The sequence below is a fragment of the Rhodobacter capsulatus genome (assembly GCF_052363185.1).
In the GTDB taxonomy this organism is placed as follows: Bacteria; Pseudomonadota; Alphaproteobacteria; order Rhodobacterales; family Rhodobacteraceae; genus Rhodobacter; species Rhodobacter capsulatus_E.
On sequence record NZ_CP198955.1, the window covers coordinates 1,699,537 to 1,754,191 of the forward strand.

The 54,655-nt window shown below is 65.0% G+C and carries 56 protein-coding genes, 1 tRNA gene and 4 pseudogenes (1 of these 61 cut by a window edge); 43 read left to right on the forward strand and 18 right to left on the reverse strand.

Annotated elements, in window-relative coordinates; genetic code table 11:
• Nucleotides 1-21: 21 nt before the first annotated feature.
• Nucleotides 22-411, reverse strand: coding sequence for a YbaN family protein (locus ACTTAG_RS08415; protein WP_444465049.1), 390 nt, complete (start codon nt 409-411; stop codon nt 22-24).
• A 499-nt stretch (nt 412-910) separates the two neighbouring features.
• On the opposite strand from ACTTAG_RS08415, the gene ACTTAG_RS08420 reads away from it, so the two are divergent.
• The 3 genes from ACTTAG_RS08420 to ACTTAG_RS08430 all read left to right on the forward strand — a co-directional run bounded on the left by ACTTAG_RS08420 (nt 911) and on the right by ACTTAG_RS08430 (nt 3,836).
• Nucleotides 911-1,267, forward strand: coding sequence for a TA system antitoxin ParD family protein (locus tag ACTTAG_RS08420; RefSeq protein WP_444465050.1), 357 nt, complete (start codon nt 911-913; stop codon nt 1,265-1,267).
• An 8-nt stretch (nt 1,268-1,275) separates the two neighbouring features.
• Entirely contained in the window at nt 1,276-1,851 is a 576-nt protein-coding gene (locus ACTTAG_RS08425; RefSeq protein ID WP_444465051.1) for a zeta toxin family protein, read from the forward strand.
• 182 nt (nt 1,852-2,033) lie between these two features.
• Nucleotides 2,034-3,836: a PHA/PHB synthase family protein gene (locus tag ACTTAG_RS08430; RefSeq protein ID WP_444465218.1), complete on the forward strand. Its 1,803-nt coding sequence runs from the start codon at nt 2,034-2,036 to the stop codon at nt 3,834-3,836.
• 712 nt (nt 3,837-4,548) lie between these two features.
• Here the strand turns inward: ACTTAG_RS08430 and ACTTAG_RS08435 are convergent.
• Nucleotides 4,549-5,397 carry a hypothetical protein gene (locus ACTTAG_RS08435; RefSeq protein ID WP_444465052.1) on the reverse strand — a complete coding sequence of 283 codons (849 nt, stop codon included), beginning with the start codon at nt 5,395-5,397 and terminating at the stop codon, nt 4,549-4,551.
• Nucleotides 5,398-5,546: 149 nt separating this feature from the next.
• On the opposite strand from ACTTAG_RS08435, the gene ACTTAG_RS08440 reads away from it, so the two are divergent.
• Nucleotides 5,547-6,593 carry a hypothetical protein gene (locus tag ACTTAG_RS08440; protein ID WP_444465053.1) on the forward strand — a complete coding sequence of 349 codons (1,047 nt, stop codon included), beginning with the start codon at nt 5,547-5,549 and terminating at the stop codon, nt 6,591-6,593.
• A gap of 227 nt (nt 6,594-6,820) precedes the next feature.
• On the opposite strand, the gene ACTTAG_RS08445 is transcribed toward ACTTAG_RS08440, so the two are convergent.
• From ACTTAG_RS08445 to ACTTAG_RS08455, 3 genes are all read right to left on the reverse strand, one after another.
• Nucleotides 6,821-7,258, reverse strand: a complete 438-nt coding sequence (locus ACTTAG_RS08445) for a hypothetical protein (protein ID WP_444465054.1) — start codon at nt 7,256-7,258, stop codon at nt 6,821-6,823.
• A 9-nt stretch (nt 7,259-7,267) separates the two neighbouring features.
• Complete coding sequence (locus ACTTAG_RS08450) at nt 7,268-8,638, reverse strand: AAA family ATPase (protein WP_444465055.1); 1,371 nt, start codon at nt 8,636-8,638, stop codon at nt 7,268-7,270.
• Nucleotides 8,639-9,379: 741 nt separating this feature from the next.
• Nucleotides 9,380-10,408, reverse strand: coding sequence for an IS110 family transposase (locus tag ACTTAG_RS08455; RefSeq protein WP_444465056.1), 1,029 nt, complete (start codon nt 10,406-10,408; stop codon nt 9,380-9,382).
• A gap of 157 nt (nt 10,409-10,565) precedes the next feature.
• Between ACTTAG_RS08455 and ACTTAG_RS08460 the strand changes: the two are divergent.
• Nucleotides 10,566-10,835, forward strand: a pseudogene (locus ACTTAG_RS08460) (transposase); the annotation flags it as partial.
• A 122-nt stretch (nt 10,836-10,957) separates the two neighbouring features.
• Here the strand turns inward: ACTTAG_RS08460 and ACTTAG_RS08465 are convergent.
• A pseudogene (locus ACTTAG_RS08465) lies at nt 10,958-12,196 on the reverse strand (IS3 family transposase); the annotation flags it as partial.
• Nucleotides 12,197-12,251: 55 nt separating this feature from the next.
• Nucleotides 12,252-12,608 carry a transposase gene (locus ACTTAG_RS08470; protein WP_444465057.1) on the reverse strand — a complete coding sequence of 119 codons (357 nt, stop codon included), beginning with the start codon at nt 12,606-12,608 and terminating at the stop codon, nt 12,252-12,254.
• Between ACTTAG_RS08470 and ACTTAG_RS08475 the strand changes: the two are divergent.
• The 6 genes and pseudogenes from ACTTAG_RS08475 (at nt 12,602) to ACTTAG_RS08500 (ending at nt 18,491) form a co-directional block, all read left to right on the forward strand.
• Nucleotides 12,602-13,683, forward strand: a pseudogene (locus tag ACTTAG_RS08475) (IS5 family transposase). The gene ACTTAG_RS08470 and the pseudogene ACTTAG_RS08475 sit on opposite strands and share 7 nt — an antisense overlap.
• A gap of 845 nt (nt 13,684-14,528) precedes the next feature.
• Entirely contained in the window at nt 14,529-14,867 is a 339-nt protein-coding gene (locus tag ACTTAG_RS08480) for a hypothetical protein (protein WP_444465058.1), read from the forward strand.
• Entirely contained in the window at nt 14,864-16,789 is a 1,926-nt protein-coding gene (locus tag ACTTAG_RS08485) for a DUF927 domain-containing protein (RefSeq protein ID WP_444465059.1), read from the forward strand. Before ACTTAG_RS08480 ends, ACTTAG_RS08485 begins: the two co-directional genes overlap by 4 nt.
• Before the next feature lie 45 nt (nt 16,790-16,834).
• On the forward strand, nt 16,835-17,257 hold the full coding sequence (gene tnpA / locus ACTTAG_RS08490) for an IS66-like element accessory protein TnpA (RefSeq protein ID WP_023924132.1): 423 nt from the start codon (nt 16,835-16,837) through the stop codon (nt 17,255-17,257).
• A 44-nt stretch (nt 17,258-17,301) separates the two neighbouring features.
• Nucleotides 17,302-17,442: pseudogene (gene tnpB, locus ACTTAG_RS08495) on the forward strand (IS66 family insertion sequence element accessory protein TnpB); the annotation flags it as partial.
• Nucleotides 17,418-18,491, forward strand: a complete 1,074-nt coding sequence (locus tag ACTTAG_RS08500; protein WP_444465060.1) for a site-specific integrase — start codon at nt 17,418-17,420, stop codon at nt 18,489-18,491. The pseudogene tnpB and the gene ACTTAG_RS08500, both read left to right, overlap by 25 nt.
• A gap of 82 nt (nt 18,492-18,573) precedes the next feature.
• On the opposite strand, the gene ACTTAG_RS08505 is transcribed toward ACTTAG_RS08500, so the two are convergent.
• Nucleotides 18,574-18,656 (reverse strand) — tRNA-Leu (locus tag ACTTAG_RS08505).
• A gap of 176 nt (nt 18,657-18,832) precedes the next feature.
• Here ACTTAG_RS08505 and ACTTAG_RS08510 point away from each other — a divergent pair.
• Nucleotides 18,833-19,366 carry a Hint domain-containing protein gene (locus tag ACTTAG_RS08510; protein ID WP_444465061.1) on the forward strand — a complete coding sequence of 178 codons (534 nt, stop codon included), beginning with the start codon at nt 18,833-18,835 and terminating at the stop codon, nt 19,364-19,366.
• A gap of 89 nt (nt 19,367-19,455) precedes the next feature.
• Here the strand turns inward: ACTTAG_RS08510 and ACTTAG_RS08515 are convergent, their stop codons facing one another.
• Together ACTTAG_RS08515 and ACTTAG_RS08520 are read right to left on the reverse strand one after the other, a co-directional pair.
• Nucleotides 19,456-20,310 (reverse strand): NAD(P)H-hydrate dehydratase, encoded by an 855-nt coding sequence (locus tag ACTTAG_RS08515; protein WP_444465062.1) that lies wholly within the window; start codon nt 20,308-20,310, stop codon nt 19,456-19,458.
• A gap of 71 nt (nt 20,311-20,381) precedes the next feature.
• Nucleotides 20,382-20,993, reverse strand: a complete 612-nt coding sequence (locus ACTTAG_RS08520) for an NAD(P)H-hydrate epimerase (RefSeq protein ID WP_444465063.1) — start codon at nt 20,991-20,993, stop codon at nt 20,382-20,384.
• 195 nt (nt 20,994-21,188) lie between these two features.
• Between ACTTAG_RS08520 and ACTTAG_RS08525 the strand changes: the two genes are divergently transcribed.
• From ACTTAG_RS08525 to ACTTAG_RS08665, 29 genes are all read left to right on the forward strand, one after another.
• Nucleotides 21,189-21,527, forward strand: a complete 339-nt coding sequence (locus tag ACTTAG_RS08525; RefSeq protein ID WP_013067397.1) for a P-II family nitrogen regulator — start codon at nt 21,189-21,191, stop codon at nt 21,525-21,527.
• An 80-nt stretch (nt 21,528-21,607) separates the two neighbouring features.
• Complete coding sequence (glnA, locus tag ACTTAG_RS08530; RefSeq protein WP_444465064.1) at nt 21,608-23,017, forward strand: type I glutamate--ammonia ligase; 1,410 nt, start codon at nt 21,608-21,610, stop codon at nt 23,015-23,017.
• Nucleotides 23,018-23,234: 217 nt separating this feature from the next.
• Nucleotides 23,235-24,164, forward strand: a complete 930-nt coding sequence (fabD, locus tag ACTTAG_RS08535; RefSeq protein ID WP_444465065.1) for an ACP S-malonyltransferase — start codon at nt 23,235-23,237, stop codon at nt 24,162-24,164.
• 128 nt (nt 24,165-24,292) lie between these two features.
• Nucleotides 24,293-25,030, forward strand: coding sequence for a 3-oxoacyl-ACP reductase FabG (fabG, locus tag ACTTAG_RS08540; protein ID WP_013067400.1), 738 nt, complete (start codon nt 24,293-24,295; stop codon nt 25,028-25,030).
• A gap of 202 nt (nt 25,031-25,232) precedes the next feature.
• Nucleotides 25,233-25,466 carry an acyl carrier protein gene (locus ACTTAG_RS08545; protein ID WP_013067402.1) on the forward strand — a complete coding sequence of 78 codons (234 nt, stop codon included), beginning with the start codon at nt 25,233-25,235 and terminating at the stop codon, nt 25,464-25,466.
• A gap of 69 nt (nt 25,467-25,535) precedes the next feature.
• Entirely contained in the window at nt 25,536-26,108 is a 573-nt protein-coding gene (gene thpR, locus ACTTAG_RS08550; RefSeq protein WP_444465066.1) for an RNA 2',3'-cyclic phosphodiesterase, read from the forward strand.
• A gap of 79 nt (nt 26,109-26,187) precedes the next feature.
• On the forward strand, nt 26,188-27,450 hold the full coding sequence (gene fabF / locus ACTTAG_RS08555; protein WP_444465067.1) for a beta-ketoacyl-ACP synthase II: 1,263 nt from the start codon (nt 26,188-26,190) through the stop codon (nt 27,448-27,450).
• The gene (gene mltG, locus ACTTAG_RS08560) at nt 27,450-28,619 is read left to right on the forward strand and encodes an endolytic transglycosylase MltG (protein WP_444465219.1); all 1,170 of its coding nucleotides are present in this window, start codon (nt 27,450-27,452) and stop codon (nt 28,617-28,619) included. The genes fabF and mltG overlap by 1 nt, the downstream gene beginning before the upstream one ends.
• Nucleotides 28,620-28,811: 192 nt before the next feature.
• Complete coding sequence (locus ACTTAG_RS08565; protein WP_444465068.1) at nt 28,812-29,135, forward strand: hypothetical protein; 324 nt, start codon at nt 28,812-28,814, stop codon at nt 29,133-29,135.
• Complete coding sequence (locus ACTTAG_RS08570) at nt 29,074-30,432, forward strand: DNA-packaging protein (protein ID WP_444465220.1); 1,359 nt, start codon at nt 29,074-29,076, stop codon at nt 30,430-30,432. The genes ACTTAG_RS08565 and ACTTAG_RS08570 overlap by 62 nt, the downstream gene beginning before the upstream one ends.
• Before the next feature lie 187 nt (nt 30,433-30,619).
• Entirely contained in the window at nt 30,620-31,810 is a 1,191-nt protein-coding gene (locus ACTTAG_RS08575; protein ID WP_444465069.1) for a phage portal protein, read from the forward strand.
• A gap of 3 nt (nt 31,811-31,813) precedes the next feature.
• Nucleotides 31,814-32,047, forward strand: a complete 234-nt coding sequence (locus ACTTAG_RS08580) for a GTA head formation protein, RCAP_rcc01685 family (RefSeq protein WP_013067409.1) — start codon at nt 31,814-31,816, stop codon at nt 32,045-32,047.
• A 10-nt stretch (nt 32,048-32,057) separates the two neighbouring features.
• On the forward strand, nt 32,058-32,612 hold the full coding sequence (locus ACTTAG_RS08585) for an HK97 family phage prohead protease (RefSeq protein WP_444465070.1): 555 nt from the start codon (nt 32,058-32,060) through the stop codon (nt 32,610-32,612).
• Nucleotides 32,613-32,643: 31 nt separating this feature from the next.
• The gene (locus ACTTAG_RS08590) at nt 32,644-33,840 is read left to right on the forward strand and encodes a phage major capsid protein (RefSeq protein ID WP_444465071.1); all 1,197 of its coding nucleotides are present in this window, start codon (nt 32,644-32,646) and stop codon (nt 33,838-33,840) included.
• A gap of 173 nt (nt 33,841-34,013) precedes the next feature.
• Entirely contained in the window at nt 34,014-34,607 is a 594-nt protein-coding gene (locus ACTTAG_RS08595; RefSeq protein WP_444465072.1) for a head-tail connector protein, read from the forward strand.
• Complete coding sequence (locus ACTTAG_RS08600; RefSeq protein ID WP_444465073.1) at nt 34,604-34,942, forward strand: head-tail adaptor protein; 339 nt, start codon at nt 34,604-34,606, stop codon at nt 34,940-34,942. Before ACTTAG_RS08595 ends, ACTTAG_RS08600 begins: the two co-directional genes overlap by 4 nt.
• Complete coding sequence (locus ACTTAG_RS08605; RefSeq protein ID WP_444465074.1) at nt 34,939-35,346, forward strand: DUF3168 domain-containing protein; 408 nt, start codon at nt 34,939-34,941, stop codon at nt 35,344-35,346. Before ACTTAG_RS08600 ends, ACTTAG_RS08605 begins: the two co-directional genes overlap by 4 nt.
• 39 nt (nt 35,347-35,385) lie before the next feature.
• Nucleotides 35,386-35,799, forward strand: coding sequence for a phage major tail protein, TP901-1 family (locus tag ACTTAG_RS08610; RefSeq protein WP_013067415.1), 414 nt, complete (start codon nt 35,386-35,388; stop codon nt 35,797-35,799).
• 7 nt (nt 35,800-35,806) lie between these two features.
• Nucleotides 35,807-36,133, forward strand: a complete 327-nt coding sequence (locus tag ACTTAG_RS08615) for a gene transfer agent family protein (RefSeq protein WP_444465075.1) — start codon at nt 35,807-35,809, stop codon at nt 36,131-36,133.
• Nucleotides 36,130-36,345 carry a rcc01693 family protein gene (locus ACTTAG_RS08620; RefSeq protein ID WP_444465076.1) on the forward strand — a complete coding sequence of 72 codons (216 nt, stop codon included), beginning with the start codon at nt 36,130-36,132 and terminating at the stop codon, nt 36,343-36,345. Before ACTTAG_RS08615 ends, ACTTAG_RS08620 begins: the two co-directional genes overlap by 4 nt.
• Entirely contained in the window at nt 36,342-37,001 is a 660-nt protein-coding gene (locus ACTTAG_RS08625) for a phage tail tape measure protein (protein WP_444465077.1), read from the forward strand. Before ACTTAG_RS08620 ends, ACTTAG_RS08625 begins: the two co-directional genes overlap by 4 nt.
• A 10-nt stretch (nt 37,002-37,011) precedes the next feature.
• A complete protein-coding gene (locus ACTTAG_RS08630; RefSeq protein WP_444465078.1) occupies nt 37,012-37,644 on the forward strand; it encodes a phage distal tail protein, Rcc01695 family in 633 nt (210 codons plus the stop codon).
• On the forward strand, nt 37,644-38,534 hold the full coding sequence (locus ACTTAG_RS08635; protein ID WP_444465079.1) for a DUF2163 domain-containing protein: 891 nt from the start codon (nt 37,644-37,646) through the stop codon (nt 38,532-38,534). The genes ACTTAG_RS08630 and ACTTAG_RS08635 overlap by 1 nt, the downstream gene beginning before the upstream one ends.
• Nucleotides 38,531-38,983, forward strand: a complete 453-nt coding sequence (locus ACTTAG_RS08640; RefSeq protein WP_444465080.1) for a peptidase — start codon at nt 38,531-38,533, stop codon at nt 38,981-38,983. The genes ACTTAG_RS08635 and ACTTAG_RS08640 overlap by 4 nt, the downstream gene beginning before the upstream one ends.
• The gene (locus ACTTAG_RS08645; RefSeq protein ID WP_444465081.1) at nt 38,984-42,898 is read left to right on the forward strand and encodes a baseplate multidomain protein megatron; all 3,915 of its coding nucleotides are present in this window, start codon (nt 38,984-38,986) and stop codon (nt 42,896-42,898) included. It begins immediately after the preceding gene.
• Between the two features lie 3 nt (nt 42,899-42,901).
• A complete protein-coding gene (locus ACTTAG_RS08650) occupies nt 42,902-43,318 on the forward strand; it encodes a DUF7742 family protein (protein ID WP_444465082.1) in 417 nt (138 codons plus the stop codon).
• A complete protein-coding gene (gene cysE / locus ACTTAG_RS08655) occupies nt 43,260-44,078 on the forward strand; it encodes a serine O-acetyltransferase (RefSeq protein ID WP_444465083.1) in 819 nt (272 codons plus the stop codon). The genes ACTTAG_RS08650 and cysE overlap by 59 nt, the downstream gene beginning before the upstream one ends.
• A 7-nt stretch (nt 44,079-44,085) precedes the next feature.
• Nucleotides 44,086-44,745: a lysophospholipid acyltransferase family protein gene (locus ACTTAG_RS08660; protein WP_444465084.1), complete on the forward strand. Its 660-nt coding sequence runs from the start codon at nt 44,086-44,088 to the stop codon at nt 44,743-44,745.
• Nucleotides 44,742-45,680 carry a phosphatidate cytidylyltransferase gene (locus tag ACTTAG_RS08665; protein WP_444465085.1) on the forward strand — a complete coding sequence of 313 codons (939 nt, stop codon included), beginning with the start codon at nt 44,742-44,744 and terminating at the stop codon, nt 45,678-45,680. The genes ACTTAG_RS08660 and ACTTAG_RS08665 overlap by 4 nt, the downstream gene beginning before the upstream one ends.
• A 53-nt stretch (nt 45,681-45,733) precedes the next feature.
• Here the strand turns inward: ACTTAG_RS08665 and ACTTAG_RS08670 are convergent, their stop codons facing one another.
• From ACTTAG_RS08670 to ACTTAG_RS08700, 7 genes are all read right to left on the reverse strand, one after another.
• On the reverse strand, nt 45,734-46,987 hold the full coding sequence (locus tag ACTTAG_RS08670; protein WP_444465086.1) for a 2-oxo acid dehydrogenase subunit E2: 1,254 nt from the start codon (nt 46,985-46,987) through the stop codon (nt 45,734-45,736).
• 7 nt (nt 46,988-46,994) lie between these two features.
• Nucleotides 46,995-48,344, reverse strand: coding sequence for a pyruvate dehydrogenase complex E1 component subunit beta (locus tag ACTTAG_RS08675; RefSeq protein WP_444465087.1), 1,350 nt, complete (start codon nt 48,342-48,344; stop codon nt 46,995-46,997).
• Nucleotides 48,345-48,356: 12 nt separating this feature from the next.
• Nucleotides 48,357-49,361 carry a pyruvate dehydrogenase (acetyl-transferring) E1 component subunit alpha gene (pdhA, locus tag ACTTAG_RS08680; RefSeq protein ID WP_444465088.1) on the reverse strand — a complete coding sequence of 335 codons (1,005 nt, stop codon included), beginning with the start codon at nt 49,359-49,361 and terminating at the stop codon, nt 48,357-48,359.
• A gap of 131 nt (nt 49,362-49,492) precedes the next feature.
• A complete protein-coding gene (locus tag ACTTAG_RS08685; protein WP_444465089.1) occupies nt 49,493-49,792 on the reverse strand; it encodes an FtsB family cell division protein in 300 nt (99 codons plus the stop codon).
• A gap of 96 nt (nt 49,793-49,888) precedes the next feature.
• Nucleotides 49,889-50,494 carry a hypothetical protein gene (locus ACTTAG_RS08690; protein WP_444465090.1) on the reverse strand — a complete coding sequence of 202 codons (606 nt, stop codon included), beginning with the start codon at nt 50,492-50,494 and terminating at the stop codon, nt 49,889-49,891.
• An 88-nt stretch (nt 50,495-50,582) separates the two neighbouring features.
• Entirely contained in the window at nt 50,583-51,467 is an 885-nt protein-coding gene (locus tag ACTTAG_RS08695; RefSeq protein WP_444465091.1) for a fructose bisphosphate aldolase, read from the reverse strand.
• Between the two features lie 174 nt (nt 51,468-51,641).
• Nucleotides 51,642-52,832 (reverse strand): phosphoglycerate kinase, encoded by a 1,191-nt coding sequence (locus ACTTAG_RS08700; protein ID WP_444465092.1) that lies wholly within the window; start codon nt 52,830-52,832, stop codon nt 51,642-51,644.
• Nucleotides 52,833-53,041: 209 nt separating this feature from the next.
• On the opposite strand from ACTTAG_RS08700, the gene ACTTAG_RS08705 reads away from it, so the two are divergent.
• Both ACTTAG_RS08705 and ACTTAG_RS08710 read left to right on the forward strand, forming a co-directional pair.
• A complete protein-coding gene (locus tag ACTTAG_RS08705) occupies nt 53,042-53,548 on the forward strand; it encodes a peptidylprolyl isomerase (RefSeq protein WP_444465093.1) in 507 nt (168 codons plus the stop codon).
• Nucleotides 53,541-54,122, forward strand: a complete 582-nt coding sequence (locus ACTTAG_RS08710) for a peptidylprolyl isomerase (RefSeq protein WP_444465094.1) — start codon at nt 53,541-53,543, stop codon at nt 54,120-54,122. The genes ACTTAG_RS08705 and ACTTAG_RS08710 overlap by 8 nt, the downstream gene beginning before the upstream one ends.
• A gap of 152 nt (nt 54,123-54,274) precedes the next feature.
• Here the strand turns inward: ACTTAG_RS08710 and tyrS are convergent, their stop codons facing one another.
• Nucleotides 54,275-54,655 carry the 3' portion of a tyrosine--tRNA ligase gene (tyrS, locus tag ACTTAG_RS08715; protein WP_444465095.1) on the reverse strand. The gene runs 870 nt beyond the window's last position, so only the last 381 of its 1,251 coding nucleotides appear in the window; the start codon falls outside the window, past its right edge — the gene reads right to left on this strand; it ends in the stop codon at nt 54,275-54,277.

Consider the following 54,655-nt stretch of genomic DNA (forward strand, 5'->3'; position numbering starts at 1 on the left):
ATCGGCCGCGGCCGGGCCGGGTCAGGCGGTGGGGCGGGTCAGCACATAGCCGACGCCGGTGGCCATCAGCGCCAGCACGGCGGCGGCCTGCCACAGCGGCGGGTGGCGCAGCACGACGAAGAGCGTCAGCCCCAGCGCCGAGCCGGCAACGGCCATCGCCTTGCCGCGCTTGGGAATGGCGCCGCGCGCCCGCCAGTCGCGCAGCATCGGCCCGAAGGCGCGATGGCTCAGCAGCCAGTCCTCGAGCCGCTCCGAGGAGCGCGCGAAGAAGCCCGCCGCAAGGATCAGGAACGGCACCGTCGGCAGCACCGGCAGAAAGATGCCGATGAAGGCCACGGCGCAGAAAAGCAGGCCCAGACTGGCAAAGACCGCGCGCACCAGCCGCTCGGAGGGGGTGTGTCGCTGCGTCATGGCCGCGGTCCGCCGGGCCCTGCCGCCCGCGCGGCCGCGGGCGATGCAATCCTGTCGGGAGAGGGCCGGTCTTCCATCGCATGGACCCGTGAGCGAAGGGCGGAGGTTGTGCAATCCTGACAAAAACAATACCGGCGGTCAATGTCTTGTGCGGCGAAAGGCGGGGCCTGCGCGGGCGATGCCGCGGCCGCACCCACGTCGCCTCCGGGCTGACATCTTTTCCAAGGACAAGATGGTGCGGGTGAAGGGACTCGAACCCCCACGCCAAGGCGCCAGAACCTAAAATTCACGAACTGCGTGGAAGAACAAGGCACTGGCGTTTTTGTTTCGCAAGACAGAGCGGGAACGCAAGGTGAATGTGCGAAACCGCCGTTCCGCGCGGGGATCGCGTGAAATCCGGTCTGGCAGGGCTTGGCACGCGCCACCGGGACGACGTTCGGTCGTCATTCTTGATTTTCGGGTGGCAAAATGCTACCTTTCCCGAAGCAGGGAGGACCCGATGGCTCAATCCGTGAAACTTGCCGATGACGTCATGGCCGCCGTTCGCCGCGAGGCGGATCTTCACAGCCGCTCCGTGGCGGGCCAGATCACCCATTGGCTCCGCCTTGGCAAGGCGATCGAGCAATCCGGAGCCTATGACCACGCGCGGGTGACGGCGGCGCTGGACGGGCGTCTTGATCCGGTCGAATTGCGCGAGGAAGAGGCGATCGCCTGGCTCGATGCCTTCACGGAAAAGATGGCCACCCCCGCGTCGACGGAGCAGGCCTTCTTCGCCGAGCGGCGCCAGCTGGGTCGGGGTGTCGGCCTTGATGCGGCCGGAAATCTTGTCCATGCCGGGCCTGACGCGGCAAGATGAGGCCCAGCTTGGTCCTGCTTGCCGGTCCGAACGGCGCGGGGAAATCCACGCTCTATCAGACCCGTGTCGCGCCGAGCTTTGCCGGCCCCTTCATCAATGCCGATCTGATCCAGCGCGACGAGTTGCGGGACCCCTCGATGGAAGCCTCTTACCGCGCCGCCGAGATTGCGGCCAAGCGCCGGGCAGAGCTGCTGGAGGCCAACCGTAGCTTTGCGACAGAGACGGTCTTTTCGCACCCCTCGAAGCTCGAGATCATCACCGAGGCGCAGGCGCGCGGTTACATGGTGATTGTCATGCATGTGGGGGTGGAGGACCCGGATCTGTCCGTTGCCCGCGTGCGCGCCCGCACCGAGGAGGGCGGCCATGATGTCCCCGAGGCGAAGATCCGTGACCGCTACACGCGCGGCCAACCGCTGATCCGGGAAGCCGTGCTGCAGGCCGACCGGGGCATGGTCTTTGATAACTCCCGCCTGAACCAGCCCCCGCGTCTGGTTCTGCTGTTTGCCGCCGGACGTCTTGCTCGGGCCGAGGCGCTGCTGCCGAACTGGGTTCTCTCCGGCTATGCCGCCGATCTGGTTTTCTGAGAGGGGCGTTCGTTCTGCGGACTTGCGCTCGATCATGGCGCGGGGCGCCGGGCATGCATAGGATGATCCGAACGTTCTGGCCTCGGAGAAACTGGGCATGTCGGTCAGCGGCATGGTTTGTGTTTCGCGGTTCTTGATCGGGAGGTTGGCAGATGACAAAATCGCCCCGTGGTCCGTCCTCGATGCCCAAGGATCTGTCTGTGCCGGTCGTGCCAACGGGTCCGGTCGCCCCCGTCACGCGCGCGTCCGATCGGTCGGACTTCGGTTTGGATCATCCCCACCAGAACCTTGACCGGGCTGCGCGCGCCGCCAGGGCCCGGATGAGCGCGGGCATTTCTGCCCATTCCTTCATCGAAGCCTGGACAGATTGGGCGCAGCACATGAGCCAGGCCCCGGGCCGCCAGCTCGAACTGATCGAACGCGCGCAGCGCAACATGGTCAAGCTGATGTCGCATCTTTCAGGCGCGCAGGGTGAGGAGGCGCCGCCCTTCGCTCCCAAGCCCTTCGATCACCGTTTTCGCCACCCCGGCTGGCAGAAGCCGCCCTTCAGCATCTGGCAGCAGTCCTTTCTGGCCGCACAGGATTGGTGGGATTTTGCGACCGACCATCTGCGCGGTCTGCGGCCCGAGGATGCCGACCGCACCCGGTTCATGGCTCGCCAGATGCTTGACGTGATGTCGCCCTCGAACTTTCCGGCCCTGAACCCCGAGATCATCGAGGCCACCGTCCAGTCTCAGGGGCGCAATCTGGCCGAGGGGGCCGTCAACTTCGTGCATGACGCGATCAAGACCCTGACCCAGACCCGCGATCCCGCCCCGGAGGGCTACCGGGTCGGCGAGGATCTGGCCTGCACGCCGGGGCGGGTGGTGTTTCGCAACGCGCTGTTCGAACTGATCCAGTATGCGCCCCGGACCGCCGAGGTTCAGGCGGAGCCGATCCTCATCATTCCGGCCTGGATCATGAAATACTACATTCTTGACCTGTCGCCCCGGAATTCGATGGTGAACTACCTTGTCGGACGGGGCTTCACGGTGTTCGCGATCTCGTGGTGCAATCCCACGGCCGAACAGGCGGAGCTGTCGCTGGAGGATTATCGCAAGGAGGGCGTGATGGCGGCGCTGCGGGCCGTCAACACCATCGTGCCGGACCGCAAGGTTCATGCGGTGGGATATTGTCTTGGTGGCACGATGCTGGCCATTGCGGCGGCCACCATGGCGCGGGATCGGGATGACCGGCTGGCCTCGATCACGCTGATGGCGGCGCAGGTTGATTTCGCCGAGGCGGGCGAGCTGCTGCTGTTCGTCGACGAAAGTCAGGTGGCCTTTCTCGAGGACATGATGTGGGATCAGGGCTATCTGGACCGGCCGCAGATGGCGGGCACCTTTTCGGCGATCCGGTCCGAGGATCTGATCTGGTCGCGGGCGGTGCAACGCTACTGGCTGGGTCGTCAGGAGGTGCATACCGACATGGGTGTGTGGCTGGCCGACACCACGCGGATGCCCGCGCGGATGCATTCGGAATATCTGCGGGGGCTGTTTCTCGAAAATCGTCTGACCGCGGGACGTTTCGCGGTCGAGGGGCGGGTGATCGCGCTCAAGGACATTTCGACGCCGATGTTCGTCGTGGCGACCGAGACAGACCACATCGCGCCTTGGCGATCGGTCTACAAGACGCAGCTTTTCACCGATTGCGACGTGACCTTCGTCCTGACCAGCGGCGGCCACAACAGTGGAATCGTGAACGAACCGGGTAATCCGCGCAGCCGCTACCGCGTCTCGCACCGGCCAGAAGCGGCCTTCTATGTCGGGCCAGATGACTGGCTGGAGACCAGCGCCGAAAGGTCGGGCTCATGGTGGCCGGAATGGGCGGGCTGGCTTTCGGGACAAAGCAGCGGCGTGGTGACGGGACGCGCAGAGCTTGGGGCCCCCCAATTCGGTCTGCCCGCTCTCGAGGCGGCGCCGGGGTCTTATGTGTTCCAGACGTGAACGTGGCAGGCCTCGCCCTGCCGAAGACCGGGTTTCCTGCTGAACCGCAGGCGAGTCAGATCCCGCTTGTGGCGTGATCGACGTCCCAAACGGCCCCCGCTGACCGAGGCGGCTTGCATGCGGTGGCGGTCGGAGGCCGAGCACGTGCTGTGACCCCCGAAAGTAAGGGGCTTCAAAAGTAGAATTTTCTCGGCAAGATGGACGAGGAGATTTCGAATGAAGACAAGCAGATACACAGAGGCGCAGATCCTTGGGGTTTTGCGGCAATGAAGCGGATCAGGAATTGATCCAGCGGATCAATTCCCCGCTGAATGAAGGCGGTGTCCCGGTGGCCGACCCGAGCCTCATGCGGACGTTCATCAGGGCGCGCGGGCACACCGCGGACGAGACGCCGAATACATGGCCGCACCCGACCAGTTGCCGAAAATCACAGACCCCCTTGTCACGCGGGAGCTATCCATACATGCCCCCAGAATATAGTCAAACCTCTAGCCTGTGCGTCTTTGAGGTTGTGAAGCTTGTAGACCCCGGACAGAACCCCGGTCTGGACGGCCCGCTCCCACGCGAAGAGGCGTCGTCGCCCCACCGTGGAAAACATCCCTCTCTTTAAAAAGAGAGGCGACGCCTGATCGACGCAACACCATCGTTTACGCAAGGAAAGGCGTCTCTCCATTGAAAAACGGGGCCGGTTTTTCAGCCCCGTTTCGTTTTGTCATCTGCATGCGCTTGGCAGGCACGACACGGAGATGAACCCGCCGCTCAGCTGAAATCCGGAGTTCGAGGCGCCGTTCACCGTCCCGATGATGGCGTCGGAATTCGTCCCATGCGAGAGGAGGCCATTGATCTCGCCTTCGAAAAATTCAGCGTCAACACCGCCGGTGATTACGCCAGTCAATGGATCTTCGCCATAATTGTCGACGTTGATATGGGCCGTATTATCCACAAGTTCGCCATTTTCCACGGTGGCGTTCGCGAACACCTGGATCGAGCTGTCGCTGCCGTCCGACGCCTTGTAGTCGACGATTCCGCCCATCAGCGCCAAGCCCTTGGCCATGTCCAGCTCGATCGCCATGTCGCCCGTCCCGAGTTCCCATTGGCCGTCCGGGGTCCGGCGATACCGGAGCTCCATCGGACCGCGGTATGACCCGTCCGGCAGTTTGATATTCGCCACCGGCTTCCCGGTCAGGTCATAGATGAAATCCTGCCCGCCATGGGTGTATTGCACCAAGCCGATATCGTTTCCGGCGAGACGGTCGACCTGCACGCAAACACCGTTGGAGCAGTTCTTGACACGGGTCCACGGCGTGCTAACCGCCGTATAGGTGTTGTTCGATGCCGGCACCGCAAAGAGAGCCTTGGACTCCGGGTCCTTGACCCACTTCATCACCGTCGGCGTTCCTTTTTCCGCAAACGCCGCCATTTCAGCAGTCGTTTTGAACGTTGGCGGCGTCGGCGGCGGCTTGACCGGATCGCCGCCATCAGCACCGCCACCGCCCCCTCCGCAGGCGGAGAGCATGGACGCGGTGATAAGAAGCGCGGCGAGTTTGAGAGGGGTCGACATTCGGATCTCCTTTTCTCGTTTCACCCCTTCTTTTTGGTGTTCAATTCCGTTTGGCAAACAAAAAAATCCTCAAAAAAGAACCAGTTTTTTCTTGACCTGCGACAAATACCGCAAACAAGAAAGATATTGATGCGCCAAAAGGAGTACGTATGCCGTTTCTGTCCCGTTTGATCGCGTTCATGGTCTTTACCGCCGCTTACGCCTTCTCCGTCCTGCCCGCTTCGGCGGGGCCACAAGACGTTCTCCCAGGGGCCATGATGTCCGGCTCTCCGCGTCTTCTCGCCTTCGCTCTCGATCAACCGGGCCTTCCTGACAATGCAAAAATTGCCGCCCGAAAAGTTCTGGCCGATGCCGGACATGATGTGGTGGCAGGCTTTCATCAGACGGATACCCGGGTCGGACCGTTCCTGCGCTATGACAGCAACCTCAACGGCGGCGTGCCTTTCGACACGATATCCGTGGGGGGCTACAAGTTTCTGATCGACAAGGAAAGCGTCGCTGCGGCCGGGATCCTGGTCGGAGCCTCTGCCGACATGCGTCATATCCGGGGTCTCGGGAATGGTCTGGCCTTCGAGGCTCAGGCCGGGGGTTCTCTCGGCTATGCTCCCGAGGAAAAGCTGCAGAAACACCAGGCTGGTGCCCAGGCATGCCTGCGACAGAAGGCCTCTTCGTCGCTTTACTTGCATGGATGCGTCGAGGCGACCTGGCAATCGGTCGATCTGGGCGATGAAGCGCATGTGGCGGCCAGAGCCGGTCTGTCGAAACTTTTCGCAGCCGCTGATGGCGTTCATGAGGCAACTGGCGAGGTTCGTTTCGATCGCCTGCTCGGCCCAGACGGATTCACCCAGCCGACGGCGTCACTCAAGCTTCTGTCCGCCTGGGAAAATGCGACCGTCACGACGATCGGCATCGATCTCGGAAAATCGGTCGAAGACCGGATGGTGATGAAGCGCGGCGTGAGTTTCGGCGTGACGAAACCGATTGCCGGAAAACTGACCTCTCTCGAGGTCGAATGGCAGGAAAACGCGGGCGGGATGTTTCTCGGCAAGCCGCGGGAAGACCGGAACCTGTCGTTGACAGTCACGCGTGCGATCAACGAACGGCTCTCGGTTTCTGCCGGTGTGTTCAAGACCAATTCCAGCGCGGATGAATTCGATCGCAGCGGGGTTCAGGTTGGCGTGAACTGGCGCATTTAAGCGCTCGGCACGAGCGCGCAGCGAACCGGACCAAGCGCGAACCCGCCAAGAACAATTCGCCGTCCAGCCGCAGCTTACGATCGATGAGCGTTCTCAGACGGTTGGACGGAGTTTTGATAGCCCCGATTCGAGCTGGCGCAAAAATCCAAATATCAGTTTCCAATCCCCCTACACACGGGGGGTTGGAAGATCTGAGCGCATTACCCGGCTAGACGAGACAAGCATCTTCATCCAGCCGCGATCAACGCGACAATCAGCGGCAGCGCGATAATCACATAGATCACCAGCATCAGATTGATATAGAGCCACCCGATCCCGATCACCAATGTCAGTGTGAAAACCGTCGCATAAGCGAGAGCGAGGAAATAAATCAGAAGTCCGAGCTCCGCTCTGAATTCTCGAAGAGGAAGCCGAAATTCGAGTTTCGGTTCATCCATCGACAGCATCATCACTGATACAAAATTCAAAATTGAAACGGCAGTCAGCGACGCCAGGAGCATCCATGCATGCCCGTCGACAGGTCGTCCGTAGTCGAAGTGACCAACAGAGACATAGTCAGGATAGGCAACATACGCTCGATGGAATGTCCAGAGAAGAAGCCCAGCCCAGACAGGTTGGAGGAGTCTGATAAGTGCGATAGTTCTGATGATGATAAAAATAGTCATGTGATTTCCTTAATTAAGAATGGGGCGGGCATCGAACGCCCTAAGACGTTCTTCCAGTTTAAGAGCCCCCCGGATCGAAATTCTACCTTTTTCGATCGCGCGTTTCAGCTCGATCATCTTGATCCGGGGCACGTCAAGCCCGGAGAACCGGCGCTCGAGAAAATGCATGAGCAACTCACCCGTCGGGGGGTGGATCTCAAACACGGCAAACCTGTCGAGCAGAGGTTTGGGAATGTTCGAGATGTCGTTGGCGCAGGCGAGCCAGTTCACCCACGACAGATCGACTACTCCCTGCACATACGGACACCGATAACCCTCGGCCGTGTCAGACTGAAGGAGGGGCAGGAGCGCCAGCTGCGGATCGCCGCCGCTCGAACCGCGCGGAGTCTTATCCAGCTCGTCAAACACAACAAGCGGGTTCGCGATCCCGTAATCGTGGATGGCTTTGACACACACCCCTGGCCCGGCGCTCCTCCACGCTTTTTCGACACCCGAGATATCAAACGCCGCACTCATGTTTCCGCCATTGAGGTTGATAGCCGTGCAGCCGATCAGTTGCGCGAGAGCTGTTGTCAGGTAACTTTTACCTAGCCCTGCACCACCGAACAACAGGGCGGGATTGAAACCGAAAGGCTGCCCTGCTGCTGCATTCGCTCTGGCTTCGGTCCACATATGTTTAATGGGTTCAACGAGCCACGGGGATTCATCGTAAAGGGCAGCGAAAACGACATCGACATCATCGACGTTCCCGGGGCCTGCGAAAATTTTAGGCTCCGCAAGTCTCCGTGCGAACTCGTCCCGCTCTTTGTCGTCCTTCCCGCCAGATTTCTGGTATCTATGCACGATGGCCTTGCGGGGCTCATGTTTCGCGCGGGGTTTCGGCTTCGGCGCCGCGAGTTCGTCCAATTTATCTGCGTCGATGACCCAGTCATAGGTCTCGCCGGGCTCCGCCGGCCCATCCGCTGGCTCATCCGGCGTGGGTTCCGGCTCAGAGCACTCCGCGCGAAATCCGAACAGAATATCCCGGGTAGTCTGACTCCGTCTGAGAGCGTCGATAGCCCCAGTCAGCATAGTTTCGGTGGACGCCTCTGCGAACAAATCAAGGCGCCGGCGAAACATTCTGACAGTCATGCACTCCTGAGCGGCGAGCACCTGCGCAGAATTGTGGCGGCGATCGAGGTCATTTTCGCTTTTGAAATACCAGAGGCGCCGGAAACTCGAGGGGGACAGGCCGCGAATAGCACACAGCTCGATCTGCAGCTCGAGGACCTCCCCGTGCTCCGCATCTGTCAGCTCTTGGAGCTTCTCCCGCGTTAGCAGGATCTCGAGGCGGCGCCGGGCGTATTCCTCCCGGCCGAGATGTTTTAAGGTGAGATCCATGACTTCGCCTCTACCGATCCGCAAAAAAGCGGAAACAAGAATGTGGTAGGAGGTCTGGGTGTCGAACCCAGCTGATCACGCTCATCTGGCGCCCCGGGGTTATAAGGCCCGACTGCACACCGGTGCTACCTCCCGCAGAAAATCATCCAGCCGATTGGCCGGAGAGTTTCATATGCGTATGAGGTGCGATGCGTGTTTCATGCGCGGAAGTTTGAAACAGCTCGATTCGAGTGTCAATCGCGAACTCGATAAAATTCACTGATTTTCGAGAACACCTCGCGCCGCCGCGACAGCCCCCGCGCAGTATTCCCACCCCGCAACAGCAACGGCATGCGCTTTTGCGAGGTCCCGATATGTGTCTCCTGGTGAGAGCCGGTGGCGCTGACCAGGGTCTCGGCAGTCGAGAAGCTGAAGGACGGGCTCGGACTTCGGTGACTGCAGCGCAGAACAGCTCGAGAGAAGGGCGGCTTCTTTGGTTGCCGCCCGTAATGCAAGAGGCCTTTGATCTGGTTGGCGAGTGATCGAGTGCGGTCTTCTTTCAGGCCTCGTTTCGCGGCGCTTCGAGAAGCCGCGGGCCGGTATGGTGATCAGCGGGGCGGGTCCAAATCTGAAATGCGAGCTTTTCGCACGCAGCGTCCTTCTGGTTTTCCCGGCCCGGATCTGGTCGATCATGTGCCCATTCAGGTCGTCGGCTTCTCACACCCCCTCGGCTCCGTCGTCGGTCGTGTGTCCCTGGTCAGATCAGATCACGACAGCCGACGCCGGATCCTTGAAATCCTCATTGCGGGTCAGCATCGCCCAGATTTGTCGCGCCATCTTGTTGGCCAGCGCAATCGCGACCAGCATTTTCGGCTTGCGCGCCAGCATCCGGCCCAGCCACGAGCTTGGCCCGATCTTTCTGCGCCCCAGCCAGCCCAGCCGCGACATGGCCCCGATGATCAGAAGACGCCGGATATCGGCTTGTCCCGCTTTCGAGACGCGGCCCAGCCGCTCCTTTCCACCCAAGGAATGTTGCCGCGGCACCAAGCCGAGCCATGCCGCAAAATCGCGCCCTCGTTTGAACTGCGCCACGTCAGGGCCGAACGCCTCGAGGGCGAGAGCCGTCAGCGGGCCGACACCGGGCATGGTCTGCAGCCGTCGCGCTGTCTCCGAGCGGGCGGCGAGATCTTTCAGTTTCTGGTCCCTTGCGGCGATCCGGGCCGATTTCTCCGCAATCTGCGTCAGCAGATCCTGACATTCCTCGCGCAAGAGCCCGGGCAGATCGCCGCGCTCATCGGCCACAAGGGCCTGCATGCGTCCAAGCGCGCCAAGGCCGATGGGAAAAACGTGGCCATGCTCATAGAGCAGGCTGCGCAGGGCATTCACATCTTCGGTCCGCTGCCGGACCAGCCGCTCGCGGCCGCGAAACAGGGCAGCCCGCGCCTGTTGATCCGCCGTCTTCGCCACGACGAAGCGCATCTCGGGCTGACGCGCGGCAATGACGATCGCCTCCGCATCGTTGGCATCGTTCTTTTGCCGCTTGACGAAGGGACGGACATACTGCGGCGCGATCAGCTTCGCTTCATGGCCAAGCGCCGCCATTTCGCGGGCCCAGTAGCTCGCACTGCCGCAGGCTTCGAACACAACGAGGCAAGCCGGATGCTGCGCCATGAACGCGTGGAACTGATCCTGCGTCAACTTCTTGCGGAACATCACCTGCCCGGCCATCGAAGCACCGTGGAGCTGGAAAACACGCTTTGCCAGGTCCACCCCGATCATCGTATCCTGCATCTTGCCGTCCTCTCCGTTGCGTGGCGTTGAACACCACGACCTTGGCACATTGCGATGCCGTCAGGGGAGGGCGGCAACCATCCCATCTGAAATAGTCGGCCTCGACCTCGGATGCAGAACATGATTCCCCCCTTCCCACGGCGAGAGGGGGATCATGATGCGGGGCACGGATGAGACGAGCGGGTCGCTTTTCAGCTATGTCGACCTTGAGGACCGCATCCCGGCCAAGCATCCCCTTCGCAAGATCCGGCAGGTGGTGAACGACGCCCTCACGAGCCTTGATGCCGATTTCGAGGGGCTTTACGTCCGCTTCGGCCGCCCCTCGATCGCGCCGGAACGGCTGATCCGGGCGAGCCTTCTGCAGATCCTGTTCTCGATCCGCTCCGAGCGCCAGTTGATGGAGCAGATGAACTACAATCCGGTATTTGTCAAAGGAGTTGTCACGATCCCCAGTATTCAGGCTGCGCGTTCGGCGGGCCCGTCCATGGGGGCGCCGCCGCCAGCTTTGTGGGGAAGCGCGTCGTCGCCCCCATGGCCTTTGCACCCGGTTTCCGGCCGATCCGGGTTCAGCCAGACCGAGCCGATCGGCGTCCATTGCCGCGTCTTTCCTGACCAGCGTTCCGGATGCGCCGCGCGCGCCGCCTCGTAGATCCGGTGGCGCTCGCTCAGCACCGCCGCCTCTGCGCCCCGATGGCGCTGATCGGGCGTGACGAAGCGGATCGCGCTGTGGCGGTGCTCGGTGTTGTACCACCTCACGAAGCCCTGCACCCAGTCGCGCGCCGCCGCGATCGAGGCAAAGCCGCGGGGCGGCCAGCCGGGCACATGTTTGCAGGTCCGGAACAGCGCCTCGGAAAAGGGATTGTCGTTTGACACCCGCGGTCGACTGAACGAGGCGATGACGCCGAGCCGCTCCATCGTCACCTTCATCGTCGCGCCCTTCATCGGGCTGCCATTGTCGGCATGCAGCACCAGCGGGCGGGTCAAACATTGCTCGGCCCAGACCGCGCGGCGCAACAGCGCGGCCGCGAAGTCCGCGGTTTCCCGGTCATGCACCTCCCAGCCGACGATTTTGCGGCTGTAAATGTCGACGATGAGATAGAGGTAGAAGAACGCCCCGGCGATCGACCCCGGCAGCCAGGTTATGTCCCAGCTCCAGACCTGGCACGGGCCTTTTGCCTCGAAGCTCGTCGGGGGTTTGTGGCGTGTTGCCGGTCGCGCCCGACCACGACGGTGGTTCAGATCGCACGCGCGCAACACCCTGTAAAAGCTGGATTCCGAGGCGATATAGAAGCCCCGCTCCGCCAGCTGCGGCACGATCTGGCTTGGTGGCAGGCTGGCAAATTCGGGGCTGGCGCAGATCTCCACGATCCGGGCGCGCTCCGCTGCGCTCAGCCGGTTGGCGGGCGCGGGCGCTCTGCCGTTGGGCGCAGATCGGGGCAGATCTCCCCCTCCGGCCCGCTCCAGCGCGAGAGCGTGCGCGGGTGCAGGCCGATCTGCGCACAGGCGGCGGCGCGGCCCGCCCCCGCCTGCATCGCCTCCTCCACAAGGGCAGCAATTTCCGCGCGATCCGAGGCTGAGGTCATTCGTCCTCGCCCTCCTTGTCCCGCCCCTCGCGGGGGCTCGGGGCATGACTTGCTTCGGTCCGTCCACCGGACGGCCCGATCCGGCGGGGCCGGACCGCGCGTCATCCCGAGAACGCATCCACCTTTTTCGCAAGATCATCAGCGCGGCGGCCTCGGCCAGCGCCTTTTCCTTGCGCGCCAATTCGCGTTCAAGCTGCTGGATCCGCTTCTTGTCGTCTTTCGTCTCGCGCGCGATCCGCGTCGAGGCCGCCCGTTCCCAGTCATTCGCCCGCGCGCAGGCCTCGCGCCAGACCGCAAGCTGTTCGGGATATATGCCCCGCCTCCGGCAGTATTCGCCAAGCTCGACCGCGTTGAAACTCGCGTTCGCCCCTGGTCTCGAACCGGTGGCGACGCAGGGGCTCACCAATCACCGCCGCCAGCTTGTCCTCCGAGGTCCAGCCCTCCGGCCCGGCATTGGCATCGGGCAGAAACTGCCCCTTCGCCCGCGCCTCGGCCCGCCATTTCGCAAGCGTGCCCGGGCTGATCCCTTCCTCTTTCGCCAGCCGCGCGAGCGGCACGTTGTTCGGCGGCAGCATCTTCGTCAGAACCGCCGCCTTCCTCTCAGCTGAATATGCCACGTCTCCATCCCATCTCGCCCCGCAAAGCATACAATTTCAGATCGAGGCACCGCGACAACTTTCCTGACACAGGGGGCAATCTGCTGTTTCGCTGGTTCGTCGGGCTCGGCATCGACGATCAGGTCTGGGGTGAAGGGCGCCCGGAAATCTGTCCAGTGGACAGATTTCAGCCCTGAACGGGCGGAGCCCCGGGCCGAAGGCCGACGGTTTTCACGAAGAACCGCGACCGGTTGATGAGCACCGAGATGTCGCGCAAGATCATGGCGGCAATTCTGGCGCATCGCGAGGTCGCGCCGCTCCTGTCGGGCGAGCATTTCTCGGTTGATGGCACCTTGGTGAAGGCCTGGGCCTCCATGAAAAGCTTCCAGCCCAAGGCCGAACCACCCGAAACCGATGGTCCCGGAGACGATCCCGGAGATGAGGATCCCGGCGCCCCGCCGCCGCAAAACCCGACCCCCGAGATCCCCACGACCGAAGCAAAGACCGATCCGATGCCCCGCAGCCCCCGCCAGAACCGTAATGCCGAGATCGACTTTCGCGGCAAGAAACGCTCGAATGCGACGCATGCCTCGCGCACCGATCCAGAGGCGCGGCTTTACAAGAAATCCCCCGAGACCGGCGCGATGCTGTGCTTCATCGGCCATGCCTTGATGGAGAACCGCTCCGGCCTGATCGTGCAGGGCGAGGTGACCCGCGCCGATGGTCACGCCGAGCGGCAGGCCGCGCTCGACATGATCCACCGACATTCCCCGGGCTCGACCCGGCGCCTGACGTTGGGCGCGGACAGGGGCTATGACGCTGCCGAATTCGTCCGCGATCTGCGCAAGGCTTGCGTCACGCCCCATGTCGCGCAAAAGGCCCGACATTCCGCCATCGACGGCCGCACCACCCGCCACGACGGCTACGCCCTTTCCCTCAAGCATCGAAAGCGGATCGAAGAGGCTTTCGGCTGGGCCAAGACGGTTGGAGGGATGGCGCAGACGATGTATCGCGGCCTCGAACGGGTGCAGTCGCGGTTCATTCTGACGATGGCCGCCAACAATTTGCACGACTGCCGCGGCTGCTCGCCGCCTGAGGCCGAAGAGCGAAGGACCGGCAGAGCGTACGGCCGAAGAAATTCGCGGAAACGGAAGATCCTTCTCGGCGGCCGACTAATTCAGCACCTTGCTAGGAGGGTCAGCGTATCGCAGGGTGAGGGGTGCGCCGGGTCTGGCACCGTGTTCCCGGCCTATCAACTGGTCCCCGGGAACGTCCACGTCGAATTCGGGGCGTGTATTCCGGCTTTCCCCCCATTACCGGGCCGGAAATGCAGTTTGCTCCGGTCTGACCCGGTAATGACCCCGGGGAAGAATATGCCAGGTTCCCGGAGCGGAAACCGGATTGGGGAACGGCATATTTTCATATTTCTTGAAGAAAATTAAAAAACTGCGGCGGTGTTCCCAATGTTCCCTTGTTTTCGACAGAGATATGGCTGGTGATAGATCTTTTGTTAAATACTTGAATTCTTTTTATGCAGAGTTATCGCCAGGATCCTGGGGAACGGCGGGAACGTTTTCCCAAGATGTTGAAAATAGTGAATTTTGGCCGGGAACGATGTGAATGTCTTGCTGCCCGTCGGGAACAGGCGGCGGTGTAGGAAAAATCGTCGGAGCGGAATTTGAAAAAATTTGAAGAATTCGCTGGAATTATGGAGTTGTCCACATGTTCGATGCGCCGAGGTGATTTTTCGGCTTGATAAATTCGCGGCCGGCTTTGATCATAAGTGCAGATCGTGAATGCGGACGGCGATTATCCTGGTGCGCGACTAGCGTCGCACATCGGGAGGCTTTTGGAAATAGTTTTTCGCAATTTTACAAGGTCACGTCTCGCACAAATCCATGTCGTCCGAAAGGACGAGCGCATCCTGGCTGGAGAACTATTGTGAAAAACTCGAAACCTGATCGTTTAAAAGCCACGGCGCCGAGCAGCCTTGACCTTATCAAACGGGTCAATGCCGTCGCTTTGCCGCGCCTCGAAAGCCTCTGTCAGACTTGGTTGCCCAATGGGCGCAGGGAAGGTCGTGAATATGTCGCGCTCAATCCCATGCGGCAGGATCGCCATCTTGGAAGTTTTCGAATCAACTTGCAAAATGGTCTTTGGGCGGATTTTGCCACCCCTGATCGTGGTCGTGATCCTGTCGCGCTTTACGCTTATCTGCACGGCCTTCGTCAGTTTGAAGCAGCGCGGCAGCTTGCTGTCGAATTGGGGGTGGCGCCATGACCTTCTCTCCTGCTGTGAATGGCGCCCGTCCCGTCGTGCCGGTCCCGGAAAACGCCCCGCCGATCCCGATGTCGCATCATGTTCTGGGGCGCCCCACGGCGGTTTGGACTTATCGCGACGCGCGCGGGCAGATCTGTTTCAACGTCCTGAGATTTGACCGTAGCGTCAATGGGTTGGATACTAAAACGATGCGTCCGTTGTCTTGTGTGGAAACGGCCGAGGGACGCATCGAATGGCGCTATCAACAGGCCCCGGCGCCGCGAGTATTGTTCAACCTGCCCGCCTTGGTTGCCGATAGCAACGCCGTCGTCGTCATCGCCGAGGGCGAAAAGGCGGCTGAGGCCGCGGGGCGCCTGATGCCTGGCTGCGTCGCCACGACGTCAAGTGGCGGATCCAACGCCGCCGCACAGACCGACTGGTCCGCACTGCGCGGCAGAGAGTGCATTCTCGTCCCCGACCACGACGAGCCCGGCCGCAAATATGCCGGGGCGGTCGGAGAAATCTTGCGGGACGTGGGAGTGACGAGCCTGCGTGTGCTCGATATTGCCCAGATCGGGGCGATTTCCTGGCGGGATGGACAGGAAATTCGGCGTTCGTTGACTGAAATTCCAAAGGGATATGATCTCGCAGATGCCGAGCAGGACGGATGGACCGCCGATGCGCTTTTGAACGCACTGGAGACATTTCCGGATATTCTCAAGGACGTGGGATTTGCCGTGTCCTCGGATCAAGTTTTCTCGCCCCAAATTCCCGGGTCTGATCCGGAAGATGATCCCGGCGATTCCGGAAATTTCGTTTGCGCTCCAGAGGGGGTTTTCAAACGCGTCGTCACCTATGACAAACGGACAAAGAGGCGTTCCGAGGAGTTGATCCGTATTTGCGGATGTCTTGAGGTGATCGGATTTGCTCGCACCAAGAAGAGTAAGGACTGGGGACGGATGATTGAATTCGCCGACCCCGACGTAAAGAAAAAACAGCTGGTCGTTTCTGGAGCCGATTTCGCGGGAAATGGAACCGACGTTGCGAAACGGTTGATTTCCGAGGGTCTGTCACTGGTGCCGACCCGTGCCGTTCTGGAAATGCTCACAGAATATATCCTGACTTCGACCCCCAAAAGGCGCATCACGTTCACTCAGGTGCCGGGATGGTGTGGCTCGACGTTCGCACTCCCCGGAAAATCGTATGGCCCCGACGATGTTATCTGCGATCTCGGGGAGGCCGATCACCCCTATGTTGTTTCCGGGTCTTTCGCCGATTGGCAGGAAATTCCACGTCTCGCGCTTGGAAACTCGCGATTGATTTTTGCACTCTGCGTCGCGTTTGCCGGGCCTTTGCTGGTTCCGTGCGGTTTTGAGTCCGGTGGGTTCATTCTCGTCAGCTCGACTGGGGACGGGAAAACGACCCTGCTCAGGGTTGCCGGGGCCGTCTGGGGTGGCAGAGAGGGAGGCGACTATTGCGCCTCTTGGTCAGGCTCTGACAGCGGACTGGAGGGCATTGCTGTTCGGTCGAGTGGAACCCTGCTTGCGCTCGATGAGATCGGCACGGTGGATCCGAGACTGCTGGGCGCAGTCACCTACATGATCTTGAACGGCCGTGGAAAAAATCGGGCCGATGTGCGCGGGCGTCTTTTGTCGTCGGCAGCCTGGTCTTGCATGCTGCTGGCAACTGGCGAACAAACGCTCGCCGAGCTCATCGACGATCCCCTCCGCGGTCGGCGGTCGACCGCAGGGCAGAAAGTCCGGCTGGTTGATGTGCCCGCAGATGTTCCCGGAGCTTCGGGGGTGTTCGAGGAGTTGCATGATTTTCCCTCGTCGCGGGCGTTCAGCGATCATTTGCGCACGTTGTCGACAACGCATTTTGGCCATGCTGGCCGGGCATTCTTGGCGAAACGTAAGCGCCCGGCCATCGCCCTCGTTGTTTGAGGGGCGATGTCATCCGAGATGACGCCCGTAACAACGGAGGCGTCGATGGATAGCGACATACAAACTTACGTAAGTTCTCACAGTGATGATCCTGGATACGCTGGTCGTATCGACATCGTGACGGGGCCGACCGGTCGCCGTCGCTGGCCCGAGCATGTGAAGGCGGCAATGGTGCTCGAGACGTTTCGGGACGGGGTGACGGTGGCCGATGTGGCCCGGCGTCATGGGGTTTCGGCGCCGCAACTGCATGCCTGGCGCCGGGCCGCGCGCGAGGGGCTTTTGCCGATGCCGGAAGATGATGCCCTCGGGCTCGTGCCGATCGTGGTGAGCGGGGGCGCCGGGCCGGGCGATCAACCCGAGACGAGCCTTCAGCTGGAGATTGTCGGGGTGCGGATCCTCGTGCCGACCGGCTTCGACGCGGCGCATCTTGGGCGGGTGGTTGCGGCATTGCGGGAGACATCGTCGTGATCCTGCCGGGCGGGATCACTCGCGCCTATCTGGCGACGCGGCCGGTGGACTTCCGCAAAGGTCACGCGGGGCTCGCGCTGGTCGTGCAGAACGTGCTCGGCCACGATCCCTACAATGGCGCGGTGTATCTGTTCCGCTCGAAGCGCGGCGATCAGCTGAAGTGCCTGGTCTGGGACCAGACCGGTCTGATCCTGATCTACAAGAAGCTCGAGGGCGGTGCCTTTGCCTGCCCTACCTCGAGTTCAAGACCGTCAAGGGGCGAGACTACATCTATTTCCGAAAAGGAAAATTCCGTCGTCGCTTGCCCTCCAACCCCGATTCCGAGGATTTCTCCCGCGAGTATTGGGCCTGTCGCAGCGGCAAGCGGACCGCTCCGGCCAAGACGACATGGGACAAGCTGATTGTCAGCTACTATTCGTCGCCCAGCTTTCGTTCCTTGAGCAAGGGCACGCAAGCGAACTACCGGCGCCATTGCGAAGCGATCCGCGAAAAGAACGGGGCCAAGGACATGCGGGCCTTTCGGCGCAAGGATGCGTTGGCGGTTCGCAATGCTTTGCAAGACACATGGTCAAAGGCGAACGAAAGGATCGCGGTACTGTCGATCCTGTGCCGCCATGCGGTCGATCTGGAATGGATCGAGCGAAACCCCGTCGAAGACATCCCCAAGCTGAAAGGGGGCGAATATGCCGCTTGGCCGGAAGACAAGTTGCGCGCCTATGAGCGGTATTGCGAGGAACATAATCTCACGACCGCGCGGACGATCTATGAGTTGATGATCGGCACCGGCCAGCGCATCGGGGATTGCGTCGCGATGGAATGGGCCGACTTCGACGGTGAATTCATGCGCGTCGTGCAAGAGAAGACCGGCGCCAAGATTGAGGTCTTCTGTCCCGAGCGGCTGAGATCCTATCTGAAAGCCCTGCCCAAGACCGGACGGCATATCCTCGCCAAGAACTTGACCGAGCACATTGGCAAGCGGCAGGCGCAGCGCGAGGCCGAACTGGTGCGCGACAAGATCGGCGCGAGGACGGGTGAGGAACGCCTCGTGCAACACGGCTGGCGCTACACGGCGGCCAAGGAACTGGCCGAGGCCGGGTGCTCTGATGCCGAGATCCAGGCCGTCACCGGGCACAAGACCCTTGCGATGGTCGCGAAATACCGGGCTCAGGCAAGCCAGAAACGGGCGTCGAAGGAGGCGCAGCAGCGCCGCGAACAGAACAAGCACAGAACGTGAAAGTGCGAAACCAAGTGCGAAACCGGAGCGAAGGTCACCGGGGAAGAAAGAGATGGGTCGAAAAGGATCAATGTTTTCAATGTGGTGCGGGTGAAGGGACTCGAACCCCCACGCCAAGGCGCCAGAACCTAAATCTGGTGCGTCTACCAGTTTCGCCACACCCGCACGGGACCGCTTTTAGCAAGACCGAAGCCCGCTGTGTAGGGGGGCAACAGATCCGCGGCGAAAATAGCGCTCGTTAACCTTTTCCCTCGCCATCGCGCCGGGCCTCGCCTAGGGTTCGGGCAGAGCCGCAAAGGCCGATACGAAGCCGGAAACCGGCACCAGAGCAGGAAGACCCGATGGACAGGCAGGCCACGGGGCGCGACGAGGCGGAGGGGGTCAAGGGCCCCGCCGGCGCCGTGCCGTCATTCACCCTCGAGACCCGGGTCAGCGCCGCGGGCGCGCATGGCGTTGCGGGCCTCGCCCCGGGCACGCGCGTGGCGACGATGGACGGGCTTTTGCCGGTCGAATTCCTGACCCTGGGCGACCGGATCGTGACGCGCTCGGGGATGCGGGTGCTGCGCGGGCTCTCCAGCCTGCCGCTGGTGTCGCGCTTGGTCGGCATCGCGCCCGGCGCCCTGGGCCACGACCGGCCGGGGCAGGCGATGGTGCTGGGATCGGGCACGCCGGTGCTGTTGCGCGACTGGCGGGCCGAGGCGATGTTCGGCACGTCGCAGGCGCTGGTGGCGGTCGCGCGGCTGATCGACGGGCAATTCGTCACCCGCCTTGCCGGGCGCAAGATCCGCATCTTTGCGCTGCATTTCGAGGCGCCCGAGGTAATCTATGCCGATGGCGTCGAGATCGGCTGCAAGCCCTTGACCCTGCGTGCCTGAAAGCCGTTGCAGGGCGTATTTGCGCCAAGAAAAAGCAGCGGGTTTTTTCTTGGGCCAAATACGCCCTTTGCGCGGCGTCGGACGGCGGATCAGAGGGTCAGTGCGCGGAAGACCTTGGGCAATTCCTCGGGCAGGTCTTCGGCGATCAGGCCCGGGCCGAAGCTGCGGGCGGCTTCCACATGCAGCCAGGTGCCAGTGCAGGCGGCCTCGAACGGGGTCAGCCCGCGCGCCATCAGCCCGGTGATGATCCCGGCCAGAACATCGCCCGACCCGGCGGTGGCGAGCCAGGGCGCGGCGCGCGCGCCGGTGGCGTCATGCAGCGCCGCCTCGCCCGAGGGGGTGGCGATGGCGGTTTCCGGCCCTTTGAGCAGCACGGTGCATCTGATCCGGTCGGCGGCCTGGCGGGTGGCCTCGACCCGGGTCAGGGCGCCGTCGTCCAGCGCCTGCGCCAGATCGGGGAAAAGACGGCGAAATTCGCCCAGATGCGGGGTGATCACCACCTGTTCATGCAGCGCATTGAAAAGCGGCCGGGTGTCGGCGGTGAAGGCGGTCAGCGCATCGGCGTCAAGCACCGTCGGCCGCCGCAGCCAGAGCCCGGCCGGAACCATTTCCAGCGCCCGCGGCTGCCCGAGCCCGGGCCCGAGGCAGAGCGCATTCAGCCGCGGGTCCTGAAAATGGCCGCGCAGCGAATAGGCGTCGGGCAGGGCGGTCAGCATGATCGCATTCAGCTGCGCCGCATTCTCGGCCAGGCTGATCTGCGGACAGGCGAGCGTCACCAGACCCGCCCCCACCCGCAGCGCGGCCCGCGCGGCCAGACGCGCCGCCCCGCCCTTGCCGGGACTGCCCGCCAGAACCAGCGCATGGCCATGGTCGTATTTGTGCGCCCCGGGTGCTTTCGCAAGGCTGGCGCGCATCGCTTCGGTCAGGGTGATCTGGCGGATCATGGCACTCTCCGGTGCGGTCGTTTGGCGCATCCTAGCCGACGGGTGGTGTGCAAAGCGTGAAGATTTCCGGCTCAAAGGCCGATCGGCTTGACGATGACGCCGATGCCCTCGGCGCGCAGCCCGGCATGCACCGGCTTTTCGGCCTGAAAGGTGACGGCGAGCGAACAGGGCGCCGAGGGCCAGCCCGCCGTGTCGGGACCGGCGTCGGCATCGCGCCCCGAGGGCAGGTCGATCGCCAGCACCGGGGGCCCCGCGCTGGCGAGCGCGGCGAAGATCGGGCCAAAGCCGGTCAGCGGCCGCGTCAGACCAAGGCCGAACAGCGCATCGACGATCAGATCGGCCGTGCTGAAATCGGGGGCGGCGGGCAGGGGCGCGATCGGGCCGATCCGGCGCCAGCGGTCGTGGTTGGCGCGGGCCTCGGGGGGCAGGCGCTCGGGCTCGCCGTAAAGATAAAGCGTCACCTTCCAGCCGCGCCGCCGCAAGAGCCGCGCCACCACGAAGCCGTCGCCGCCATTGTTGCCCGGCCCGCACAGAACCACCGCGCGATGCGGTGGATCGGCGGGCTGGCCGAGCGCGGGCCAGGCCTCGCCGATCGCCTCGACCACCGCGGCGCCCGCGCGTTCCATCAACGCGATGGCGCTGATGCGACCGGAGGCGATGGCGGCTTTCTCGAGGCTGCGCATTTCATCACTCGTCAGGATTTCCGCCATTTGCTGCCCAAGAAGTTTCCATTCCGCACAAGAAATGTGCTAACCGCTCAAATCATCATCGTCCTTCGGGGAATCCCCCGGCGCCGCACGCAAGGCAAAAGCTAGCCGATTGCGGGGCGGCGTGGAAAGTGGTGAGACGAGGGCGCAAGATCGAAAGGGGGAGTCGGCATGAAGAAGGTCGAGGCGATCATCAAGCCTTTCAAGCTCGATGAAGTGAAGGAGGCGCTTCAGGAAGCGGGGATTCAGGGGCTGAGCGTGATCGAGGTGAAGGGCTTCGGGCGGCAGAAGGGCCATACCGAGCTGTATCGCGGGGCCGAATATGTCGTCGACTTCCTGCCCAAGGTGAAGATCGAGATGGTGCTGCCCGACGAGATGGTCGATATCGCCATCGAAGCGATCGTCGGCGCGGCGCGCACCGAAAAGATCGGTGACGGCAAGATCTTCGTCTCCTCCATCGAACAGGCGATCCGCATCCGCACCGGCGAGACCGGCGAAGACGCGGTCTGAGTTTCCGAAATGCGGGCCTTTGGCCCGGAACCGCAACGGGCTTGCCCGGAACCCATGCTCAACGAAAGGGTAATTTGCAAATGAGCGCAGTCAAAAAGGCTCTCGAACTGATGAAGGCGGAGGAGGTCGAATATGTCGACATCCGCTTCTGCGACCCGCGTGGCAAGCTGCAACACGTGACGCTGATCGCCGATCTCGTGGACGAGGACTTCTTCGAGGAAGGCTTCATGTTCGACGGCTCGTCGATCGCGGGCTGGAAGTCGATCGACCAGTCGGACATGAAACTGATCCCCGACGCCTCCTCGGTCTATATCGACCCCTTCTATGCCGAAAAGACCATGTGCGTGCATTGCAACGTGGTCGAGCCGGACACCGGCGAAGCCTATTCGCGCGACCCGCGCGGCATCGCGCTGAAAGCCGAAGCCTATCTGAAATCCTCGGGCATCGGTGATGTGGCCTATTTCGGGCCGGAAGCCGAATTCTTCATCTTCGACGACGTGCGCTATTCGGTCACCCCGGCCAAGGTCGCCTATCAGATCGACGCCGAAGCGGCGGCCTGGAACACCGACGCCGAAGTCGAGATGGGCAACCTCGCCCACCGCGCCGGCCACAAGGGCGGCTACTTCCCGGTGAACCCGGTCGATGAAGCCCAGGACCTGCGCGGCGAGATGCTCTCGACGATGAAGCGCATGGGCATGAAGGTCGACAAGCACCACCACGAAGTGGCGACCTGCCAGCACGAACTCGGGCTGATCTTCGGCGGTCTGACCGAACAGGCCGACAACATCCTGAAATACAAATACGTCATCCACAACGTCGCGCATGCCTATGGCAAGACCGTGACCTTCATGCCGAAGCCCATGAAGGGTGACAACGGCTCGGGGATGCACGTGAACATGTCGATCTGGAAAGACGGGAAACCGCTCTTTGCCGGGGACAAATATGCGGATCTGTCGCAAGAGGCGCTCTACTTCATCGGCGGCATCCTGAAGCATGCGAAAGCGCTGAACGCGCTGACGAACCCCTCGACCAACAGCTACAAGCGTCTGATCCCGGGCTTCGAGGCCCCGGTGCTGCGCGCCTATTCGGCCCGCAACCGCTCGGGCTGCGTGCGTATTCCGTGGACCGAGTCGCCGAAAGCGAAACGTGTGGAAGCCCGCTTCCCCGATCCGGCGGCGAACCCCTATCTGGCCTTTGCCGCGCTGCTGATGGCCGGTCTTGACGGCATCAAGAACAAGATCGACCCGGGTCCGGCCTCGGACAAGGACCTTTACGATCTGCCGCCGGAAGAACTGGCCGCGATCCCGACCGTCTGCGGCTCGCTGCGCGAAGCGCTGACCGAGCTCGAGAAGGATCACGACTTCCTGCTGGCCGGTGACGTCTTCACCAAGGATCAGCTGGAAGGCTATATCGCGCTGAAGTGGGAAGAAGTGTATGCCTATGAGCACACCCCCCACCCGGTCGAATACCAGATGTACTATTCCTGCTGATCGGCGGGATGGTTCGGGAAAGGGCGCCTTTGGGCGCCCTTTTCTTTTGCGGTGAGGCGACTGCGACTCTTTGCGTATTTGAGCCAGGAAAAAACCCGGCGCTTTTTCTTGGTTCAAATACGCCGCGGGGGTCCGGGGGCGCGAAGCCCCCGGCGCTTCCGGTTGCTCCGGACGCTGCGTCAAGTTAGAGAAGGCCAGATTTGTCAAGGAGGCGGGCATGAGCGTGGCATGGGTGTTCCCCGGTCAGGGGGCGCAGACGATCGGAATGGGCAAGGCTTTGGCCGAGGCCTATCCGGCGGCGAAGGCGGTCTTTGACGAGGTGGACGCGGCTCTGGGCGAAAAGCTGAGCGCGCTGATCTGGGAAGGCGAGATCGAGCGGCTGACGCTGACCGCCAATGCGCAGCCGGCGCTGATGGCGACCTCGCTCGCCGCCGTGGCGGCGCTGAAAGCGGAAGGCATCGAGGTGGGGCAGGCGGCCTTTGTCGCCGGGCACAGCCTTGGGGAATATTCGGCGCTGTGCGCGGCGGGGGCCTTGAGCCTGGCCGATACGGCGCGGCTTCTGCGCATTCGCGGCGAGGCGATGCAATCGGCGGTGCCGGTGGGTGTGGGCGCGATGGCGGCTTTGCTGGGGCTTGATTTCGCCACCGCGGCCGAGGTGGCGGCGGAAGCGGCGCAGGGCGAGGTCTGTCAGGCGGCGAATGACAATGATCCGGCGCAGGTGGTCGTTTCGGGCCACAAGGCCGCGGTTGAGCGCGCGGTCGAGATCGCCAAAGGCAAGGGCGCGAAACGGGCGGTGATGCTGCCGGTCTCCGCCCCCTTCCATTGCGCGCTGATGCAGCCCGCCGCCGACCGGATGGCCGAGGCCTTGGCGGCGGTGACGGTCTCGGCGCCGGTCGTGCCGGTCGTGGCGAATGTGCGTGCCGAGGCCGTGTGCGACCCCGCGACCATTCGTCAACTGCTGGTGGACCAGGTCACGGGCTCGGTGCGCTGGCGCGAGTCGGTGCTGTGGATGGTGTCGCAAGGCGTGAGCGATTTTTGCGAGATCGGCGCGGGCAAGGCGCTGTCGGGCATGATCAAGCGTATCGCCAAGGACACGGCGCAGAAGGCCGTGGGCACGCCCGAGGATGTGGTGGCGCTGAAGGGCTGAGCGGGCCAAGCCGGGGGCTCTGCCCCCGTTCGGCGGGGAAGCCTTCCACTGGAAGGCTTCAAAGCACCCGCCTCACCCCGCAGGATATTTGTGGCAAGATGAATTGCCATCGCAGGAAAGGCTTGCAGATGTTTGATCTGACTGGGAAATCGGCGCTGGTGACGGGCGCTTCGGGTGGCATTGGCGGCGAGGTGGCGAAGGCGCTGCATGCGGCCGGGGCCAAGGTGGCGCTGTCGGGCACGCGGGTCGAGCCGCTGGAGAAGCTGGCGGCGGAGCTGGGCGAGCGGGCCTTTGTCTGCCCCGCGAACCTTTCGGACCCGGCGTCCGTGGAGGCGCTGCCGAAGGCGGCCCTTGAGGCGATGGGCTCTGTGGATATCCTTGTGAACAATGCGGGGATCACCCGGGATAACCTGTTCATGCGGATGTCGGACGAGGAATGGGCAAGCGTGATCGACGTCAACCTGACCGCGTCTTTCCGGCTGATGCGCGGCGTTTTGCGCCCGATGATGAAGGCGCGCTGGGGGCGGATCGTGAATATCACCAGCGTCGTCGGGCAGACCGGCAATCCGGGGCAGGGCAATTATGCGGCCGCCAAGGCGGGGCTGACCGGCATGTCGAAATCGCTGGCCTATGAGGTGGCAAGCCGCGGCATCACCGTGAACTGTGTCGCGCCCGGCTTCATTGCCACGGCGATGACCGACAAGCTGAACGATGAGCAGAAGGCGAAAATCCTGACGCAGATCCCCGCCGGGCGGATGGGCGCGGCCGAGGAAATCGCGGCCGCCGTGCTTTATCTGGCCTCGCCCGAGGCGGGCTATGTCACCGGCACGACACTGAGCGTGAACGGCGGCATGGCGATGATCTGAGGCCCGCCGGTGTGACGAGTTGCCCCTGCCGCAAGGGCAGGGGCGGCAGCGAAACGGCTTGCCTTGTGGTTTTACTGTGATATGAGCGGCGGGGACGAGCGGGGGGTTCGCCTCGGCTCGCGGCAGCCCGGCAAATGGGCGTTGAAGCCGCTCGAACGAGCACTGACAGGATGGGTTTCGGCCCCCTAAACGAGGAAGAAACATGAGCGACATCGCGGATCGCGTGAAGAAGATCGTCGTGGAGCATCTGGGCGTGGAAGAGGACAAGGTCACCGAGACCGCCTCGTTCATCGACGATCTCGGCGCCGACAGCCTTGACACCGTGGAACTGGTGATGGCTTTCGAAGAAGAATTCGGCATCGAAATTCCGGACGACGCCGCCGAAACCATCCAGACCTTCGGCGATGCGGTGAAGTTCATCACCGAAGCTGCCTGATCGGTTTTCCGGCTTTCAAGCTTGACGAACGGCGCCCTTTCGGGCGTCGTTTGCATTTGGGGGGGCGCGATGCGGGTGTTTGTCGGGATCATGCTGCCCGAGGCGCTGTGGGGCGCGGTGGCGGCACTGCAGGCGGAGCTGGGCTGCGGGCGTCCGGTGGCCGAGGAGGCGCTGCATCTGACGCTGGCCTATCTGGGCGAGGTCGATCTGCCGGAGCTGGAGACCTTGCACGAGGGGGTGTCCGCGCTGCCGGTGGTGCCGTTCGAGGTGGTCTTGGCGGGGCTTGACGTGATCGAAGGGGGTGAGCGGGCGCGGGCGCTGGTGTTGAAGCTGCGGCCAAGCCCGGCGCTGGAGGCGCTTCAGGCGAAGCTGGTGCAGGCGGCGCGGCGGGCGGGGCTGGAGCTGGAGCGGCGCCGGTTTCGGCCGCATGTGACGATTGCGCGGTTCAACAGGGGGCTGACCGAAGCGCAGGCGGCGCGGCTGGGGCATCTGCTGGAAAGCCGGGGCGATGTGGTCTTGCCCGCCTGGCGGGTGGGGGGCTTTGCGCTGATCCGGTCGCATCTGGGCCGCGAGGGGGCGGAGTATGAGGTGCTGGCGGAGTATCCCGAGAGCGCGCCCCTGCCGCAGGGGCAGGCGAAGTGACGCCTGCGGCGGCGCATGACGTTGCACGGCTTTTGCGGCCCGTGTAGAAGCGCTTAACGAAACGCGAAAGGGGTTTGCGATGCGTCGGGTTGTCGTCACGGGTCTGGGTCTGGTCACGCCGCTGGCTTGCGGGGTCGAGGAAACCTGGTCGCGGCTTCTGGCTGGTCAGTCGGGGGCCGGTTTGATCACGCGCTTTGACGCCGCGAATGTGGTGACCAAATACGCCTGCGAAGTGCCGCGCGGCGATGGCTCGGATGGCAGCTTCAACCCCGATCAGTGGATGGAGCCGAAAGAGCAACGCAAGGTCGATGAATTCATCCTTTATGGCGTCGCCGCGGCGGTGCAGGCGGTGCAGGATTCGGGCTGGATGCCGCAAGACGAGGAGGCCCGGTGCCGGACCGGCGTGATGATCGGCTCGGGCATCGGCGGGCTGCAGACGATTGCGGAAACCGCCGTGCTGATCAAGGAGAAGGGGCCCAAACGCGTCAGCCCGTTCTTCATTCCGGCGGCGCTGATCAATCTGGTGTCGGGCCATGTCTCGATCCGCTTCGGCTTCAAGGGGCCGAACCATGCGGTGGTGACGGCCTGTGCGACGGGCGCCCATGCGATTGGCGATGCGGCGCGGCTGATTGCGCTGGGCGATGCCGATGTGATGGTGGCGGGCGGGGCCGAGAACCCGATTTCCGAAATCGGCATTGCCGGGTTCAACGCCTGCAAGGCGCTCTCGACGAAGCGGGCCGATGATCCGAAGGCGGCCTCGCGGCCTTGGGATGCGGACCGCGACGGTTTCGTGATGGGCGAGGGCGCGGGCTGTGTCGTGCTGGAGGAATACGAACACGCGAAAGCGCGCGGCGCGAAGATCTATGCCGAGGTGCTGGGCTATGGCCTGTCGGGCGACGCCTATCACATCACCGCGCCGTCGGAGGATGGCGATGGCGGCTTCCGCGCGATGAGTGCGGCGGTGAAACGCGCGGGGATTGATCCGAGCGAGATTGATTACATCAACGCGCATGGCACCTCGACCATGGCGGACACGATCGAGCTGGGTGCGGTCGAGCGGCTTCTGGGCGAGGCGGCCGCGAAGGCCACGATGTCGTCGACGAAATCGGCGATCGGGCATTTGCTGGGGGCTGCGGGCGCGGTCGAGGCGATTTTCTGCATTCTGGCGATCCGCGATCAGGTCGCGCCGCCGACGCTGAACCTGGACACTCCGGCGGTTGACGCGAAGATTGATCTGGCGCCGAAAGTGGCGGTGAAGCGCAAGATCGACGTGGCGATGTCGAACAGCTTCGGCTTTGGCGGCACCAATGCGGCGCTGATCCTGGGCAAGGTGCGCGGATGATGTGGCGCAACATCGTCTCCAACTTCCTCACTTTGTTGATTGTTCTGATGGTTGTGTTGGGGGGGGTGGTGACCTGGGCGAAGCGTCAGTATGACGGGCCCGGTCCGCTGATGGCGGGGATGTGTCTGCGCGTCGAGCCCGGGGCGAAGTTTCGCGATGTGTCCGAGACGCTGAAGGAAAAGGGTGCGATTTCATCGGCTTACATTTTTCGCGCCGGGGCCGATTACGACAAGAAGGCCGGCAAGCTGAAGGTGGGGTCGTATCTGATCGCGCCCGCGGCCTCGATGGCGGGGATTGTCGATCAGATCACCGCGGGCGGGCCCTCGAGCTGCGGCACCGAGCTGAATTACCGCATCGGGGTGAATGGCCAGCAGTTGATCCTGCGCGAGCTGGACCCGGCGGTGGGCGATTATGTCGAGGTGGCGAAGTTCGATCCGAAGCAGGAGGCGGCGCCCGAGGGTTTTGCCGAAGACGCCGCGCGGCCGGATGTGCGGCTGCGGGTGACTTTGGCCGAGGGCGTGACCAGCTGGCAGGTGGTCGAGGCGCTGAAATCGGCCGATTTCCTGAGTGGCGAGGTGGCGAAGCTGCCGCCCGAGGGGAGCCTCTCGCCCGACAGCTACGAGATGAAGCGCGGCGCGAAGCGGGCGGATCTGCTGGCCGAGATGGCCGAGCGGCAAAAGGCGGTTCTGGCCGAGGCCTGGGCCGAGCGGGCGCCGGGGCTGCCCTACAAGACGCCCGAGGAGGCGCTGGTGATGGCTTCGCTGGTGGAAAAGGAAACCGGCGTGGCCGAGGAGCGGGCCCGGGTGGCAAGCGTCTTCGTCAACCGGCTGGCGCAGGGGATGCGGCTGCAGACCGACCCGGCGGTGATCTATGGCGTGACGAAGGGGCAGGGCGTGCTGGGGCGCGGTTTGCGGCAATCGGAATTGCGGCGCGAGACGCCCTATAACACCTATGTCATCGACGGGCTGCCGCCGGGGCCGATCTGCAACCCGGGGACGCAGGCGATCCGCGCGGCGCTGAACCCCGATTCGACGAAGTTCCTGTATTTCGTGGCCGATGGCACGGGCGGGCATGCCTTTGCCGAGACGATCACGGAGCATAACCGGAACGTCGCGCGCTGGCGGGAGATCGAAAAGACCCTGAAGCAAGGCGCAAGCGACGGAAACTGAAGGAAAACCCCGGCTGTGCCCGGGGTTTTTTCTTGTCGCTGCGCGCAACCCAAAATTTAGTGCTTGACTTTGAGAACGCTTCAGGGTAGAAGAAAGATATGCTAGGAGAGGTGGGCAAGCGCCGCGGGGGACCGTGTGCGCTTTTTTCATTTCGCTCGTGCGGACAGGCATGAGAGGCGGGTCACGCAAGACATGGATATGGGGTTCAAGGGTGGGGACGCTCCTTCGGTGGATTTGCTGGAGGAGACGGAGGAGCTTTATCGGGACATTGCCGGGGAACTGGCGCTGGCGATGAAAGGGGTTCGTCAGGGCGAGATGAAGGATGCCAAGGCCGCCGCGCAGGCGGTCAAGGACCTTCGCACGGCATTCCAGATGGTGATGGAAGAAAGGGCGCGTGTTGAAAAACTTCGCAGACAAGTTGCCGGTGTCGGAGCCGGAAGCGAGCTTGACCTCGATGCTGCCCGGGTTGAGATCGGGCGCCGCCTGGCTTGCCTGCGCGACGCCGCAGGAGGTTGACGCCTTTCTGGGGGGGCTGGGCGACAATGCGCTTTTGGCGCTGCCCTGGATCTTCGAGTTCTGGGCGCTGCCGCATCAGCTGCCCCCGGTGGGGGCGTGGAAAAGCTGGGTGATCATGGGCGGGCGCGGCGCGGGCAAGACCCGGGCCGGGGCGGAATGGGTGCGGATGCATGTCGAGGGGGCGGGGCCGGCCGATGCCGGGCCCGCGCATCGGGTGGCGCTGGTGGGCGAGACCTTCGATCAGGTGCGCGATGTGATGATTTTCGGCGAGAGCGGGATTTTGGCCTGCTCTCCGCCCGACCGGCGCCCGGCGTGGGAGGCGACGAAGCGGCGGCTGGTCTGGGCAAACGGGGCGACGGCGCAGGCCTTTTCGGCGCAGGAGCCCGAGGCGCTGCGGGGGCCGCAGTTCGATGCCGCCTGGGTCGATGAGCTGGCGAAATGGAAAAAGGCCGAGGAAACCTGGGACATGCTGCAGTTTGCGCTGCGGCTGGGGCGGCATCCGCAGCAGGTGATCACCACGACGCCGCGCAATGTCGGCGTGCTGAAGGCGATCCTGGGCAACCCCTCGACGGTGGTGACGCATGCGCCGACCGAGGCGAACCGGGCCTATCTGGCGGAGAGCTTTCTGGCCGAGGTGCAGGCGCGCTATGCGGGCACGCGGCTGGGGCGGCAGGAGCTGGAGGGGGTGCTTCTGGAGGATGTCGAGGGGGCGCTTTGGACGACGGCACAGCTGGAGGGGCTGCGTGTTGCCCGACCGCCCGAGATGGACCGGGTGGTGGTGGCGCTGGACCCCGCCGTGACCGGGGGCGCGGGGTCGGATGAATGCGGGATCGTCGTGGCGGGGGCGGTGACGCGCGGGCCGGTGCAGGATTGGTGGGCCTATGTGCTGGAAGATGCCTCGGTCCGGGGGCGGCCGACCGACTGGGCGCGGGCGGCGATTGCGGCGATGGAACGCTGGGGCGCCGAGAAGCTGGTGGCCGAGGTCAATCAGGGCGGCGAGATGGTCGAAAGCGTGCTGCGCCAGATCGACCCTTTGGTGCCGTTCCGGGCGCTGCGGGCCTCGCGGGGGAAATCGGCGCGGGCCGAGCCGGTGGCGGCTTTGTATGAGCAGGGCCGGGTGAAGCATTGCCGCGACGGGCGGTTGGGCGCTTTGGAAGATCAGATGTGCCGGATGTCGGTGCAGGGCTATGCGGGCAAGGGTTCGCCCGACCGGGTCGATGCGCTGGTCTGGGCGCTGACCGAGCTGATCCTTGAGCCCGCGGCGCATTGGCGTCGGCCGCAGGTGCGGGGGCTTTGAGGGCGCAAGGGCGTATTTGGACCAAGAAAAAGCAGGCTGCTTTTATCTTGCCGCAAATATCCCACGGGGGTGCGGGGGTGTGAAACCCCCGCCTCTGCCGCGGAAATCTGGTCGAAAGGGTCGGGGTCTTTCCCGGCCCTTTTTCTTTGGCCGGGGCCTTGGGCCGGGCCGCGACGAGGAGAACGGGATGGGACTGAATTTCTTTCGCCGGGCGGCCCCGGAGGCGCGGACGGAGGCGGTGGCCGAGCGCAAGGCCTCGGTGACGGGGCGGATCGTGGCGATGGCCTCGGGCGCGGGGCGGCCGGTCTGGGGGCCGCGCGATACGGTCAGCCTGATGCGCACGGGGTTTTCCGGCAATCCGGTCGGGTTCCGCTCGGTCAAGCTGATTGCCGAGGCGGCGGCGGCGGTGCCCTTGATCTGTCAGGATGCCGAGCGGCGGTATGAAATTCACCCGGTGCTGGATCTGCTCCGCCGTCCGAATGCCGGGCAAGGCCGGGCGGAGCTGTTCGAGGCGCTGATCGGGCAGATCTTGCTGAGTGGCAACGGCTATCTGGAGGCGGTCTGCCTTGCGCCCGGGGTGCCCAAGGAGCTGCATGTGCTGCGATCGGACCGGATGGCGGTGGTGCCGGGCGCGGATGGCTGGCCGGTGGGGTACGATTACACCGTGGGCGGGCGCAAGCATCGCTTCGACATGACCGGCCATCCCGATCCGATCTGTCATATCAAGAGCTTCCATCCGACCGATGACCATTATGGGCTCTCGCCCATGCAGGCGGCGGCGGTGGCTTTGGATGTGCATAACGCGGCAAGTGCCTGGTCGAAGGCGCTTTTGGACAATGCCGCGCGGCCCTCTGGCGCGATCATCTACAAGGGCGCCGATGGGCAGGGGGTACTGGCGCCCGAGCAATATGAGCGGCTCATTTTCGAGATGGAGACGCATCATCAGGGCGCGCGGAACGCCGGGCGGCCGATGCTGCTGGAAGGGGGGCTCGACTGGAAGCCGATGGGGTTTTCGCCGTCCGACATGGAGTTTCATGAGACGAAGGCGGCGGCGGCGCGGGAGATCGCCTTGGCTTTCGGGGTGCCGCCGATGCTGATCGGCATTCCGGGCGATGCGACCTATGCCAATTACGCCGAGGCGAACCGGGCGTTTTACCGCTTGACCGTGCTGCCGCTTCTGACCCGGGTTTCGGCGGCGCTGGCCTGGTGGCTGTCGGGCTATCTGGGCGCGCAGATCGAGCTGAAGCCCGATCTGGATCAGGTGCCGGCGCTGGCGGCGGAGCGGGACCAGCTTTGGGCGCGGATCGGCGCGGCGGGGTTTCTTTCGGATGCCGAAAAACGGGTGCTTTTGGGGCTGCCGCCGGTCGCGGAGGGCTGAGGCATGGTGGTGGGGGGGTCGCGTTTCCTCAAGGAGCCCTTCGAGGTGCATGAGCAGCGCTTCGAGGCGACCGAGCGGATCATGGAGTTGCAGTTCACCCAGGTGGAGCGGCGGCTTGAGCGCATCGAGGTGATGATCGAGCGGCTGGAAAAGCGTTTGTTCATGACGGTTTACGGCGTGATCGCCGTGATCCTGACGCAGGCGGTGCAGGGCATTCTGGACTATGCCCCGAAGTGAGGAGCGAGGAATGGAGAGAGGCGAGAGCGGGCTGGAGCGGAAGTTCTGCGGCGCGCAGCCGGTGCAGCTGCAGGACGGCGCGCGGATCGAGGGCTATGCGAGCCTTTTCGGTTTGCCCGATCAGGGCGGCGATGTGGTGGCGAAGGGGGCTTACGCGAAAAGCCTGGCGGCGATTGCGGCGCGGGGGGGCTCGGTCAAGATGCTGTGGCAGCATGATCCGGCGCAGCCGATCGGCGTTTGGGACGAGATCCGGGAGGATGCGCGCGGGCTTTGGGTCAAGGGGCGGCTGTTGCCCGAGGTGGCGCGGGCGCGCGAGGCCTTGGCGCTGATCGCGGCGGGGGCGATCGACGGGCTGTCGATCGGCTATCGCACCATCGCCGCCGAGAAGGACGCAAAGGGCCAGCGGCTGCTTGCGGAACTGGAGCTTTGGGAAGTGTCGCTGGTGACATTCCCGATGCTTCGCGAGGCGCGGGTGGCGGCGAAGGGGGAAGCCCCCGAGGCCGCGATCTGGCGTGATCTGGCCCGGGCGCTGAGCGCTGCCACGGCCGAACTGGCGGCGCGCTGAGCCCCGCCGCTGCTGCAGGAGTGTGGAAAGGATGAAGACCGAGACCAAGGCTCGGGCCGGAACGGGCATGCCTGAGGGCGCCGATCCGGTTGCCGAGGTGAATACCGCGCTGGCCGGTTTCCTGAAGGAAGTCAAAGGCTTTCAGGATGATGTGAAGACGAGATTGCAACAACAGGAAGAGCGTGTGACCATGCTGCAAACGAAGACCTATGCCGGGCGTCATGCCCTTGCCGCCGCCGCCAGCGAGGAGGCGCCGCATCAGAAGGCCTTTGCCGCCTATCTGCGCACCGGCGATGATGACGGGCTGCGCGGGCTGAGCCTTGAGGGCAAGGCGCTGAATTCGGCGGTGGCGGCCGAGGGCGGTTATCTGGTCGATCCGCAGACCTCGGAGACGATCCGGGGGGTTTTGCGCTCGACCGCCTCGCTGCGCCAGATCGCCAGTGTCGTCAATGTCGAGGCGACCTCGTTCGATGTGCTGGTGGACAAGACCGACATGGGCTCGGGCTGGGCGAGCGAGACGGCGGCGCTGAGCGAGACCGCGACGCCGCAGATCGACCGCATCACCATTCCGCTGCATGAGCTGGCGGCGATGCCGAAGGCATCGCAACGGCTGCTCGATGACAGCGCCTTTGACATCGAGACCTGGCTGGCCAATCGCATCGCCGACAAGTTCGCCCGGGCAGAGGCGGCGGCTTTCATTTCGGGCGATGGGGTCGACAAGCCGACGGGGTTTCTGACCAAGGCGAAGGTGGCGAATGCGTCTTGGGCCTGGGGCAGCCTTGGCTATGTGGCGACCGGCGCGGCGGGGGATTTCGCGGCGGTGAATGCCTCGGATGCGGTCGTGGATCTGGTCTATGCGCTGGGGGCCGAATACCGCGCGAATGCGAGCTTCGTGATGAATTCGAAGACCGCGGGGGCGGTGCGCAAGATGAAGGATGCGGATGGCCGGTTCCTGTGGGCCGACAGTCTGGCGGCGGGGGAACCGGCGCGGCTGATGGGCTATCCGGTGCTGATCGCCGAGGACATGCCCGATATCGCGGCCAATGCCTATGCGATCGCGTTCGGCGATTTCGGCAATGGCTACACGATCGCGGAACGCCCGGATCTGCGGGTGCTGCGCGATCCCTTCTCGGCCAAGCCGCATGTGCTGTTCTATGCCTCCAAGCGCGTCGGCGGCGATGTCAGCGATTTCGCCGCGATCAAGCTTTTGAAGTTTGCCGCCTCGTAACGGGCGGTGAAGGGGCCGGGGGCGACCCCGGCTGCCACCGGTTCGCCGGTCGGGCGGGCGCGGGCCTTGGGCCGCTGCCTAGCTGCTCCCTCCGTCCGAGTGGCGGTGCGGGGTCTGCGCCCGAACGTCCAAGTGCAGGACCGCGGGGGCGGTCGGCTTTTCGGAGAGTTTCCATGATGCTGAACGAAGTGACGGCGGTGCCCGGGACGGCGCTGCCGGTGGCCGAATTCCGCGACCATCTGCGGTTGGGCACCGGCTTTGCCGATCTGGGGGCCGAGGATGCGGCGCTGCTGTCCTATCTGCGGGCGGCCATTGCGGCGATCGAGGGGCGCACGGCCAAGGCGCTGATTTCGCGGGGCTTTCGGCTGGTGCTGACGGCCTGGCGCTGGGGTGACATGCAGACCTTGCCGATTGCGCCCGTGGCGACGGTGACGGCCTTGCGGCTGGTCGATGCGGCGGGTGTCGAGACGCCGGTGGCGGCGGGCTGGCGGCTGGTGCCCGACATGGCGCGGCCCCGGATCGAGGCTTTGGGGGCGGCTTTGCCCGCGATCCCGGGCGGCGGTCGGGTCGAGATCGACTTTACCGCCGGCTTCGGGGCGAGTTGGAGCGCACTGCCTGTTGATCTGGCGCAGGCGGTGTTCCTGCTGGCGGCGCAATATTACGAGCTGCGCCATGACGGGGCGGCCGAGGGCGGCGCGATGCCCTTTGGCGTGATGGCGCTGATCGAGCGCTGGCGCACGGTGCGGGTGCTGGGGGGGCGGCCATGAGCAGGCCGCGGCTGAACCGCCTGCTGGTGCTGGAGGAAGCCACGCGCGTGGCGGATGGCGCGGGCGGGCATCGGCTGGACTGGCAGGCCAAGGGCGAGGTCTGGGCCGAGGTCACGGCGGGCAGCGGCAGCGAGCGGGCGGGGGAATTCGTCACGCTGGCCTCGGTGCCGTTCACCATCGTCGTGCGGGCGGCGCCGGTGGGCGCGGCGCGCAGGCCCAGGCCCGAGCAGCGCTTTCGCGAGGGGGCGCGGATCTTTCGCATCCTTGCCGTCGCCGAGCGCGACCGCGAGGGGCATTATCTGAGCTGCTTTGCCCGCGAGGAGGTGGTGGCATGAGCTATGCGGTGGCGGGTGCGCTGCAGGCGGCGGTCTATCAGCAGCTGCGGGCGGATGGGGTGCTGGCGGCGCTGGTGGGAACGGCGGTTTACGATGCGATGCCGCCGGGGCTGCTGGCGGGGACCTATGTGAGCCTTGGGCCCGAGGATGTGGCCGATGCCTCGGACAAGACGGGCGAGGGGGCGGTGCATGATTTCGTCATCTCGGTGATCACCGACGAAGCGGGATTTGCCACGGCGAAGGCGGCGGCGGCGGCGGTCTCGGACGCGCTGGTGGGGGCCGATCTGGTGCTGAGCCGCGGGCGGCTGGTGGGGCTTTGGTTCCTGCGCGCGCAGGCGCGCCGCGTGCAAAAGGCCGACATGCGGCGGATCGATCTGGTGTTTCGGGCGCGGGTCGAAGGCTGAGGCCTTTGGCGGTGAAAATTCAACATCTGGAGTGACGACATGGCGGCGCAGAACGGCAAGGACCTTCTGATCAAGCTCGACCTGACCGGGTCGGGGCAATTCGAGACCATCGCGGGGCTGCGTGCGACGCGGATCAGCTTCAACGCGGAGACGGTCGATGTGACCTCGCTGGAAAGTCAGGGCGGCTGGCGGGAATTGCTGGGGGGCGCGGGGGTGCGCTCGGCCAGCATTTCGGGCGCGGGGGTGTTCAAGGACGCCGATACCGACGAACGGGCGCGGCAGATCTTTTTCGACGGCGAGGTGCCCGAATTTCAGGTGATCATCCCCGATTTCGGCATCGTGCAGGGGCCGTTCATGATCACCTCGATCGACTATGCGGGCAGCCACAATGGCGAGGCGAGTTACGAACTGGCGATGGCCTCGGCGGGTGCGCTGAGCTTCACGGCGATCTGAGGCGGGCATGGCAAACCCTTGGGCGGGCGAGGTCGAGGTGGTTCTGGGGGCCGAACGGCGGGTGGCGAAGCTGACGCTGGGGGCGCTGGCGGAGCTGGAGGCGGGGCTCGGCGAGGCCTCGCTTCTGGATCTGGTGCGGCGGTTCGAAACGGGCGCGTTTTCGAGCCGCGACGTGCTGGCGCTGATCGTGGCGGGGCTGCGCGGCGGTGGCTGGGAGGGCCGGGCCGAGGATCTGCGCACGGTCGAGATTGGCGGCGGGCCTGTGGGTGCGGCGCGGATCGCGGCGGAATTGCTGGCGCGGGCCTTCACCGTGCCGGGGCAGGGTGGATCGTGAGTGGCGGTCTGGATTGGCCGGGGCTCTTGCGGGTCGGGCTGCGGGGGCTGGGGCTGCGGCCTTGGGAGTTCTGGCGGCTGACGCCGGGGGAGCTGGCGGTGATGCTGGGCGAGGTGGCGGGGGCGCCGCCTTTGACGCGCGACCGGCTTGCGGAACTGGCGGCGCGCTGGCCGGACGGTCCGGGCGGGGTATCTGAAAGGAGTGGGCGATGATCGAGGTGGACGGGCTGGACGCGCTGAGCCAGCAGGCGGCGGAGCTGGAGCGGGCGCTGGGGGGCGCCGAGGGGGTGGCGGCCAGTTTCAGCGACGAGCTGGGGCGGATGCGCGAAAGCCTGACCTATACGAGCCGCGAGGTGGGGACGCTTTCGTCCAGTTTCGGGCGGTCGTTGCGGCGGGCCTTTGATGGCGTCGTCTTTGACGGGATGAAACTGTCGGATGCGTTGAAATCGGTGGCCGAGGGGATGTCGCAGGCGGCCTATTCGGTGGCGATGAAGCCGGTGCAGGACGCGGTGGGCGGGGCGCTTGCCAGCACGGTGAACGGGCTTTTGGGAAGCGTCTTCGGCTTTGCGCAGGGCGGGGCTTTTTCGCAAGGGCGGGTGATGCCCTTTGCCAAGGGGGGCGTTGTGTCTTCGCCGACGACCTTTGCGATGCGGGGGGCGACGGGGCTGATGGGCGAGGCCGGGCCCGAGGCGATCTTGCCGCTTGCGCGCGGCGCGGACGGGCGGCTGGGCGTGCAGGCGGGCGGCGGGCGGGTGGTCAATGTTGTGATGAACGTGACGACGCCCGATGCGGCCGGGTTCGCGCGCTCTCAGGGCCAGATCGCGGCGCAGGTGAACCGGGCGCTGGCGCGCGGATCGCGCAACGCCTGAGGAGGAAAGCATGGCATTTCATGAAGTTCGGTTTCCCGCCAATCTGAGTTTCGGCTCTGTCGGCGGGCCGGAGCGGCGCACCGAGATCGTCACGCTGGCAAGCGGGTTCGAGGAGCGCAACAGCCCTTGGGCGCATTCGCGGCGGCATTACGATGCCGGGGTGGGGCTGCGGTCTTTGGACGATGTCGAGCGGCTGATCGCGTTTTTCGAGGCGCGGGGCGGGCAGTTGCATGGCTTTCGCTGGAAGGACTGGGCCGATTACAAGAGCTGTCCGGCCTCGCGCGCTGTCGCGCATGAGGATCAGCTGATCGGGATTGGCGATGGCGTCACGGCGGCGTTTCAGCTGGTGAAGAGCTATGTTTCGGGCGGGCAGAGCTATCTGCGCCCGATCGTGAAGCCGGTCGAGGGCACGGTGAAGCTGGGTATCGCGGGCGATCATCAGGCCGAGGCGGTGAATTTCGCGGTCGATCATACCAGCGGGATCGTCACCTTCAACGAGGCGCCGTCGAAAGGGGCGCGGGTGACGGCAGGGTTCGAATTCGACGTGCCGGTGCGGTTTGATACCGACCGGATCGCGGTTTCGGTGCAGTCGTTTCAGGCGGGGGATCTGCCGCAGGTGCCGGTGGTGGAGGTGCGGATCTGATGGCCTATCCGGAAGATCTGAAGGCGCATCTTGCGCAGGGGGTGACGACGCTGGCGCGGGCCTGGGCCTTGGCGCGGACCGACGGGCGGGTGCTGGGCTTCACCGATCATGATGTGGTGCTGCGCTTCGAGGGGATCGCCTTTGAGCCCGGCAGCGGCATGACGGCCAAGGCGGTGCTGCAGGGCACGGGGCTTTCGGTCGACAATACCGAAAGCTATGGCGCGCTGAGGTCGGAGGCGATCACCGAGGCCGATATTCTGGCCGGGCGCTATGATGGCGCCGCGGTCACGGTCTGGCTGGTGAACTGGGCCGATCCGGGGATGCGGACGGTGATCTTTCGCGGCCATCTGGGGGAGGTCTCGCGCGGGGCAGGGGCGTTCACCGCCGAGCTGCGCGGGTTGACCGAGGCTTTGGGGCAGGAGCAGGGGCGGATCTATCATCCGCGCTGCGCCGCGGTGCTGGGCGATGGCCGGTGCCGCTTCGATCTGACGAAGGACGGTTATGCGCTGGAGGCGGCACTGAGCGGGGTGGCTGAGGCGGTGGTCTTGCGCATCGCCGAGGGCGCGGGGTTCGAAGATCGCTGGTTCGAGAAGGGGCGGCTTTTGGTGCTGGACGGCGTGGCGGCGGGGCTGGTCGGCGTGGTGAAGAACGACCGGCTGCAGGCGGATGGGGCCCGGATCATCGAGCTGTGGCAGCGGCTGGGCGCCGATCCGGTGGCGGGGGATCGGGTGCGCCTTGAGCCCGGCTGTGACAAGCGCGCCGAGACCTGTCGGCTGAAATTCGACAATTTCCTGAATTTTCGGGGGTTTCCGCATATTCCCGGGGAAGACTGGCTGGTGTCCTATCCGGTGCAGAGCGGCACCAATGACGGCGGGAGCCTGTTTCAATGAGCGCGCTCGGGCTGCGGGCGGTGGCGATCGCGCGGGATTGGATTGGCACGCCCTATCGGCATCAGGTCTCGGTTCAGGGGGCGGGGACGGATTGTCTGGGGCTTCTGCGCGGGGTCTGGCGCACGCTTTATGGCGCCGAGCCGGAGCTGGTGCCGCCCTATACGGCCGATTGGTCGGAACCCGCGCGCGAGGAAGTGCTGTGGCGGGCGGCGGCGCGGCATCTGGTGGCCTTGCCCACCGGGGCGGGGCCCGAGAGCCCGGGCGAGGTGCTGCTGTTTCGGATGCGCACGGGATCGGTGGCGAAACATCTGGGAATCGCGGCCGAGATCGGCGCCGGGGCGAGTTTCGTGCATGCCTATGCGGGGCATGGCGTGGTCGAAAGCCCGCTGTCCGAGCCCTGGGCGCGGCGGATCGTGGCGCGGTTTCAATTTCCGGAAAGGGTCAGGTGAATGGCGACGATACTGCTTTCGGCGGCGGGGGCCGCGATTGGCGGCGGCTTTGGCGGCACGATCCTGGGCCTGTCGGGGGCGGTGATCGGGCGGGCCGTGGGGGCGACGCTGGGGCGGGTGATCGACCAGCGGCTGCTGGGGTCCGGCTCGCAAAGTGTCGAGACCGGGCGGGTGGACCGGCTGCGGCTGACGAGTGCGGCCGAGGGCGAGGCGGTCGGGCGGCTGTGGGGGCGGATGCGGGTGGCCGGGCAGGTGATCTGGGCGACGCGGTTCTTCGAGACCCAGGCGGTGGAAAAGCGCGGCAAGGGATCGCCGCGGGCGACGGTGACGAGCTACAGCTATTCGCTGAGCCTGGCGCTGGCGCTTTGCGAGGGCGAGATCTTGCGTGTGGGCCGGGTCTGGGCGGACGGGACCGAGATCGAGGCTGGCGCGCTGAACATGCGCGTTTACCGGGGCGGCGAGGATCAGCTGCCCGATCCGAAGATTGCCGCGGTGGAGGGGGCGGAGCTTGCGCCGGCCTATCGCGGCATCGCCTATGTGGTGATCGAGGATCTGCAGCTGAGCCCCTATGGCAACCGGGTGCCGCAGTTCACCTTTGAGGTGGTGCGGGCGGCGCAGGGCGCGCTGGCCGAGGCGGAGCCCGATCTGACGCGGGGGCTGCAGGCGGTGGCGCTGATCCCGGGGACGGGCGAATATTCCCTTGCGACGACGCCGGTCTATGTGAGCGCCGAGACCGGGGTGACCGCGGTGCAGGTGGTGGCGAACCAGAATGCGCCCGGGGGGCAGACCGATCTTGCGGCGGCGCTGCAGCGGCTGGACGAGGAATTGCCCAATTGCGGGGCGGTGTCGCTGGTGGTGAGCTGGTTCGGCGACGATCTGCGCTGTGGGGCTTGCGATGTGAAGCCCAAGGTGGCCTCGACGCTGGAGGAGGGGGCGAACATGCCCTGGCGGGTGTCCGGGCTGGGGCGGGCGGGCGCCGAGGAAGTGCCGCGGCTTTCGGGGAATTCGGTCTATGGCGGCACGCCCGCCGATGCGGCGGTGATCGAGGCGATCGGCGCGCTGCGGGCGGCGGGCAAGGCGGTGACCTTTTACCCGTTCATCCTGATGGAGCAGCTGGCGGGCAATGGCCTGCCCGACCCCTGGAGCGACGCCTCCGGGCAGCCTGCGCTGCCCTGGCGGGGGCGGATCACGCTGTCGGTCGCGCCGGGGCGCGCGGGCAGCCCGGACGGAACGGCGGCGGCCGAGGCGCAGGTGGCGGGGTTCTTTGGCGCGGCAGAGCCGGGGGATTTCGCGATTGCGGGGGGCGAGGTCGTCTATTCCGGGCCCGAGGAATGGTCGATGCGCCGCTTCATCCTGCATTATGCGCATCTGTGCCAGCTGGCGGGGGGCGTTGACGCCTTTTGCATCGGCACCGAGATGGTGGCGCTGACGCAGATCCGCGGCCCGGGCAACAGCTTTCCGGCGGTGGCGGCGTTTCGGCAGCTGGCGGCGGAGGTCAAGGCGATCCTCGGGCCCGGCTGCAAGATCGGCTATGCCGCCGACTGGTCGGAATATTGGGGCTATGCGCCGGGCAATGGCGACCGGTTCTTTCATCTGGACCCGCTTTGGGCGGATCCGAACATCGACTTCATCGGCATCGACAATTACCTGCCGCTGTCGGATTGGCAGGAGGGCGAGGATCATGCGGATGCGCATTGGGGGGCGATCTACGCGCTCGACTATCTGCGCGCCAATATCGAGGGCGGTGAGTATTATGACTGGTATTATGCCGCGCCCGAACATCGTGCGGCGCAGATCCGCACGCCGATCAGCGATGGCGCGCATGACGAGCCCTGGATCTGGCGGGCCAAGGACATCCGCAACTGGTGGCTGAATGCGCATCACGAGCGGGTGGGCGGTGTGCGATCCGAGGGGGCGACGGCCTGGGTGCCGCAGTCGAAACCGATCTGGTTCACCGAGATGGGCTGTGCGGCGATCGACAAGGGCACCAACCAGCCCAACAAGTTCCTTGACCCGAAAAGCTCGGAATCGAGCCTGCCGCATCATTCGGACGGGCGGCGCGACGAGCTGATCCAGATGCAATATCTGCGCGCGATGACGAGCTATTGGGGGGAGGCGGCGAAGAACCCGGTCTCGGCGGTTTATGGCGGGCCGATGCTGGACATGAGCCGCGCGCATGTCTGGGCCTGGGATGCCCGGCCCTGGCCGCAATTTCCGCTCAATACCGCCTTGTGGTCGGATGGCGAGAATTACGCGCGCGGGCACTGGATTTCGGGGCGCGCGGTGGCGCAGCCGCTGGCGAGCGTCGTGGCCGAGATCTGTGGTGCCGCCGGGATCAGCGAGATCGACGTGAGCGGGCTTTATGGGCTGGTGCGCGGCTACACGATGACGGGCGATCAGACCGGGCGGTCGGGGCTGCAGGCGCTGATGCTGGCCTATGGGTTCGAGGCGCTGGAACGCGAGGGCAAGCTGGTGTTCCGGATGCGCGACGGGCGGGTGGATGCCGATCTGGCTGCGGCGGATCTGGCGCTGGGCGAGGGCGAGGCGGTCGTCGAGACGGTGCGGGCGGCCGAGGCCGAGATCGCCGGGCGGGTGCGGCTCGCCTATGTCGAGGCGGAGGGCGATTTCGAGGTGCGCGCGGTCGAGGCGGTTTTTCCCGATGCGGTGGCGGGCGCGGCGGCGGGGTCGGAATTGCCGCTGGCGCTGACGCGGGCGCAGGCGCAGGGGATCGTGGGGCGCTGGCTGGCCGAGGCGCGGGTGGCGCGGGACACGGCCCGGTTTGCGCTGGCGCCCTCGCAGGCGCATCTGGGCACGGGCGATGTGGTGCGGCTGGATCTGCCCGAGGGGCGGCGGCGCTACCGGATCGACCGGGTCGAGCAGGCGGGGTTGATCCAGGTCGAGGCGGTGCGGGTCGAACCGGGGATCTATGCCCCCGCCGACGAGGTCGAAGACCCGGCCGGCTTGCGCCCCTTTGCGGCGCCGGTGCCGGTGCGCGCGGTCTTTCTGGATCTGCCGCTGATGAAGGGCGACGAGGACCCGGTGGCGCCGCATCTGGCGGTGACGGCCGCGCCCTGGCCGGGGACGGTGGCGGTCTGGTCCTCGGATGCGGATGCGGGCTATGCGCTGAATGCGACGCTTGGCACGCGGGCGGTGATCGGGCAGACGCTGACGCCGCTGTTTCGGGCGCCGCCCGGGGTCTGGGACCGCGGCGCGCCCTTGCGGGTGAAGCTGGCCAGCGGGGCGCTGGAAACGGCGACGGCGCTTCAGGTGCTCAATGGCGCGAATGCGATGGCGATCGGCGATGGCAGCTCGGACAAGTGGGAGGTGTTTCAATTCGTCGAGGCGGCGCTGGTCGGCGGCAAGGTCTGGGAGATCTCGCTGCGGCTGCGCGGGCAGCTGGGCACCGATGCGCTGATGCCCGAGGTCTGGCCCGAGGGCAGCGTGGTGGTGGCGTTGAATGGCGCGCCCGAGCAGATCTTGCTGCCGAGCGCGTCGCGGGGGCTGGCGCGGCATTACCGGATCGGCTCGGCGGCGCGGTCTTATGACGATCCGTCCTTCGTGCATCGGATCGAGGCCTTTGCGGGGGCCGGGCTGCGGCCCTTCAGCCCGTGCCATCTGCGCGCCGCGCGGGGGGGGAATGGATGGGATTTCCGCTGGCTGCGCCGGACGCGGATCGACGGCGACAGCTGGCAGGGGTACGAGGTGCCGCTGGGCGAGACGGCGGAACTTTATCTGCTGCGGGTGCTGGAGGGCTCGGCGGTGAAGCGCGAAGTGACGGTGGGCGCGGCGAGCTGGAGTTATCCGGCGGCGCTGCAGGCGGCCGATGGCATCGCGGGGGCCTTCACGCTGGAGGTGGCGCAGATCTCGGACGTTTATGGCCCGGGCTTGGCGGCGCGGATCACTGTCGGGGCCTGAACCTTGCGGCCGATCCTGATCGACGATCTTCTGATCGCGGCGCGGGCGGTGGCGGTGCTGTCTGCGCCCGAGCGTCCGGCGCGGCTGGCGCAATGGCTGCGCGAGGCCCATTGGGCCGATCTTTACCGCAAGCGGCTGGCGCGGGTGCATCCGCTTTGGGGCAATGGCTCGCTGATGGCGCGGGCCTTGCGCGAACCGGGGCCGCGCGGTCTGCGCCCGGACCGGGCCGAGATCGACCTTCTGGCCGAGGTGATCGCGGCGGTGCGAGACTGGCGCGCACGGGGGCTTTGCAGCGCGGGTGAACGGCTCTATCTGAGGGGCGCAGCCTGTGCTAGGCTGACCCAAAGTCAAGGAGAGTGCCATGTCCAAAACCCGCGCGAAGGTCGCTGCCGTCGATCCGGTGTGGATGCGGATCTGTGAGGAGGCGCATGACGCCGTGGGGCAGGAGCCGCTGCTGGGCGCCTTGATCCATGCCGGGCTTTTGCATCATGCGACGATGGAACAGGCGCTGGCCTATCGCTTTTCGCTGAAGCTTGCCTCGGGCGAGATGAGCGAGCAATTGCTGCGCGAAATCGCCGATGATGCCTATGGGTCGGACCCCGATCTGGGGCAGGCGGCGCGGGCGGATCTGGTGGCGGTTTACGACCGCGACCCGGCCTGCCACCGGTTCTTGCAGCCGATCCTGTTCTTCAAGGGCTATCAGGCGCTGCAAAGCTACCGTATCGCGCATTGGCTGTGGCGGCAGGGGCGCAAGGACATGGCCTATTTCGTGCAGATGCGCACCTCGGAGGCCTTTGGCGTCGACATTCACCCGGCGGCGCGGATCGGGCGCGGGGTGATGATCGACCACGCCCATTCGATCGTGATCGGCGAGACGGCGGTGGTGGGCGACAATGTCTCGATGCTGCATTCGGTGACTTTGGGCGGCACCGGCAAGGAAGAGCAGGACCGGCATCCGAAGATCGGCAATGGCGTGCTGATCGGGGCAGGCGCGAAGGTGCTGGGGAATATCCATGTCGGCGACAATTCGCGGATTGCGGCGGGGTCCGTGGTGCTGGCCGATGTGCCGCGCTGCAAGACCGTGGCCGGGGTGCCCGCAAAGATCGTCGGCGAGGCGGGCTGTGCCCAGCCCTCGGTCAACATGGACCAGCAATTGCGCGGCTGCGACTGCGAGGGCTGAACCGGGCATGGCAGGGCTGGAGCGGATCAGAACGCTGCCCTACCGGATCGTCACCAAGCTTGCGGGCGACGCGATTTCGCTTTTCGCCCGCATCCTGACCGCGCCACGGGCGATCTGGGCGGGGTCGGAGCCGCGGCTGGGGCCGCGGGTCTATTATTCCAATCACACCTCGAATGCGGATTTCGTGCTGATCTGGACGGTGCTGCCGCCGGTTTTGCGCAATCGCACCCGGCCGGTGGCGGCGCTGGATTACTGGCTGGCCTCGCCGCTGCGGGCCTTTGCGGGCCGCGACGTGTTCCGCGCCGTGCTGATCGACCGCCGCCCCGAGGCGCGGACCGAAGATCCGGTGACGCAGATGGCTGTGGCGCTGGATGCGGGATCGGCGCTGATCCTGTTTCCCGAGGGGCGGCGCAATACCTCGGAGGCGGCGCTTTTGCCATTCAAGTCGGGGCTTTTTCATCTGGCGCGGCAACGTCCGGGGGTGGATCTGATCCCGGTCTGGATCTCGAACCTGAACCATGTGATGCCGCGGGGGCAGGTCATCCCGGTGCCGCTGATCTGCACCGTCACCTTTGGCGCGCCGATCCGGATTGCGCCCGATGAGGCGAAGGAGCCTTTTCTGGCGCGGGCGGCGGCGGCGCTGGCGGAACTGGGGGCGGCACGATGACCGGCCTTGCGCCTGCGCTTTCGGGTCTTGGCGCCATCCTATTTCTGGCGGCGATCCTGGGTCAGGTGCTGCGCGAGGCGATCGCGCCCGACGGGTCCCACCCGGTGATCGAGACGATGAATGCGCGGATCGCGGCCTGGTGGGCTTTCGCCGTGCTGATGGCGCTCGCGCTTCTGGCGGGCAAGGCGGGGGTGATTGCCCTGTTCCTGCTGGTGTCGTTTTCGGCGCTTCGGGAATTTCTGACATTGACGAAAAAGAGCATCGCCGACCATTGGACTTTGGCGGCAAGTTTCTTCCTTGTCCTGCCGCTGCAGTATCTTTTCGTCGCTGCCGAGTGGCAAGGCCTTGCCGCCTTGTTCGTTCCCGTGCACGTCTTTCTTTTGCTGCCGGTGATTTCCGCGCTGCAGGGACGGCCCGAGCAGTTTCTGGCCCGCGTGGCCGAGACGCAATGGGCGGTGATGATCTGCATCTATTGCATCAGCGCCATTCCGGCGCTGCTCTGGCTGCCGATCCCGGGGTTCGAAGGGCGTAACCTGCTGCTGATCGCTTTCCTGATCCTTGTCGTGCAAACCTCTGATATCGCGCAATTTGCGATCAGTCGATGGATCGGGCGACGGCTGATCGCCCCGGCGCTTTCGGCTTCGAAAACCTGGAAGGGGACTTTGGGCGGCGTCGTCGTGGCCGGTCTGGCCGGGGGGGCGCTGTCCTGGCTGACGCCCTTCAGCCAGTTGCAGGCGATGGGCGTCGGCCTTGTCCTGGCGCTGATGGGGGTCTTTGGCGATCTGGTGATGACGGCGATCAAACGCGACAAGGGCGCCCGCGACTGGGGCCATCTGATCGTGCCGCATGGCGGCTTTCTGGATCGGCTCGACAGCGTGATCTTTGCCGCGCCGATCTTTTATCATCTGACCCGTTTCATCTGGGCAAGTCCCTGAAACGGAACGGCGGCAGGGGTGTCCCCGCCGCCGTTTCGCAGATTTCTGAAATCTCAGGCCAGCATCGCTATCGGGTTTTCCAGATTGGCGACAATCGCGGCCAGCAGCTCGGCCCCCAGCGCCCCGTCGATCACCCGGTGATCGACCGAGAGCGTCAGCGCCATCATCGTCGCCACTTCGATCATGCCCGAGGCGCTCACGACCGGCTTCGTGACGCCCGCGCCCACGGCCAGAATCGCGCCATGCGGCGGGTTGATCACCGCGTCGAAGCTTTCGATCCCCATCATGCCGAGGTTCGAAATCGCAAAGGAACCGCCTTGGTATTCCTGCGGCGCCAGTTTCCGGTCCCGCGCGCGTTTCGCCAGATCCTTCATCTGCGCCGACAGCTGGCTGAGCGATTTCGTGTCGGCATCCTGCAGAACGGGGGTGAAAAGCCCGCCCTCGATCGCCACCGCCACGGCAACGTCCGAGGCCTGCATCTGCAGAACCCGATCCCCGGCCCAGACCGCATTGGCCGCCGGAACCGCCTGCAAGGCCAGCGCCGAGGCCTTGATGATGAAGTCGTTCACCGAAAGCTTCACCCCACGGCCGGCAAGCTGCCGGTTCAGCTCCTCGCGGAAGGACAAAAGCGCATCCAGACGCACCTCGCGGCGCAGGTAGAAATGCGGGATCGTCTGTTTCGCCTCGGTCAGCCGCGCCGCAATCACCCGGCGCATGCCATCGAGCGGGATCTCGGTATAGGCGCGGCCCTCGTAAAGCTTCGCCACCGTTGCGGCCGAGACCGGCGCGGGGGCAGGGGCCGTAACCGCGACCGGAGCCGCCGCAGGCGCGGGTTTCGCCACAGCACCTTCGACATCGGCCTTGACGATCCGCCCATGCGGGCCGGACCCCGCAATCGCCGCCAGATCAAGCCCCTTGTCAGCCGCGATCCGCCGCGCCAAGGGCGAGGCGAAGATCCGCGCGCCCGTCTTCGGCGCGACCGGGGCCGCAACCACAGGGGCCGCAACCACCGCAACCGGGGCAGGGGCCGCGGCTTTCGGCGCGGGCGCCACCTCGGCGCTGCCGCCTTCCTCGATCAGCACGGCGATGGGGGCATTCACTTTCACCCCGGCGGTTCCTTCGGCCACCAGAAGCTTGCCGATCACGCCTTCATCGACCGCCTCGAATTCCATCGTCGCCTTGTCGGTCTCGATCTCGGCGATGATTTGGCCCGATTTGACCGCATCGCCTTCCTTGACCAGCCATTTCGCCAGCGTGCCCTCCTCCATCGTGGGGGAGAGCGCAGGCATCAGGATTTCCACAGCCATCTTTCCCTCACCGATAGCAGACGCGTTTCACCGCCGCGACGACCTCGTCCGAGGTCACCAGCGCCAGCTTTTCAAGGTTCGCCGCATAGGGCATCGGCACATCCTTGCCCGTGCAGTTGATCACCGGCGCATCGAGATAATCAAACGCGCGTTCCATGATCGTTGCCGACAGATGGTTGCCGATCGAACCGACCGGCCAGCCTTCTTCGACGGTGACGCAGCGGTTCGTCTTCATCACCGAGGCCAGAACCGTGTCGTAATCGATCGGGCGCAGCGTGCGCAGGTCGATCACCTCGGCACTGATGCCCTCGGCCGCCAGCTTGTCGGCCGCATCCAGCGCATGCGCCATGCCGATGCCGAAGCTGACGATCGTGACATCCGTCCCTTCGCGCCAGATCCGGGCCTTGCCGAAGGGGATGGTGAAATCGTCCAGCACCGGCACCTCGAACGAGCGCCCGTAAAGGATCTCGTTTTCGAGGAAAATCACCGGGTTCGGATCGCGGATCGCGGATTTCAAGAGGCCCTTCGCATCGGCCGCCGAATAGGGCATCACCACTTTCAGACCCGGGATCTGTGCATACCAGGCAGCATAATCCTGCGAATGCTGCGCAGCGACGCGCGCTGCCGCACCATTCGCACCGCGGAAGACGATCGGGCAGCCGAGCTGGCCGCCCGACATGTAGAGCGTTTTCGCGGCCGAGTTGATGATCTGGTCGATCGCCTGCATGGCGAAGTTGAAGGTCATGAATTCGACGATCGGCTTCAGCCCGCCAAAGGCGGCGCCGACCGCGATGCCGGTGAAGCCATGTTCTGTGATCGGCGTGTCGATCACCCGTGCCGCGCCGAATTCGTCCAGAAGCCCTTGGGACACCTTGTAGGCACCCTGATATTCGCCGACTTCCTCGCCCATCAGGAAGACGGTCTGATCGGCCCGCATTTCCTCGGCCATCGCTTCGCGAAGCGCCTCGCGCACCGACATCGTCTTCATCGGCGTGCCTTCCGGCCAATCGGCCGAGGCTTTCGAAACGACCGGGGCCGCCGCCACGGGGGCCGCCACAACCGGGGCAGGGGCCGCCGCAACCGGCGCCACCTTCGACGCGGGCGCCGCTTCGACACCCTCGCCCGCCAGCCGCAGGATCGGCGCGTTCACCTTCACCCCCGAGGTGCCCTCGGCCACCAGCAGTTCCACCACCGTGCCCTCGTCCACCGCCTCGAATTCCATCGTCGCCTTGTCGGTCTCGATCTCGGCCAGGATCTGGCCCGATTTGACCACATCCCCCGCCTTCACCAGCCATTTCGCCAGCGTGCCCTCTTCCATCGTCGGAGACAGCGCGGGCATCAACACGTCCATTGCCATCGTCTTCTCTCCTCAGGCGTAAATGTCGGTCCAAAGCTCGGTCAACGCGGGCTCGGGGCTTTCCTTGGAAAACTCCGCCGCCTCGTTCACGATCGCCTTGATCTCGCGGTCGATGGCCTTCAGGTCGTCATCCGTCGCCTGACCCGAGGAAATCAGCAATTCCCGCACGTTTTCAATCGCATCGCGTTCGTCGCGCATCTTCTGCACTTCCTCGCGGGTGCGGTATTTCGCCGGGTCCGACATCGAATGGCCGCGGTAGCGATAGGTTTTCACTTCCAGAATGAACGGCCCCGCGCCCGAGCGGCAATGCGCGACCGCCTTTTCGCTCGCCGCCTTCACCGCCAGCACATCCATGCCATCGACGATCTCGCCCGGAATGCCGAAAGCCTCGCCGCGGGTGTAGATGTCGGGCGTCGAGGTCGAGCGTTTCTGCGCCGTCCCCATCGCATATTGGTTGTTTTCAATGACAAAAATCACCGGCAGCTTCCAAAGCGCCGCCATGTTGAAGGTCTCGTAGACCTGACCCTGGTTCGCCGCGCCATCGCCGAAATAGGCAAAGGTCACATTGTCATTGCCCAGATATTTGTCGGCGAAAGCCAGCCCCGCGCCCAGCGGCACCTGCGCGCCGACGATGCCATGCCCGCCGTAGAAATGCTTTTCCTTGGAAAACATGTGCATCGAGCCGCCCTTGCCTTTCGACAAACCGCCCTCGCGCCCGGTCAGCTCCGCCATCACGCCTTTCGGGTCCATGCCGCAGGCCAGCATGTGGCCGTGATCGCGATAGGAGGTGATGCGCTTGTCGCCCGGCTTCGTCGCGGCTTCCAGCCCCACGACCACCGCTTCCTGCCCGATATACAGATGGCAGAAGCCGCCGATCAGGCCCATGCCATAGAGCTGACCCGCCTTCTCCTCGAACCGGCGGATCATCAGCATGTCACGGTAATATGTGAGCAATTCTTCCTTCGAGACATTGGGGCGCGCTTGCGCCGGGGTCTCGGGGGTCTTGCGTGTCGCCATCGGACAGCCTCCCAGTCGTGATAGTTCAACGTTAAACCATTCTCTACAGCATGCGACGAAAAGATGCAATCATACGAACGCAAAACGCCCGCACGAAGCCGTGCGGGCGCGAAAACAGGCTTTATGATCGCTTAACGGATCACGATTTCATCGGCGCGCAGCGTGCCCAGCACCTCGCGCGCGCGTTCATCGAGCAGATCAAGGTCCAGATATTCATCCGACAGCCGCCGCGTCAGATTCGCCATCCGCGCCTCCTCGGCCTGCAGCTTGTCGCGCTCGATCGTCAGCTTTTCGATCTCGGCATCGACCTGCACGCGGTGAAAGATGCCGTTCGGCCCCTGCATCGCGGCAAAGGCGAAGTTCAGCCCCAGCACGGTCGCTGCGGAATAGAAGACGAAGGGAACGACCCGCGGGCCTTTCGGAAAATTCATGCTCTGCCTCTCATGCCGCCTCTGCCGGACGTTTCGGCAACCATGCCACAAAGGCCGCGGCCTGAAAAGACCCATCCCCGCCGCGGGCGGGGGCGCCTACATGTTGTAGCGCAACTCCGTGTCGAACTGCGCCGAGAAGCTTTCGCAGGCGCCGCCGGCGATCAGCCCCTTGCCGTCCGAGGCGCACAGAACCCCGGTCACCCGGCCCGAGACCCGGCCGTGCCAGTCTTCCCCGGCATCGCGGGACAGCCCGTCCAGCCGCAACGCGGCTTCGCGCGCCCAAAGCCCCGGCCCGTCATACCCGCCCGTCTGCGGCACCCGCACCGTCACCTTTTGCGTGCTTGCGCCTGCTTTCGGCATTTCCGAAAATTCCGCACGCAGAAAAATCACCCCGCCTTTCGCCTTCGGATCGGCGCCCGGATGGGCGTTGAGCAGAAACGACACCGGCCCGCCGGGGGTGACCTTGCGCTCGGCATCGGGCGCCCAGCTCATCTGCGCCGAGGCATCGACGGCCCCGACAGAAAAATCATAGATCGTGTAGCTCTGCCGCTGCGCCCCGATTGTCGCGGTCATCTGCCCCATCGTCCAGGGCCAGCCCTCGGGTGTCTCGAAGCTTGGCTCCAGCGCGACATGGTCCTGCGGCGCGGGCTTTTGCGCCTCGGTCACGCATCCCGCCAGCACCAGAATCAGACCCACAGCCAATCCCCGCCCCAAGCCCCGCATCGCATCCCCCCGAAATGAAACGAGCACCCCGAAGGGTGCCCGATCCGTCCCGTTTTGGGAAGCCCGATCAGCCCGCGATCGAGGCGCGGTAGATGCTGTCGATCGCCTCGCCCAGCGCCGCGTCGAATTCGGCATCGGTCATCTGCGCGGTCAGCCCCTCGGTCAGCGCACGGCTGAAGGACGCGATCATGCCCGTGTTGCGGGCCAGGATCGCATTCGCATCCGCGCGCGCATAGCCGCCCGACAGCGCCACGACCTTGATCACATTCGGATGCTGGACGAGCGGCAGATAGAAATTGTCCACCGTCGGCAGGCTCAGCTTCAGCATGACGGGCGAGGACACGGTCTCAAGCCCGGCCAGCAGCGCATCGCGCAGCATCGCCTCGGCCTCGATCTTGTCGGCGATCGAGATCGTCACCTCGGGTTCCAGGATCGGCACCATGCCCGCGCCCAGAACCTGCTCGGCCACTTCGAACTGCTGCGCCACGACCGCGGCAATCCCCATCGGATCGGCGGCCGAAATCACCGACCGCTCCTTGGTGCCGAAAATCCCGGCCTCGGCGGCGCGCTCCAGAAGCGCGTCCAGCGTCGGCATCGGTTTCAGCATCTGGCAGCCGTTCTTTTCCTCTTCCAGACCCTTGTCGATCTTCAGGAAGGGCACGACGCCGCGCTTTTCCCACAGATAGGTGGCGGTCGGAATGCCGTCGATGTCGCGGTCCATCGTCTGTTCGAACAGGATCGCGCCCACGACCTTGTCGCCGGTGAAGGCGCTCGATTTGATGATCCGCGCCCGCATCGCATGGATCAGGTCATACATCTCGGTTTCGTTCGAATAGGCGTCTTCGGTGATGCCATAGAGCCGCAGCGCCTTCGGCGTCGAGCCGCCCGACTGGTCAAGCGCGGCAATGAAGCCCTCGCCCTTGCGCATGTGTTCCATCATCGTCTTCGCCATCTTCGACCCCCGATCCTGGGCCCGGACCATTCCGGGCTGCGACTTTTGCAATTGCAGCCCCCGGTTAAACCCTTGTGACAGTCGATGCAATTCCGGTTTCGCTAACAGCCGTGGCAGACATGAAAAAACGGGGCGCCGCGGGGCACCCCGTTCCGATCCGTCCCGAAAGACGGCTTATTTCATCAGCGCCGCAACGCCCGGCAGGTCCTTGCCTTCCATCCACTCAAGGAAGGCCCCGCCCGCGGTCGAGATGTAGCTGAAATCCTCGGCCGCGCCCGCCTTGTTCAGCGCGGCCACAGTGTCGCCGCCGCCCGCCACCGACACCAGCTTGCCCGCCTTGGTCAGATCGGCCGCCTTCTGCGCCGCCGCATTCGTCGCCGCGTCAAAGGGCGCGATCTCGAAAGCCCCAAGCGGCCCGTTCCAGATCAGCGTTTTCGACGCTTCGAAGACCTTGGCGATTTCCTCGACCGATTTCGGCCCGGCATCCAGGATCATCGCATCGGCCGGGCAATCGGCCTTGCCGACCACCTCGTTCTCGGCGCCCGCCTTGAACTCGCGCGCCACCACCACATCGGCGGGCAGGTGAATGGCACAGCCCGCCGCAGCGGCCTTTTCCAGGATCTCGCGCGCGGTTTCCGCCATCTCGCGCTCGGCCAAGCTTTTGCCGACGTCGATCCCCTGCGCCACCAGGAAGGTGTTCGCCATGCCGCCGCCGATCACCAGATGATCGACCTTGCTCACCAGATTGCCCAGAAGGTCCAGCTTGGTCGAGACCTTGGCCCCGCCCACAACCGCCGTCACCGGCCGCACCGGATTGCCCAAGGCCGCTTCCAGCGCCTTCAGCTCGGCCGCCATCAGCCGACCGGCAACCGCGGGCAGGATATGCGCCACGCCCTCGGTCGAGCTATGCGCCCGGTGCGCCGCCGAAAAGGCGTCGTTCACATAGACCTCGCCCAGCGCGGCCATCGCGGCGCTCAGCTCGGGGTCGTTCTTTTCCTCACCGGCATGGAAGCGGGTGTTTTCCAACAGCAAAACCTCGCCCGCGGCCAGCGCCGCAACGGCGGTCTTCGCCGGGGCACCGATGCAGTCTTCGGCGAATTTCACCGGCACGCCCAGCGCTTTGGCCAGTTCCGGCACCAGCGGGCGCAGGCTCATTTCCGGCACGGGCTTGCCTTTCGGGCGGCCGAAATGCGCCAGCAGCACCGGCTTGCCCCCCTTGGCAAGGATGTCCTTGACCGTGGGCGCGATCTTTTCGATCCGCGTCGCGTCGGTCACCACCCCGTTTTCCACCGGCACGTTGATGTCGACGCGCACGAGCACCACCTTGCCCGCAAGATCCATCTCGTCGAGCGTTTTCCAAGCCATATCCGTTCTCCAGTTGTGGGTCGCAAGGCGGGGGCCGTCCACCTGCGGCTCGCGCAAAATTGCCCGGATGTGACGGGGTCGTCAACGCCTCGCGGCCCTGCGGGCGGCGAAAACCCGCCCGGCTGCGACGAAATTCCCGCGTCGCTTTGCCCTTTTCACCGCGGCCCGCAGCCCCTAAGTTGCCCCCAGACCAAATTCAGGAGAGCCCCATGGCCGAGATCAAGGATCCCGAAAACACCATCATCATCACCCTCAAGGACGGGCCGGTGGTGATCGAGCTTCTGACCGATGTGGCGCCGCTGCATTGCGCGCGGATGAAGCAGCTCGCCCGCGACGGCGCCTATGACAACGTGGCCTTCCACCGCGTGATCGAGGGCTTCATGGCGCAGACGGGTGACGTCGAAAACGCCAATATGGAAAAGGATTACAACCCCCGTCGCGCCGGCACGGGCGGGTCGAAATATCCCGATCTGAAGGCGGAATTTTCGAAAGTTCCGCATGCGCGCGGCAGCCTTGGCGCGGCGCGGTCGCAAAATCCGAACTCGGCCAACAGCCAGTTCTTCATCAACTTCGCCGACAATTCCTTCCTCAATGGCCAATACACCGTCTATGGCCAGGTGATCTCGGGGATGGAATTCGTCGACAAGATCGCCCGTGGCGAGCCCCCGGCTTCCCCTGACCGGATGATCACCGTGCGGGTGGCGGCTGATGCGTAAGCTCCTGCTCGCCACGGCACTGGCCTTTGCGGCCACCGGCGCGCTGGCGCAGGATGGCACCACCGCGCCCGACGGCCCGGGCCCGAACCTCGTGCTCGAGGTGGGCGGCTCGGTCTCGGGCAAGGTGGTGATCGACCTGTTGCCCGATGTCGCGCCCCAACATGTCGAGCGCATCACCCAGCTGGCCAATGAACACGCCTATGACGAGGTGGTCTTTCACCGCGTGATCGAGGGGTTCATGGCGCAGACGGGCGACGTGCAATTCGGCAAGCGCGGCGGCGATCTGTCGATGGCGGGGATGGGCGGGTCGACCTACGGCGACCTTCCGGCGGAATTCTCGAACCGCTCCTTCAGCCGCGGCATGGTCGGCATGGCCCGTTCGGCCAGCCCCGACTCGGCCAACAGCCAGTTCTTCATCATGTTCGAGCCCGCCCCGCATCTGGATGGCCAATACACGATCGTCGGCCATGTGGTCGAAGGGATGGATCTGGTCGACAAGCTGAAAAAGGGCGCGCCCCAGCTGAACGGCCTCGTGGAAAACCCGGACTACATCGTCAAGGCCACGATCGAGTGACCGGGCGCAGGGGGGGCGCTGCCCCCCTCTGCTGCGCATTCACCCCCCGGGATATTTTCGCCAAGGTGAAATGGAAAAAGGGCGCTCCGCTTGGGGCGCCCTTTCATCTTGCCACAAATATCCCGGGGTCCGGGGCAGAGCCCCGGCCTTGCTCAGCCCAGGCTCACCAGCGCATGGCGCTTCTTGCCCGCGCTCAGCTTCACCGGTTCCGCCAGATCGGCGGCCGAGAACATCCGCCCCGCGTCAAGGCAGATTTCGTCATCGACCTTCAGCCCGCCTTCGGAAATCAGCCGCTTGCCGTCCTTGCCGGTCTTGGCCAGCCCCGAACGCACCACAAGCTGCGCGAGGCTGATCCCCTCGGCCAGTTCCTCGGCCCCCAGTGTGAGCCGCGGCAGGTCTTCTCCGACGCCGCCCTTCTCGAAAACCTCGCGCGCGGTGGCCTCGGCCGCCGCCGCCGCTTCGGCGCCATGCAGCAGCGTCGTCACTTCATTGGCCAGAATGATCTTGGCGCCGTTGATTTCCGAGCCTTCCAG

Bases quoted from the DNA above. Each gene is read 5' to 3' on its own strand.
- ACTTAG_RS08415 (WP_444465049.1), bottom strand. From the start codon at position 411: ATGACGCAGCGACACACCCCCTCCGAGCGGCTGGTGCGCGCGGTCTTT.
- ACTTAG_RS08420 (WP_444465050.1), top strand. From the start codon at position 911: ATGGCTCAATCCGTGAAACTTGCCGATGACGTCATGGCCGCCGTTCGC.
- ACTTAG_RS08430 (WP_444465218.1), top strand. From the start codon at position 2,034: ATGCCCAAGGATCTGTCTGTGCCGGTCGTGCCAACGGGTCCGGTCGCC.
- ACTTAG_RS08435 (WP_444465052.1), bottom strand. From the start codon at position 5,397: ATGTCGACCCCTCTCAAACTCGCCGCGCTTCTTATCACCGCGTCCATG.
- ACTTAG_RS08440 (WP_444465053.1), top strand. From the start codon at position 5,547: ATGCCGTTTCTGTCCCGTTTGATCGCGTTCATGGTCTTTACCGCCGCT.
- ACTTAG_RS08445 (WP_444465054.1), bottom strand. From the start codon at position 7,258: ATGACTATTTTTATCATCATCAGAACTATCGCACTTATCAGACTCCTC.
- ACTTAG_RS08450 (WP_444465055.1), bottom strand. From the start codon at position 8,638: ATGGATCTCACCTTAAAACATCTCGGCCGGGAGGAATACGCCCGGCGC.
- ACTTAG_RS08455 (WP_444465056.1), bottom strand. From the start codon at position 10,408: ATGCAGGATACGATGATCGGGGTGGACCTGGCAAAGCGTGTTTTCCAG.
- ACTTAG_RS08485 (WP_444465059.1), top strand. From the start codon at position 14,864: ATGACCTTCTCTCCTGCTGTGAATGGCGCCCGTCCCGTCGTGCCGGTC.
- tnpA (WP_023924132.1), top strand. From the start codon at position 16,835: ATGGATAGCGACATACAAACTTACGTAAGTTCTCACAGTGATGATCCT.
- ACTTAG_RS08510 (WP_444465061.1), top strand. From the start codon at position 18,833: ATGGACAGGCAGGCCACGGGGCGCGACGAGGCGGAGGGGGTCAAGGGC.
- ACTTAG_RS08515 (WP_444465062.1), bottom strand. From the start codon at position 20,310: ATGATCCGCCAGATCACCCTGACCGAAGCGATGCGCGCCAGCCTTGCG.
- ACTTAG_RS08520 (WP_444465063.1), bottom strand. From the start codon at position 20,993: ATGCGCAGCCTCGAGAAAGCCGCCATCGCCTCCGGTCGCATCAGCGCC.
- ACTTAG_RS08525 (WP_013067397.1), top strand. From the start codon at position 21,189: ATGAAGAAGGTCGAGGCGATCATCAAGCCTTTCAAGCTCGATGAAGTG.
- glnA (WP_444465064.1), top strand. From the start codon at position 21,608: ATGAGCGCAGTCAAAAAGGCTCTCGAACTGATGAAGGCGGAGGAGGTC.
- fabD (WP_444465065.1), top strand. From the start codon at position 23,235: ATGAGCGTGGCATGGGTGTTCCCCGGTCAGGGGGCGCAGACGATCGGA.
- fabG (WP_013067400.1), top strand. From the start codon at position 24,293: ATGTTTGATCTGACTGGGAAATCGGCGCTGGTGACGGGCGCTTCGGGT.
- ACTTAG_RS08545 (WP_013067402.1), top strand. From the start codon at position 25,233: ATGAGCGACATCGCGGATCGCGTGAAGAAGATCGTCGTGGAGCATCTG.
- thpR (WP_444465066.1), top strand. From the start codon at position 25,536: ATGCGGGTGTTTGTCGGGATCATGCTGCCCGAGGCGCTGTGGGGCGCG.
- fabF (WP_444465067.1), top strand. From the start codon at position 26,188: ATGCGTCGGGTTGTCGTCACGGGTCTGGGTCTGGTCACGCCGCTGGCT.
- mltG (WP_444465219.1), top strand. From the start codon at position 27,450: ATGTGGCGCAACATCGTCTCCAACTTCCTCACTTTGTTGATTGTTCTG.
- ACTTAG_RS08565 (WP_444465068.1), top strand. From the start codon at position 28,812: ATGGATATGGGGTTCAAGGGTGGGGACGCTCCTTCGGTGGATTTGCTG.
- ACTTAG_RS08570 (WP_444465220.1), top strand. From the start codon at position 29,074: ATGCTGCCCGGGTTGAGATCGGGCGCCGCCTGGCTTGCCTGCGCGACG.
- ACTTAG_RS08575 (WP_444465069.1), top strand. From the start codon at position 30,620: ATGGGACTGAATTTCTTTCGCCGGGCGGCCCCGGAGGCGCGGACGGAG.
- ACTTAG_RS08580 (WP_013067409.1), top strand. From the start codon at position 31,814: ATGGTGGTGGGGGGGTCGCGTTTCCTCAAGGAGCCCTTCGAGGTGCAT.
- ACTTAG_RS08585 (WP_444465070.1), top strand. From the start codon at position 32,058: ATGGAGAGAGGCGAGAGCGGGCTGGAGCGGAAGTTCTGCGGCGCGCAG.
- ACTTAG_RS08590 (WP_444465071.1), top strand. From the start codon at position 32,644: ATGAAGACCGAGACCAAGGCTCGGGCCGGAACGGGCATGCCTGAGGGC.
- ACTTAG_RS08595 (WP_444465072.1), top strand. From the start codon at position 34,014: ATGATGCTGAACGAAGTGACGGCGGTGCCCGGGACGGCGCTGCCGGTG.
- ACTTAG_RS08600 (WP_444465073.1), top strand. From the start codon at position 34,604: ATGAGCAGGCCGCGGCTGAACCGCCTGCTGGTGCTGGAGGAAGCCACG.
- ACTTAG_RS08605 (WP_444465074.1), top strand. From the start codon at position 34,939: ATGAGCTATGCGGTGGCGGGTGCGCTGCAGGCGGCGGTCTATCAGCAG.
- ACTTAG_RS08610 (WP_013067415.1), top strand. From the start codon at position 35,386: ATGGCGGCGCAGAACGGCAAGGACCTTCTGATCAAGCTCGACCTGACC.
- ACTTAG_RS08615 (WP_444465075.1), top strand. From the start codon at position 35,807: ATGGCAAACCCTTGGGCGGGCGAGGTCGAGGTGGTTCTGGGGGCCGAA.
- ACTTAG_RS08625 (WP_444465077.1), top strand. From the start codon at position 36,342: ATGATCGAGGTGGACGGGCTGGACGCGCTGAGCCAGCAGGCGGCGGAG.
- ACTTAG_RS08630 (WP_444465078.1), top strand. From the start codon at position 37,012: ATGGCATTTCATGAAGTTCGGTTTCCCGCCAATCTGAGTTTCGGCTCT.
- ACTTAG_RS08635 (WP_444465079.1), top strand. From the start codon at position 37,644: ATGGCCTATCCGGAAGATCTGAAGGCGCATCTTGCGCAGGGGGTGACG.
- ACTTAG_RS08640 (WP_444465080.1), top strand. From the start codon at position 38,531: ATGAGCGCGCTCGGGCTGCGGGCGGTGGCGATCGCGCGGGATTGGATT.
- ACTTAG_RS08645 (WP_444465081.1), top strand. From the start codon at position 38,984: ATGGCGACGATACTGCTTTCGGCGGCGGGGGCCGCGATTGGCGGCGGC.
- cysE (WP_444465083.1), top strand. From the start codon at position 43,260: ATGTCCAAAACCCGCGCGAAGGTCGCTGCCGTCGATCCGGTGTGGATG.
- ACTTAG_RS08660 (WP_444465084.1), top strand. From the start codon at position 44,086: ATGGCAGGGCTGGAGCGGATCAGAACGCTGCCCTACCGGATCGTCACC.
- ACTTAG_RS08665 (WP_444465085.1), top strand. From the start codon at position 44,742: ATGACCGGCCTTGCGCCTGCGCTTTCGGGTCTTGGCGCCATCCTATTT.
- ACTTAG_RS08670 (WP_444465086.1), bottom strand. From the start codon at position 46,987: ATGGCTGTGGAAATCCTGATGCCTGCGCTCTCCCCCACGATGGAGGAG.
- ACTTAG_RS08675 (WP_444465087.1), bottom strand. From the start codon at position 48,344: ATGGCAATGGACGTGTTGATGCCCGCGCTGTCTCCGACGATGGAAGAG.
- pdhA (WP_444465088.1), bottom strand. From the start codon at position 49,361: ATGGCGACACGCAAGACCCCCGAGACCCCGGCGCAAGCGCGCCCCAAT.
- ACTTAG_RS08685 (WP_444465089.1), bottom strand. From the start codon at position 49,792: ATGAATTTTCCGAAAGGCCCGCGGGTCGTTCCCTTCGTCTTCTATTCC.
- ACTTAG_RS08695 (WP_444465091.1), bottom strand. From the start codon at position 51,467: ATGGCGAAGACGATGATGGAACACATGCGCAAGGGCGAGGGCTTCATT.
- ACTTAG_RS08700 (WP_444465092.1), bottom strand. From the start codon at position 52,832: ATGGCTTGGAAAACGCTCGACGAGATGGATCTTGCGGGCAAGGTGGTG.
- ACTTAG_RS08705 (WP_444465093.1), top strand. From the start codon at position 53,042: ATGGCCGAGATCAAGGATCCCGAAAACACCATCATCATCACCCTCAAG.
- ACTTAG_RS08710 (WP_444465094.1), top strand. From the start codon at position 53,541: ATGCGTAAGCTCCTGCTCGCCACGGCACTGGCCTTTGCGGCCACCGGC.